At 50.8% G+C, this 57,671-nt stretch carries 40 protein-coding genes and 1 pseudogene (2 of these 41 cut by a window edge); 14 read left to right on the top strand and 27 right to left on the bottom strand.

The genetic code is table 11. The features are described from left to right. The 3 genes from JIN87_RS10195 to JIN87_RS28565 all read right to left on the bottom strand — a co-directional run. Positions 1–2,906, bottom strand: the 5' portion of a protein-coding gene (locus JIN87_RS10195) for a WD40/YVTN/BNR-like repeat-containing protein (protein WP_200355456.1). Its footprint begins 1,108 nt before the window's first position; only the first 2,906 of its 4,014 coding nucleotides appear in the window; the start codon lies at positions 2,904–2,906; its stop codon lies beyond the left edge, outside the window. Between the two features lie 314 nt (positions 2,907–3,220). Then, positions 3,221–6,613 carry a TonB-dependent receptor plug domain-containing protein gene (locus tag JIN87_RS10200; RefSeq protein WP_200355457.1) on the bottom strand — a complete coding sequence of 1,131 codons (3,393 nt, stop codon included), beginning with the start codon at positions 6,611–6,613 and terminating at the stop codon, positions 3,221–3,223. A gap of 372 nt (positions 6,614–6,985) precedes the next feature. Continuing rightward, positions 6,986–7,108 (bottom strand): hypothetical protein, encoded by a 123-nt coding sequence (locus JIN87_RS28565; protein WP_267909374.1) that lies wholly within the window; start codon positions 7,106–7,108, stop codon positions 6,986–6,988. A 339-nt stretch (positions 7,109–7,447) separates the two neighbouring features. Here JIN87_RS28565 and JIN87_RS10205 point away from each other — a divergent pair, with 339 nt between their 5' ends. After that, positions 7,448–8,731 (top strand): sulfatase family protein, encoded by a 1,284-nt coding sequence (locus JIN87_RS10205; protein WP_200355458.1) that lies wholly within the window; start codon positions 7,448–7,450, stop codon positions 8,729–8,731. Positions 8,732–9,267: 536 nt separating this feature from the next. On the opposite strand, the gene JIN87_RS10210 is transcribed toward JIN87_RS10205, so the two are convergent. The 5 genes from JIN87_RS10210 to JIN87_RS10230 form a co-directional block, all read right to left on the bottom strand. Next, positions 9,268–10,632, bottom strand: a complete 1,365-nt coding sequence (locus JIN87_RS10210; RefSeq protein WP_200355459.1) for a sulfatase family protein — start codon at positions 10,630–10,632, stop codon at positions 9,268–9,270. A gap of 197 nt (positions 10,633–10,829) precedes the next feature. Beyond that, complete coding sequence (locus tag JIN87_RS10215) at positions 10,830–11,150, bottom strand: hypothetical protein (protein ID WP_200355460.1); 321 nt, start codon at positions 11,148–11,150, stop codon at positions 10,830–10,832. Positions 11,151–11,269: 119 nt separating this feature from the next. Then, positions 11,270–12,874, bottom strand: a complete 1,605-nt coding sequence (locus tag JIN87_RS10220; protein ID WP_267909375.1) for a sulfatase — start codon at positions 12,872–12,874, stop codon at positions 11,270–11,272. Between the two features lie 164 nt (positions 12,875–13,038). Then, complete coding sequence (locus JIN87_RS10225; RefSeq protein WP_200355462.1) at positions 13,039–14,574, bottom strand: sulfatase; 1,536 nt, start codon at positions 14,572–14,574, stop codon at positions 13,039–13,041. A 34-nt stretch (positions 14,575–14,608) separates the two neighbouring features. Further along, entirely contained in the window at positions 14,609–16,141 is a 1,533-nt protein-coding gene (locus JIN87_RS10230; protein ID WP_200355463.1) for a sulfatase, read from the bottom strand. Positions 16,142–16,367: 226 nt separating this feature from the next. Between JIN87_RS10230 and JIN87_RS10235 the strand changes: the two genes are divergently transcribed. The 3 genes and pseudogenes from JIN87_RS10235 to JIN87_RS29060 all read left to right on the top strand — a co-directional run. Continuing rightward, positions 16,368–17,462, top strand: a complete 1,095-nt coding sequence (locus tag JIN87_RS10235; protein ID WP_200355464.1) for a LacI family DNA-binding transcriptional regulator — start codon at positions 16,368–16,370, stop codon at positions 17,460–17,462. Between the two features lie 78 nt (positions 17,463–17,540). Continuing rightward, positions 17,541–18,959: an MFS transporter gene (locus JIN87_RS10240; RefSeq protein ID WP_200355465.1), complete on the top strand. Its 1,419-nt coding sequence runs from the start codon at positions 17,541–17,543 to the stop codon at positions 18,957–18,959. A gap of 1,052 nt (positions 18,960–20,011) precedes the next feature. Next, positions 20,012–20,200, top strand: a pseudogene (locus JIN87_RS29060) (DUF6538 domain-containing protein); the annotation flags it as partial. A gap of 105 nt (positions 20,201–20,305) precedes the next feature. Here the strand turns inward: JIN87_RS29060 and JIN87_RS10245 are convergent. Further along, complete coding sequence (locus tag JIN87_RS10245) at positions 20,306–20,596, bottom strand: hypothetical protein (protein ID WP_200355466.1); 291 nt, start codon at positions 20,594–20,596, stop codon at positions 20,306–20,308. 69 nt (positions 20,597–20,665) lie between these two features. On the opposite strand from JIN87_RS10245, the gene JIN87_RS10250 reads away from it, so the two are divergent. The 3 genes from JIN87_RS10250 to JIN87_RS10260 all read left to right on the top strand — a co-directional run bounded on the left by JIN87_RS10250 (position 20,666) and on the right by JIN87_RS10260 (position 23,192). Then, positions 20,666–21,799 (top strand): tyrosine-type recombinase/integrase, encoded by a 1,134-nt coding sequence (locus JIN87_RS10250; RefSeq protein WP_200355467.1) that lies wholly within the window; start codon positions 20,666–20,668, stop codon positions 21,797–21,799. A 6-nt stretch (positions 21,800–21,805) separates the two neighbouring features. Next, complete coding sequence (locus JIN87_RS10255) at positions 21,806–22,681, top strand: DNA/RNA non-specific endonuclease (RefSeq protein ID WP_200355468.1); 876 nt, start codon at positions 21,806–21,808, stop codon at positions 22,679–22,681. A gap of 148 nt (positions 22,682–22,829) precedes the next feature. Beyond that, on the top strand, positions 22,830–23,192 hold the full coding sequence (locus JIN87_RS10260; RefSeq protein WP_200355469.1) for a hypothetical protein: 363 nt from the start codon (positions 22,830–22,832) through the stop codon (positions 23,190–23,192). A 1-nt stretch (position 23,193) separates the two neighbouring features. Here JIN87_RS10260 and JIN87_RS10265 read toward each other — a convergent pair whose 3' ends face one another. Then, on the bottom strand, positions 23,194–23,436 hold the full coding sequence (locus JIN87_RS10265) for a helix-turn-helix domain-containing protein (protein ID WP_325176375.1): 243 nt from the start codon (positions 23,434–23,436) through the stop codon (positions 23,194–23,196). A 124-nt stretch (positions 23,437–23,560) separates the two neighbouring features. Between JIN87_RS10265 and JIN87_RS10270 the strand changes: the two genes are divergently transcribed. The 3 genes from JIN87_RS10270 to JIN87_RS10280 all read left to right on the top strand — a co-directional run bounded on the left by JIN87_RS10270 (position 23,561) and on the right by JIN87_RS10280 (position 27,060). Next, a complete protein-coding gene (locus JIN87_RS10270) occupies positions 23,561–24,754 on the top strand; it encodes a hypothetical protein (RefSeq protein ID WP_200355471.1) in 1,194 nt (397 codons plus the stop codon). Between the two features lie 228 nt (positions 24,755–24,982). Then, positions 24,983–25,660: a recombinase family protein gene (locus JIN87_RS10275; protein WP_200355472.1), complete on the top strand. Its 678-nt coding sequence runs from the start codon at positions 24,983–24,985 to the stop codon at positions 25,658–25,660. Between the two features lie 194 nt (positions 25,661–25,854). Then, a complete protein-coding gene (locus tag JIN87_RS10280) occupies positions 25,855–27,060 on the top strand; it encodes a hypothetical protein (protein ID WP_200355473.1) in 1,206 nt (401 codons plus the stop codon). Positions 27,061–27,093: 33 nt separating this feature from the next. Here the strand turns inward: JIN87_RS10280 and JIN87_RS10285 are convergent, their stop codons facing one another. From JIN87_RS10285 to JIN87_RS10305, 5 genes are all read right to left on the bottom strand, one after another. Beyond that, on the bottom strand, positions 27,094–27,924 hold the full coding sequence (locus JIN87_RS10285) for a hypothetical protein (RefSeq protein WP_200355474.1): 831 nt from the start codon (positions 27,922–27,924) through the stop codon (positions 27,094–27,096). A gap of 15 nt (positions 27,925–27,939) precedes the next feature. Further along, positions 27,940–28,560, bottom strand: a complete 621-nt coding sequence (locus tag JIN87_RS10290) for a hypothetical protein (protein ID WP_200355475.1) — start codon at positions 28,558–28,560, stop codon at positions 27,940–27,942. After that, a complete protein-coding gene (locus JIN87_RS10295; RefSeq protein ID WP_200355476.1) occupies positions 28,544–29,395 on the bottom strand; it encodes a TIGR04255 family protein in 852 nt (283 codons plus the stop codon). The genes JIN87_RS10290 and JIN87_RS10295 overlap by 17 nt, the downstream gene beginning before the upstream one ends. A gap of 555 nt (positions 29,396–29,950) precedes the next feature. Then, positions 29,951–30,367 carry a UPF0158 family protein gene (locus JIN87_RS10300; protein ID WP_200355477.1) on the bottom strand — a complete coding sequence of 139 codons (417 nt, stop codon included), beginning with the start codon at positions 30,365–30,367 and terminating at the stop codon, positions 29,951–29,953. A gap of 282 nt (positions 30,368–30,649) precedes the next feature. Beyond that, the gene (locus JIN87_RS10305) at positions 30,650–31,390 is read right to left on the bottom strand and encodes a hypothetical protein (protein ID WP_200355478.1); all 741 of its coding nucleotides are present in this window, start codon (positions 31,388–31,390) and stop codon (positions 30,650–30,652) included. Between the two features lie 17 nt (positions 31,391–31,407). Between JIN87_RS10305 and JIN87_RS10310 the strand changes: the two genes are divergently transcribed. Together JIN87_RS10310 and JIN87_RS10315 are read left to right on the top strand one after the other, a co-directional pair. Then, complete coding sequence (locus JIN87_RS10310; protein WP_200355479.1) at positions 31,408–31,578, top strand: hypothetical protein; 171 nt, start codon at positions 31,408–31,410, stop codon at positions 31,576–31,578. 244 nt (positions 31,579–31,822) lie between these two features. Continuing rightward, a complete protein-coding gene (locus tag JIN87_RS10315) occupies positions 31,823–34,762 on the top strand; it encodes a proline dehydrogenase family protein (RefSeq protein ID WP_200355480.1) in 2,940 nt (979 codons plus the stop codon). On the opposite strand, the gene JIN87_RS10320 is transcribed toward JIN87_RS10315, so the two are convergent. From JIN87_RS10320 to JIN87_RS10370, 11 genes are all read right to left on the bottom strand, one after another. Continuing rightward, a complete protein-coding gene (locus JIN87_RS10320; protein WP_200355481.1) occupies positions 34,759–38,676 on the bottom strand; it encodes a hybrid sensor histidine kinase/response regulator transcription factor in 3,918 nt (1,305 codons plus the stop codon). The genes JIN87_RS10315 and JIN87_RS10320 overlap by 4 nt on opposite strands. Before the next feature lie 18 nt (positions 38,677–38,694). Continuing rightward, positions 38,695–40,581, bottom strand: coding sequence for an alpha/beta hydrolase family protein (locus JIN87_RS10325; RefSeq protein ID WP_200355482.1), 1,887 nt, complete (start codon positions 40,579–40,581; stop codon positions 38,695–38,697). 288 nt (positions 40,582–40,869) lie between these two features. Next, positions 40,870–44,607, bottom strand: coding sequence for a TonB-dependent receptor plug domain-containing protein (locus tag JIN87_RS10330; RefSeq protein ID WP_200355483.1), 3,738 nt, complete (start codon positions 44,605–44,607; stop codon positions 40,870–40,872). 34 nt (positions 44,608–44,641) lie between these two features. After that, complete coding sequence (locus JIN87_RS10335) at positions 44,642–44,803, bottom strand: hypothetical protein (protein WP_200355484.1); 162 nt, start codon at positions 44,801–44,803, stop codon at positions 44,642–44,644. 483 nt (positions 44,804–45,286) lie between these two features. Then, positions 45,287–47,113: a hypothetical protein gene (locus JIN87_RS10340; RefSeq protein ID WP_200355485.1), complete on the bottom strand. Its 1,827-nt coding sequence runs from the start codon at positions 47,111–47,113 to the stop codon at positions 45,287–45,289. 28 nt (positions 47,114–47,141) lie between these two features. Continuing rightward, positions 47,142–48,062, bottom strand: a complete 921-nt coding sequence (locus tag JIN87_RS10345; protein WP_200355486.1) for a hypothetical protein — start codon at positions 48,060–48,062, stop codon at positions 47,142–47,144. A 225-nt stretch (positions 48,063–48,287) separates the two neighbouring features. Further along, on the bottom strand, positions 48,288–49,682 hold the full coding sequence (locus JIN87_RS10350; protein WP_200355487.1) for a sulfatase family protein: 1,395 nt from the start codon (positions 49,680–49,682) through the stop codon (positions 48,288–48,290). Positions 49,683–49,893: 211 nt separating this feature from the next. Continuing rightward, the gene (locus JIN87_RS10355; RefSeq protein ID WP_200355488.1) at positions 49,894–50,826 is read right to left on the bottom strand and encodes a GNAT family N-acetyltransferase; all 933 of its coding nucleotides are present in this window, start codon (positions 50,824–50,826) and stop codon (positions 49,894–49,896) included. A gap of 7 nt (positions 50,827–50,833) precedes the next feature. Beyond that, positions 50,834–51,928: a lactonase family protein gene (locus JIN87_RS10360; protein WP_200355489.1), complete on the bottom strand. Its 1,095-nt coding sequence runs from the start codon at positions 51,926–51,928 to the stop codon at positions 50,834–50,836. A 50-nt stretch (positions 51,929–51,978) separates the two neighbouring features. Beyond that, positions 51,979–53,433: a sulfatase family protein gene (locus tag JIN87_RS10365; RefSeq protein WP_200355490.1), complete on the bottom strand. Its 1,455-nt coding sequence runs from the start codon at positions 53,431–53,433 to the stop codon at positions 51,979–51,981. A 257-nt stretch (positions 53,434–53,690) separates the two neighbouring features. Continuing rightward, complete coding sequence (locus JIN87_RS10370) at positions 53,691–55,547, bottom strand: sulfatase-like hydrolase/transferase (protein ID WP_234033343.1); 1,857 nt, start codon at positions 55,545–55,547, stop codon at positions 53,691–53,693. 30 nt (positions 55,548–55,577) lie between these two features. Here JIN87_RS10370 and JIN87_RS10375 point away from each other — a divergent pair, with 30 nt between their 5' ends. Beyond that, positions 55,578–55,985 carry a hypothetical protein gene (locus JIN87_RS10375; RefSeq protein ID WP_200355491.1) on the top strand — a complete coding sequence of 136 codons (408 nt, stop codon included), beginning with the start codon at positions 55,578–55,580 and terminating at the stop codon, positions 55,983–55,985. Between the two features lie 66 nt (positions 55,986–56,051). Here JIN87_RS10375 and JIN87_RS10380 read toward each other — a convergent pair whose 3' ends face one another. Beyond that, positions 56,052–56,471: an RNA-binding regulator gene (locus JIN87_RS10380; protein ID WP_200355492.1), complete on the bottom strand. Its 420-nt coding sequence runs from the start codon at positions 56,469–56,471 to the stop codon at positions 56,052–56,054. Between the two features lie 351 nt (positions 56,472–56,822). Here JIN87_RS10380 and JIN87_RS10385 point away from each other — a divergent pair, with 351 nt between their 5' ends. Further along, a protein-coding gene (locus JIN87_RS10385; protein WP_200355493.1) for a calcium/sodium antiporter crosses the window boundary here: on the top strand, positions 56,823–57,671 show its 5' portion. The gene runs 117 nt beyond the window's last position; 849 of the gene's 966 nt are visible here — the first part of the coding sequence; it begins with the start codon at positions 56,823–56,825; its stop codon lies beyond the right edge, outside the window.

Raw genomic sequence — 57,671 nt, forward strand, 5'->3', positions numbered from 1 at the left:
CAAGTGGTTCCGCCATCGGTAGATCTCAAAACGCCAAAGGTGGTTGCGGCCAATACTTCCTGCTCGCTACCACTGTAGTCAGCGTATAAATCGAAGTATCGGTAGCCGTCATTAGGCACGGGTTCACCATCTGATGCGTCGGTCGTGTGAACGCACGTCCACGTTGAGCCGCCGTTCGTACTCCTGTATATTCCATGGTCGCCTGATTTGTCGTTGGACGCGGCAAAGACCACCGTAGAACCGCTGTTATCGACCGTGGCTAGAGCCTCTATTTTGTCGATGCTCATTACCCTAGACCACGAGCCGGTCCCAGTATGCTTGAATACGCCTCCTTGGGAATTGCTTGCATCTGCAATGTAGAGTGTGGACAGATTGTTGGGGTCTATACGAATCTTGCGAATGTACATTCCACCCGGCAAACCGGAGTTCATGGTCGTCCAGGATGCGCCTGAATTGACGCTCTTGTAGACCCCTCGGTGCTCCGTGATGGACTCTATATCCACTCCACTAAGTGTCTGCCAGGCAACCGAGTCTCTCGCTCGAAGTTCTCCATTAGTGAAGGCCAGCTTAGCGAATACCGTCGATCCACTGCGCAAGCTTACTTCCTTCCAATTTGTCGTGTCATTGAAAAACACGTCGAAGAAAACATCAATCTCCTCCCCTGTCTGGGCCGAACTCAATGCGCATTCCGCTTCGGCGGTGTCACCATCAACCTGACTCTCGATCTTGAGGACGCGATCGCTCTTGTTCGGAAAAATCGTTGTATCCACGACTCCGTTACCTTTTGTAGTGAAGGTCCAATCCGGCACGCTCTGTCCCGAGCTGTAGTCATTAAAACCTTCGGAATAGACTTCTGTGTCTGCATTGACGACTTTGACCGAATCGATGCGGAATTCCCCTGCCTTCTGACCCATTTCGAATATCATCTTGTCCAAACCTCCAGAGATAGAGTTTCTAAAACTCAACCCACTCGCCGGACTGACAAGCGTGCCGTAGACGTATACATAATAGAGCTCGTTGACAGTATCTACGCGCACACGAACTTTATAAAAAGGCGTGCTGCCCACCGCAGCGTAAAGCGTCCGGCTCGTCAACGCGTTGGCAGCGCTCAGCGGCGTGGGATCCAACATCAAATCAAAAATGTTCGCTTCCGGGACGCCATTTAACAAGGGGTCGTTGTTTTCATCGAGGCGATCATCACCAGCAGTGTCATTCTTGAAAAAATGCGGTTTTGTCCGATCCGTGAACTTTTGGAACTGGTTATGAGGGAAAGCAGACCAAGCGTAAACGATATCGGAATTGTCGGGATCCGAAATGATGCCAATACCCTTACCTTGCTTGCTGTTGTTTGGATCGCCCATCATCAGCCAACTATTTCCATAATCTTCGCTTTTCCAGAAGCCGCGGTCGGCTTCAGCGTAATACATGACGCTCGGATCATTCGCATCAACGTGCATATCGTTGCCCTGAGGCGCTTCCATACCCCAACCTCGGTGAATCCCAAAGCGCTCGTAGGACGTTGATGAGGTAACCATGGGGAGGAAACTCGCCCCCGAATCGGTGCTCTTGTAAATGCCTGCTCCGGCTCCCGTCACTACCAAATGATCGCTAGAAGTGGAAATAGCTTGTACTGCAAGGCTTTGCGGAATGAAGAAATCTAGAAAGTTCCCGCTATAGCTGTTCAAGCCTGTCCAATTCGTACCGCCATTTGTGGTGCGAAACACACGGCTGTCACTACTGCTGGTCCCGACCCTGTAGGCGGCGTAGACCCGATTCGCGTTCAGCTGGCTGACTGCGACGTCATAGAACATTCCCGTTTCGCCGAACAAGCCATCCGGCGGATTGTTGATGGACATTTTTGTCCAGTTGGTGCCACCGTCAGTTGTTTTATATATCCCCCCTACATTGCCGGGATTCTGGAACACATACAAAGCCTGATCCACGAGGTACGTCCTCATGTCTGCATAGGGCATCATCGATGCGTACATGGTATTGGGAGAGGTCTCACTCACCGCTACACCAAAAACGCAATCGTGCGGAAGCACATTTCCAGAGGATCCGTGAATCTTAGTCCAAGTCGAGCCGCCGTTGGTTGTTTTGAATAGGCCCACATCAGACGCAGCAAATACGATATCTTCGTCAGTCGGATGCACCGCGATTGTATTGATGCTGGCAAAAGACTGGGATCCTGGAATCGGGAGCGGCGTCCTCACTTGCCAGGTCAAACCGGCATCCGTACTCCTGAGAAACTCTGGCTGGGTCGGAGGCCCACCAAATTTGCCTTTGAAGTAGAATGTCTTGTTGCCGCTCGCGGCATAGACAACATTGGAATTGGAAGGAGCGAACTCGATACTGGTAAAGAGAATCTCGTTATCATTGGAATGATATACCGATTGCAAACTGTAGATCCCTGACGGATCGTAACTCGTCCTGAAAATGTTCCCATCCAAAGTACCGACGAGCACGTCCCTCTTATCGCTGGTGCCAGGGATAAACTTAACCTCGTAACCGTTTTTTCGAGAATTGTCACCCCCCCAGCCCGTGAGCTGCTCTCCGCCTATCGGCATAAAGCTGTCTCCCTCGTCAGCGCTCACCCAAACACCTCCCGTGTCGAGCCCAAGCGCTACATCATATTCCGTAGCAGAGGATCCCTCATTGATGTCAATCGCGCCAACGAAACCGTTGCCTCCCATTCCACCAGCGTTGTACCAACCCGTCTTGTCAGTACTTCCACTAAGCGAAGTACCAGCCGCAAAAGTTATGATTATCCCCCTAAGAGCAGCGCTTCGACGCTGGCTTCCTAGTTGAGCAACGGCATCCCAATAATTCCTCAAAAGAGAACTACATACTTCAGGGAATCGAAAAGGCAAAACATACAGAGACCACAAAGACTTCATACGATTCATATAACGGGGGGTATAGGTTAAATTCTGACGCAATTTTCCGACATTCAGAATACATTAAACGAAAATAAAAACGTGAGCTGTGCCTTGATTGGGGTAGGACACCAAATTGCTATACGCTTCATTGTAGAATGTCGTCTAAAATTCATAAATAGGTCAACCTCGCTGAAGTCGAACCCGTTCGAGACGATTAAAAATCGAGAAACAGTGCGAAGCATCTAGAAAGCCACTCTTCTTTTTACACTAAAGAGGCCGGACTCTAGGTCCGGCCTCAGGTTTAATTTATTTGCTACCGCTATATAACAAAAATAAAAACGCTAGAACTTGAAGGTATTCGTCAAATACCAGCTCTGGAGCGCTGGAAGACGAAGCTGCGCTACATTTCCAAACGCATCGATCGTCACAGGCACTGGAGCATCGTCAGCAAGGACATTACGAATGTTCAGCTGAACTTTCCAATCTACCTTCCCATCGAAAACTTTACGTTTGTAGCCGACCCAAGCATCAAAGTTCTCTTCTTTCGGACCGTAATACGAATTCGATACATCTACGATTCTCTGACCGTCCTCATTGAATGCCCAAGGGTTGCCAATAGCTGCTTCATCTTGCCAGCGAACAGCTCCACCAACATTGAATCCCTTGAGAGCAGAGTCCTTTTTGAAGGTATAGTTCGTTACTAGATTGAAACGCCACTCACGCTGCTCGGTAACAACGCCACCATCCTGATCGACGATCGCCTGGAGCGGAACGCGAAGGTTTCTATCATAATGGCCTCCAATCGTATTATCTGGATAGGCAGCCGCGAAGGCATCGATGTCCAAAAACTCGCCGGGCTCCCAAGCAAGCTCCTCAAGGACACTGTCGCCCACCAAGAACTGAGGATAGTCGAACACGTTCTGCCAATCCGGCAATCGGAGAGCTACATAATCTCGAAGCCCCTTCATGCTCTCGGTACGTACAGTTTCCTGCCTGGAAGCATTGAAGGCAATTCGCCAATTCGGCAACGGATTATACATAAGCTCAATTTCCATACCCTCAGCATCTGTACTCGTAGTATCTGTAATATTTCCGAGATTATCCCATATATATATCGAACCGCTTTCATCCAAACGAAGATTGATCTCTTCTGCGACAGCAGCTGGGACAGTACCAAACGAATCAAAGACAGGGTCATTGACATCCAAGTAACCAGCATCAACGCCAATCTGGAATCTTTCACGGAATCGAGCATCCGTCTGCAAAATCGCCTGCCCTAATAGATTGCCACCAGTGAAAGACTGATCCTTCAAACTTGTCTCAAAGAAGTTCACTTTGAGCGCTAGCTTATCCTCAAAGGTATTGATTCTAAAACCAATCTCCTCGGTTGAACCAGTAGGAGGAGCGAGAGGTCTCGCCAAGGCGTCTAGCCTTCCAGTCGCGGCGGGATCGAAGTTCTCCGACTCACTCATGAACACACTGAAGTTGGTTCCAAGCGGAAGCTTCCATTTGCTGGGAGACTTTGCGACAATGCTCCAGCTGAAGTAGTCATCGGAACCTGCAATCTCATCGTACGTAGCGTCCTGAAGATTTGGCACACCGCTCGTTCCCTCTACGCTACCGTAACGTGCAGTTGTATTCGTCACATCATCACTGCGATACCCTAAAGTAGTGATGACATGATTCTCGAGTAGTTTACTCTGAAGAATAAAAGCCGTCGTTTCGATTTCAGTTCCACTGTCGCTTGCGGATGCAAGATGAGTCGTGGACGTGTGAGGAATGTCCCTGAAATCCTGACTAGCCTTGTCCCATACGCGCAAGGTGCTTACTTGACCGTCAGCAAAGAAATCACGAGCAGAGAAACCGATCGGAGATATGCTAATCTGATCCAAGGAAGTAACAGTCGGACCAAGGTACACTGCCGCACCTACATCACGGTGCGGGTGCCCAAAGGGCATGTTAGGATTCAGTCCATTGTTTGCATTCCGCTCAATCCCTTCGCCTTCCCATGTTTCATCATAGCCCAAACGTGAAAAGTCCGACTCTGCACGACTGGCATAAAACGACAGAGTGTGATTTCCAAGAACGCTGCCGAGCCAATTCTCCATACCAGCATCCCGAACGAAATCGAACCTAGCGAAAGCGTTTAGTTGCACAGCGTTTCGCTCCCTTTCTTGGTCAATCACACCACTCATGGTCTGAGTCAAGGCAATCGCCGGCCTCAAAGCATTCGCATTTGGAGATCCATCGAAGTTATCCCTAGTCACGTCCAGCCGAACAACATAATCGCGGGAACCGGTCGGGCCCTTTTGAATCTCCCTCTCTTGATGCTGCCAGTCAAAGGCAACCTCAGCACCAAATCGTCCGTCTTCCGAGACAAACTCAAAAGCGCCGTTAAACGCCTCAAAATCCTCATTCTGGAATGCAAAATCTCCCGCCAGGAAATTGTTCTTCCAATCAAAAATCGAATAGTCCGCGAAACTCTGTGGCTGTAGACCAATTCCAGTAGCCATCTCGTAGTCAGTACGAGAAAAACGGTTAGTACGGCCTTTACGGTCTATTCCTGCTGCGTTGCCATTCTGAATAGCGTTAGGACTCAATGCCCAACGAGTAGAATACTGCCCCGGAGAATCCCCAGCAAGAGACCCATCAGCATTCAAATTCAGACCGTACTGAACGAAAATCCGCGGGCCCGCGCCAGCTACTTGAGCAGTCTTTCCTCCAAAATCTATTTCTGGAATTGCATCAATATCAATCCGAGGATCGTCAGGTAAAATATTGATTCCATAGGTTTCGAGTCCTACCTCATTTAGGTAATACGAAATACCGTCAATTGGGCCAAACGGATTGGCACGATTCGCTCGAATCTCACCCACCTCACCATTAACGCGAAAAGTCAGATTATCAGTAACGTTCCACGTAGTTGTAGCAAAGATACGGCGATCATCTTCGAATGCTGGATCCTGCCTGTACTTGAAGTTGTCATTTAGCAACGCGACACGAACCGCCAACTTGTTCTCAATGAGCTGCATATTGCCATCAAGCGTAGCTCGAACACTTCCATTGCCGTCAAACCTCAAGGATATTTCGTTTTTGTCCTCAAAGATAGCTTGCTTGGTACTTGAATTAATAATTCCCGCAGGACTCCCTTGCCCAAACAAAATGGAGTTGGCACCTCTGACAATTTCTATCCTATCAACATTATATTGATCCACAGGTATATTGCTCTGAAATAAGTTGCGCGTCTGGTCAGCTGCAGCAAGGCCGCGAACACGCTGAGCACCCTGGGGATTCGTAATAGCATTTGCTCCACTTTGAAATCCCCTAGCAGCTCCATCACTATCCTCGAACCCGGAACTGAAGTTTCCTCCAACTCCGGCAGTCTCAGTGTTTCCAGTATAAATCAATAGCTCTTCCAGGTTGGTAGAACCAGTGTCCTCAAGAAACTCTCCTGTTATTGAAGTGATGGCTGCACCAACATCCGAAAGATTGGTTTTAAGGCGAGTGCCAGCGAGAGTCACATTCGCTACATAGCCTTGATCTTCCTCCGCACTAACTATAAACGGAGACAGTTCAAACACTTCGTCATCTGCAGAATCATCCTGACCATTCAAGACGGCCGGTCCTCCAACCACCGCCACCGCAGACAAAATCGGGAATAATCCACTTCGTCTCGTGCTCAAAAAGCGTTCCACCTGATTAACAGAAGGCTCTTTTTTTATATTATTGTTCATAGGTATTTGATACAGTTATCCAATCAGGCCCTCACAACATACCAACAACCCATTAAGAGAGACAGAAGGTAAAAACCATATTCCTTAAATCGTTGCGACAGTCCCAGAGAGAACCTTTTATTGAGGTTTTTACGATCCTCACCAAAGCCAATATAAAAAAGGCAAAGACTGGTTGCTGGGGAGGAAAGTGAGGTATTTTCGAAACGAATATAACAAACGCCATCCCCAGACATAAGTCAATCGGCCCGACATCGAACCCGTTCGAACGCTTAACAAACCCTCAACAAAATACAACGTGGCAAACCCCAAATAAGGACACTAGAAACCGGATAAACAATTCTAAACCTGAAGTATTCCTGCTTGCTGCAAAAACTAATCACTGCAACCGAAGAGTGTCTGGTGGTCGAGGACGCGGAAGCAGGTGTTGCGGCTGCGATAGCGGAGAGCATGAAAGGTCTCGCTGTTGGTAATGCACAGCTTGATGGACGTGCTCACCTTTGTGCATCAAGTCTTGAAGACATATAGTCGAAACTCTATTGGCATTATGTCAAGAGATCGTCTAATAGATCGCTAAAGCTATATTTTATCAGGTTTTCACGCACTTTGTTAGGGCTTTTTCCAAAAAGCTTCCCACTATGGAGTGCCGATGGGAAAGGATTCATATCTAAGCAAAATGACCGACACAGAGTGGATCTGTAGTTGAACCCTTGATACCAGGGCCTTAAAAGCTCTCGGTGGTTACTTTTTAATAGTAGAAATATGAAATATCTGTCGCTTGTCCTTTTATCGCTAATTTCCTTCGTCTGTGTGCACGCGTCCCAGACTAGGCCAAACGTGGTCATTATATTTCTCGACGATGCTGGCTGGTCGGATTTTCATCCATTTGGGGATCCTGAGTATGAGACGCCACACGTGCAGCGTCTGGCTGAGGAAGGTTGTCGATACAATAGTTTCTTCGTACCGCAGGCGGTTTGCTCGGCTTCTCGTTCGGCATTGTTGAGCGGAGCCTATCCAGGGCGTACGAAAGTATTCGGCGCCCACGGTCCTTTGGGGCGCGGTTTAGAGCCAAAGTTTGCGATTCTGAGCGAAGTGCTGAAGGGAGCGGGCTACAAGACGGCCCTATTCGGCAAGTGGCATATAGGAGATCAGCCAGATACGCGCCCGCATGCCCGCGGATTCGATGAAACGGCTGGACTGATGTATTCGAATGATATGTGGGAGCATCACCCAACCGATCCCGAGACCTGGGGTAAGCATCCGCTACAGTATTGGGAAAATGGAGACATCGTCGTTGATAGGGTGACGCCAGAGTTCCAAAGATCGCTGACTACCAGAGCCACCGAGCGAGCGGTAGACTTTATTGAGCGGCACAAGGACAAACCGTTTTTCCTCTACGTTCCCCACTCTATGCCGCACGTCCCTCTCTACGTTAGCGACAAGTTCGAGGAAAAGTCGGGTGTCGGCCTTTACGGCGACGTGATTATGGAGCTCGATTGGTCGGTGGGAGAGATCGACAAGGCACTGGAGAGGAGTGGCGTTAAGGAGAATACTATCGTGATTTTCAGCTCAGATAATGGGCCTTGGACAGGCTACGGCAACCACGCGGGCGTGACGCCCTTCCGTGAAGCAAAGACGACGGGATTCAACGGAGGTACCCAGTCTCCGTGCATTATTCGCTACCCGGGTAAGATAGAAGCAGGAAGCTCCTCGGACAGGACATTCTGTTCAGTGGACTTACTGCCGACGATTTGTCGCCTGACGGGAGCGTCCCTGCCTGAGAACGAAATCGACGGAAAAGACGTCTGGCCTTTGCTGGTTGGCGAGAAGGGCGTCAAGAATCCGCACAAGTACTACCCCTTCTCTACCGTCAAAGAGTTCCAGGGGGTGATAAGCGGAAATGGTCGCTGGAAGCTGCATCTGCCTCACGGGTATCGAATCGTGAAGACTCCCGGGATGGACGGCGTGGAGGGAGAGTACGGGCGGCACAAGATCGAGCTTTCTCTTTTCGACCTGAAAAAGGATCCGGGGGAAACGACGAACGTGATCGCGGACTTCCCAGAAGTCGCGGAAAGACTGCAGAAGCTGGCCGCTAAGCATCGGGCAAGATTCTACGAATAGAGGTGTGTAATATCTCCAAGTTTTACAATCCGGCGATCGCCGGATTGTTGATTTGCATGGGCTCCCTAGGCCTTGCCGAAGGCGACGTGAGCAGCGATAGGCCTTTGGGTTCGAGGTAGAGAAATCGCATTTTGGCTAGTGTCTGGAATCTTTCTCAATAAGGCAGCTGCACCTTCAAGTAGCTTACGTAGTATGGTACCATCGGATTCAATCTACTTCACCTTCTTGCAGAGACTGCAGTCGATCACTGTGCCCGTTTCCGATTACTAATACTTGTGATTACGGCCCCTTTTGACCAAGGGAGACCTTGGCTTGTCCTAGCGGCAGGAGCAACGGGTTGTTCGCCGAAATCAACCCCGGTACTAGAGAAAGGAATACGATAAAAACCAAGCGAGTATCACACGCCCTGCGAATGGTGTATCCATTTTCACACGTTACGAATCGTCTAACGAACCTGTTTCCTCGTATCCGTTCTTTCGTTACTTTTGAAACGTAAGCATATCCAAACTCACCCCAAGAGAGATATAACCGCAACACTATTGCCAGGGCACTTTACCGGCTTCCTGGATATGCCTCATGAGCAGCCAGTTTAACTCCTTGCTGACTTTGTTGTCCGAACGCGTGGGGTTCGTTTCCAAAGGATCGGCTTCAAGATCTACAAGCTGCATTGCTTCAAAGGAATCATTCTGGAGAAGTTTCCATTTTCCTTTGCGAATAGCGTAGTAAGCCCGCCCTCCCCGCGAACCGCCTTCACGTCTTACCCATACCATGACCCGCTCGGGATCCGCCGCTTCGCCCTCCAGCCATATGGGAAGGAGACTCTGCCCGTCGATGGGATGCGATACCTCGACACCAGCGATTTCGCAAAGAGTTGGAAATAGATCCATAGTCATGCCCGGTTCACTGGAACGTTGAGCGGGGATTTTCCCCGGCCAAACGACACAGGTAGGCACGCGAATCCCTCCTTCCCAATGGTCTTGCTTTCCGCCTCTCAGCGGGAGATTTCGTTGTTCATAGGGCAAGGCTCCTCCATTGTCAGAGGTGAAAATGACCAAGGTCTCCTCTTGAATTCCAAGCGATTCGATGCTTTTGAGCACCCGTCCGATATGATGATCAAGGTGCTCGATGAAGGCCACGTTCTTAGCTCTCTTTTCGCTCAAATGGGGTTCCCGATTTCGAACTTTCTCAAGCCACTCCTCCGGGGGTTGAATAGGGAAATGAGGTGCATTGTATGCAAGGTATAGAAAGAATGGATCTTCATGTGCCGCTTGCTTCTCTAGGTAGTGGATGGCGGCTTCAGTGAAGACTTCCGTTGCATGACCCTTAGGTTGAATGACTTCTTCGTTATAACGCATCCAATTCTTGTCACCGCGCAGATGAGTCCAGTAGTCATCCATCATGTCACCGAGAAACCCGTAGAAATGGTCGAACCCACGGGAGTTAGGGATGTTGGGTTTCTCGTATCCAAGATGCCATTTGCCGACGATACCAGTATGATAGTTTGCTTGCTTCAACAGGTTCGGGAGCGTGGGCGTGTTCGGGTCTAAACGGCCCCAACTGTCATCATTCTGCCGTATCACCCCAGGAACGCCTACCTTGTCCTGATAGCGACCAGTCAGCAGGGCAGCTCTGGTGGGGGAGCAAACAGTGCAGTTTGCGTAGAACTGGTCGAAGCGCATCCCGCTCTCCATCAGACGGTCGAAGTTGGGAGTTCGCATGTCCGGCGCTCCGTAACAGGCAAGGTCTCCGTATCCAAGATCATCGACAAGGATAAGGAGAATGTTTGGTTTTCCCCCAGACGAATCGGGTTCTCCTGCGAGAGAAAAGGTGACGAAAAACAGCGGTAGCGCGATGGAAACAAGCGTCGCTGTTATCCTGAGTGATCTTGGTTTTTCGTTCATTAGAGATACAATTCGTTCGGGAGTTTTTAGGGATGCGCCATCGAAGCTGGTAGCTCAAAGGCCACCATGTTTTCCTATTTTTCAACTATAGTGTATGAGGTACTAGTTCAACCAGCAGACTGCGAGGCAAAGCCAAAGCAATCAATCCAGAGCTCCAAAAGACTTCCACCGCCCTTCTAAAAAAGCGTCCAAGCATTTCAGCATTCCTTTTGGAAACGCTCAGTGACTTTCGTATTTCCGCTCCAATTCATAAGATTAACTGCTTTCTGCGCGTGGTAGTCCATTCTACATTCAGCCAGCGCTTGCCTGAGTCTAATAATTTCGGCCTCTAAATCGGTGACATAACGCCCATCGACTCCATTCCTGTGTTCCGACTGACAGCCTTCTATATTCAAACGGATGAAATCGACATGATTCTCCTTAAGGAACTGAAAAACAAACGCTTCCGACTTAGAGCTAGCGAACGACAAGACGACACGACTCTGGAAGCAACCATTACCTTCTCCATCTATATCCATACTTCGTTAATCAGACAGGAAGCGCTATCTCCACGCATACTACAATTTAACTACTATAGAACTCCAGCGTAGGGAGCTTGCCCGCTTAGCCACACGCTACTGGGCAGCCGATAAACGCCCTATTTCTCAAACTCTATAGTGTATTGAACTCCTTCAACACTAGATCTTCTTTCGGTCGCCCTTCTCCAGCCTTCCGACTCCTCGCCACCAAAAAGCTCATGCCATGCAGCCCTCCTTGACTTACCCTCATTCCCCCAAGCATAGCTCGGCGGAGCGGGTGGATTACAAGAATCATTACCGTACCCTTCAGGAAGCATTGCTTTCCAACCAGATCTCAACTCACCCGCCAGATTTTCGGCGATGATCGCAAATTCCGAGTCATTCACAAGATTCCTAGACTCTGAAGGATCCGCTTCGTAGTCATAAAGCTCACGCTCCAAAACAGTGCCGCCGGGCATTTCCACCCATTCTGTGTAACGGTAACGGTCAGTTCTCAAACTGATACCTTCCACCTCAGACACGTTTCCGCGTGGCTGCTGACTGAAGACCCCCCTCTTCCAATCCATATCAGGATCACTGAGCACCGGCCCAACGCTTGTTCCCTCAAGATGTCGAGGCACATCAAATCCGGTCAAATCAACAAGAGTTGGAAAAACATCAACCGCCTCCACAAGAGCGTCAGATCTGATTCCCTCATCAATCTCGCCTGGCCAAGCCATGATAAAGGGAACCTTAAGCCCATTCTCAAACAGGTTAGTCTTACCCCAGTAATTTTGCTCACCTAGCAAGAACCCATGATCGGAGATCAAAGCAATAATCGTGTTTTGAGCTAAGCCCGATTCCTCCAGTCCATCGAGGAGCCTCCCGATCTGAGCGTCGACGAAACTAGCACTCGCGTAGTACGCATGCCTTATTTTTGAAGCATACGGAGGAGAAAACGATTTAGCGGGATCGCCGGTCTCCCAGCGGTATTGCTTGAGATAATACTGATCCACTGCGTAATGGGAAGTTCCGCTTGCTAATCCCACAGGGACAGGTTGAGCGATTCGTTCGCGATCGTACATATCCCAGAACTCTTTCGGGGCTGAAAACGGGAGGTGCGGCTTCTGAAAGCCGACGATGTAGCAAAACGGCTTCTCTCCGTCCAAGCTCTTGAGATCGCGAACGGCATCGGTGGCGATCTTGTAGTCGATAAAGGCCTCTTCACCCTCAACAACCTTTTCATAGGGAGGCACCTGCGCTTTGCCTAGTTCTTTGAATTGCTTGATCCTGTCTTTCGACACAAAACCGCCAGCTCCAGATTTAGGTTTAGTCAGCTGGAACTTATTGTCTATGCCATGGTGGACCTTACCGAACTGCTTAACGTTGTACCCTTTCTCGTGAAAGAAATCCGATATGATCCCAACTTTCGGCTGCAACTCTTCGACAAAGTAGGAGCTGTAAGGGTAGTTCACGCCGGTGGTATCAGGACGTAATCCCGTCAAAATGCTCGCTCTAGATGCTGAACAAACCGGTTGCTGAACATACATCTTGCTAAACAAGGCACCACGAGATGCCAAGGCATCAATATTGGGAGTTTGGATAGGCCCACCTACTGCACTGATATCCGCATTCAGATCATCGATCATTATAAACAGAACATTCGGCCTATCCTCAGCCAACAAGTCCCCCGAGACCGGAAGAGCACATAAAGAACAAAGAACTAATAAATATCTCCTAAACATTTTTATAATACTATAATCTAAAACTGTTCACGTGAGCGAACTAAGCCTAAACGCAACATAGACAAGCGAACCACGGGCGAAGCCCAATCAACACCCTACGAAAACAAATAGCATAGTATCGATCTTGCATTAGCAAAGAGTGCATCAAACCAAGCCCCCTAGGCTCATTTTCCTTTCGTAGCCTGACGAGTAGATGCTGAATTCTTCTCTGGCCCGTAAGCCACGGGGTGAGGAGCGAATGGATTACTCGACTCGTTAGAAATCCCATCAGGCAAAGCAGACCTCCAACCAGCAACTAATTGTTTGGACAGCATTTCAACTGTTTCGGAATGAGCAGCCGTCTCAGCAATATTCACGGTTTCAAGCGGATCGCTTTCATAATCATACAACTCGCGTGAAAGCAGAGACGTTTTTTCGATACCCTCTTTCTCCCACCACTCGACATAGCGATACCGATCCGTTCTGATCGCGTAACCCTCCAAGTCACCACTTCGTGGATACTGGCTAAATGCAGCCGTTTTCCACTCACGGTCCGGTGAGTCGAACAAGGGTCGAAGGCTTGTCCCTTCAATAAAATCAGGAACCTCGAAACCAGCCAAATCAACCAAGGTTGGATACAAATCGACGTACTCGACTAAGGCTGAGGTTCTAGCTCCCGTAGATCCTGGCAGCGAAACGATTAGCGGTGCTCGAGTCGACCACTCATAGTTGGTTGTTTTTCCCCAGGCCCCCTGGTCACCAAGGTGCCAGCCATGATCCGACCAAAACACGACGATCGTGTTGTCCCTCAGGTCCAGACGATCTAGTTCGTCCATCAAGTACCCGACCTGAGCGTCTATAAAGGAAACGCACGCAAAGTACGCCCGCCTGAGGACCCGAGCTCGATCATCAGAAAGCCGACGCGGTCCATAGTCATTCTCGCCTGAGTAATTCGACAAGGAGTAGTGGGCAGTAGCGTAGTCTGGAGCTCCATCCGGCAGAGAAGGAACTGGCGAAATACCGACATCCACATCTTCATAAAGATCCCAATACTTCTTAGGAGCAACCCATGGCAAGTGAGGCTTAAAATACCCCACACCTAGAAAAAAGGGAGCGTCTTCCTGCTGCGCTCTACGCATGGTATCTATCGCCTCGGCGGTTGACATTCCATCCTTATAAGCTAACTCCGGAGCGTCTGCGAATTCAAACGCTGGCGTCTCTTTCGTCCTGCCATGCTTGTGCTTTTTCCCCAGAGCAACGTTGTGCGGATCGAGATAATGAACATTCCAAGTAGGCAGATAGTGTCGCTCGGTCATGTGATCCTCAAACCCGTGGTGTATCTTTCCAAACGTTCGAGCGAAATAGCCTTTATCGAAAAAGAACTCAGCTATCGAAGGTCGCGTTTTTCGAAACTCGTGCATGAAGTATTCACTATATGGATAATCAACTCCAGTTGAATCAGGACGGCACCCAGTAAGGATACTCGCACGCGAGGCCGCACAAACAGCTTGCTGCACATAGGCACGCTCGAAGAGCAAGCCGTCTTTAGCCAACTTATCGATGTTGGGAGTTTTCGCGATAGCATCGCCGTAGCAACCAAGCTCCACTCTAAGATCGTCAACTCCGATAAACAGGATATTGAGTGGTTTTCCACTTTCTGAATACGCAGTCGCAGACAAAAGGAGCAGCGACGAGAATAAGTACTTAATCAAAAGGTTCATAAATATATAAGATCTATAAAATCAGCTACTAGGCTCACTTTCTTTTCTTGGACTTACGAGTAGATGCAGGGTTCTTCTCAGGCTTGACCACGGGAAGAGGAGCGAGCGGATTGCTCGATTCGTTATTAAATCCACTTGGCAAAGCAGACCTCCAGCCAGCGACTAATTGCCTGGACAGCATTTCAACCGTCTCGGAATGAGCAGCGGTCTCAGCAATATTCACGGTTTCAAGCGGATCGCTTTCATGATCGTATAACTCGCGCGAAAGCAGTGCCTTTTTCTCGGTACCGTCTTTTTCCCACCACTCTACATAGCGATACCGATCCGTTCTGATGGCGTATCCCTCCTTGCCTTTCCCTCGAGGAAACTGGCTAAAGGCGGCCGACTTCCAATCTCGATCTGGCGACTCTAACAAAGGCACGAGACTGGTTCCCTCAATAAAATCTGGAACCTCAAAACCAGCTAGCTCCGCCAGGGTAGGATACAAATCGACGTACTCTACTAAGGCTGAGGTTCTAGCACCCCCAGATCCTGGCACCGACAGAATTAGCGGGGCTCGAGTCGCCCACTCATAGTTGGTTGTTTTTCCCCAAGCCCCCTGATCACCAAGGTGCCAGCCATGGTCTGACCAAAACACGACGATCGTGTTGTCCCTCAGGTCCAGACGATCTAGCTCGTCCATCAAGTGCCCGACCTGAGCGTCAATAAAGGAAACGCACGCAAAGTACGCCCGCCTAAGTTCCCGAGCACGATCATCAGAAAGGCGACGCGACCTAGAATCACTCTCGCCGTAATACTTGGGTAAAGCATAGTGAGTAGTAGCGTAGTCTGGAGCTCCATCCGGCAGAGAAGGAACTGGCGAAATACCGACATCCACACCTTCATAAAGATCCCAATACTCCTTAGGAGCAACCCATGGCAAGTGAGGCTTATAATACCCCACACCTAGAAAGAATGGCGCATCTTTCTGCTGCGCTCTACGCATAGTATCTATCGCTTCGGCGGTTGTCATGCCATCCTTATAAGCCAACTCCGATGCGTCTACGAACTCAAACGCTGGTGTCTCTTTAGAAGTGCCACGCTTGTACTTTTTGCCCAGAGCAATATTGTGCGGATCGAGATAATGAACATTCCAAGTGGGAGTGTAGTGCAACTCGGTCATATCATCCTCAGGTCCGTGGTGTATCTTTCCAAGCGTACGCGAAAAATAGCCATTGTTGAAAAAGAACTCGGATATCGAAGGCCGTGCTTTTCGGAACTCATGCATGAAGTATTCACTATATGGATAGTCAACCCCAGTTGAATCAGGGCGGCACCCAGTGAGCAAACTTGCACGCGAGGCCGCACAAACCGCTTGCTGCACATAAGCACGCTCAAAGAGCAAACCGTCTTCAGCTAACTTATCGATGTTGGGAGTTTTCGCTATAGCATCCCCATAGCAGCCAAGCTCCACCCGAAGGTCATCAACTCCGATAAACAGGACATTGAGTGGTTCTCCACTTTCTGAATACGCAGTCGCAGACAAAAGGAGCAGCGACGAGAAAAGGTATTTAACTAAGGGGTTCATATATATACAAAATCTATCGAATCAGGCTAAGCGGTCACCTCAGTTGGGAGTATAACTCGCTTGAAGCGCACTACTCACCCTCCCTCGCACTCGAGGTCTGGCGCGAAGAGTTTACTCAATGAAACTTCTTTGTTTTCGTGTAAGTTGATTGACTCAAAACACCGGGTGCGGTCAATCTCGTCCAAGTCGAACCCGTTCGAGTCACCCCTCCCCTCAAAAGAAAGAGATGGCTAAATCAAATCAACGAGGCAAAGCCGCAACGATGGCTGATCTCGCCGAAAAAACCGGATTCGCCAAGAGCACGGTATCCCTTGCCCTGAGAGACCACCCTTCCGTTGCAGAAGAAACTAAAGATGCAATTAAGCGTGCAGCGGAAGAGCTCAACTACGAAATCCCTCCATTAATTGCGGCCCACATGGCCCACGTACGAGGCTTAAAGGAAGAGAGATTCCACGGCACATTAGGTTTTTTGACTACACTCAAAGAAGGTAGAGAACTGAACGCTTCAGCACCGTTCAAAGCCTACCTGAAAGGAGCTAGAGACACGGCGCAAAAACTAGGCTACAACCTCGACTACTTTCACGTCGAAACCGATGGAAGCAACCGAGAGAGACTAGACAGAATCCTACTCGCTAGAGGAGTGCTCGGAGTGATTCTGACAACACCCGATCCGACAGCGGAAATAGCGCCTAAGCTTGACCACCTCGCGACCTCCATCATCGGATACACATTCTCAAATTACAGTTTTCCGAGAGCAGCATGTGACAACTACTCAATCTGCGAAGGCCTCATCAATAGACTGAAACGAATGGGCTTCAGAAAAATTGGATACGTCTCAAAACTGGACGCAGACCAGAGAGGCCGCAACCTGGCACGAGCTAGTTTTCTGGTCCATAATGAAAATACGAAGAAATCGGACCGCATCCCTCCCTTTATCGAAAAGGCCCCCCCCACCCACGAATTCGACAAGAAGAAGTTAAAAGGCTGGATTGATCGCTACCAACCAGAGGTTTTAATTACCGCTTTCGGACTGGAAGTGAAAACCGTCCTGAATAATCTAGGACTCCAAATTCCGAATGACATTCAACTAGCGACATACTGCTGGAAAAATGACTCTTCCGACATCAGTGGATACTATCAGAACTACGAGAAGATCGGAGCATCCGCAGTGCACCTCTTAATCGGGCAAATGCACCGAAACGAAAAGGGCCCATCAGATACCCCTCCCTCTTTGCTCGTCGGTGGTGAGTGGAGAGAAGGTAAAACACTCAAGGTAGCGGCCGCTGTCCCAGCGGCCATTCTCAAGAAGAGTGCCCGCTAGGGACAACGGACGCTACCCTATATGGGCAAACCTTTTTGCCAGTGGCATAATTCCCAACTAAGATAGGATAGGTCAAAAGTGAAGAATTCCACCAACCGAAGGCCAAACGAGAGAGTTCCAACTTCTGAAAAGTTGGCCTACAGTCTCGGTGGCATTGGAGCGCAATTCGGAGGTTGGGGAATCGGAGGACTTGCCAAGCCAGTATACACGCTAATCCTGGGAGTCAGCCCTACCTCAGTTGGTCTAGTCTTAGCCATAATGCGTATCTGGGATGCCATACTCGACCCCTTGATAGGTTGGACGTCAGACAGGTGCAGCTCAAAATTCGGACGCAGAAAACCGTTTATCTTCGTGGGAGCTGTACTGATGGGAATCTCCTACCCTCTCATTTGGTGGGCCTCACAAGAGTGGAGCGAAGACACGAAGGTACTATACTTCACCCTATCACTACTCATCTTCTACACGTCACTCACGACCTACCTAGTTCCCTACCACGCTCTGGGTACAGAACTGACGCCAGACTACGCCGAAAGGACCAGAATCATGGCAATGCGGAGTATCGTCATGAAATCCGCTACGTTCATCATTCAATGGATCGTGCCATTCGCCTTTTTTTTGGAACGGGAAAAAGTCTTCGGTTCTGTCGTCTCGAGTCTCCGTAGTCTCACAGTCGGCGCAGGAATACTGCTTGCAGTCGCTGGCATTCTAACAGCCGTGTATTCACGAGAAAGATACTACGACCTTTCACAAAAAGAAAAAGCAAAGATACCTTGGGAAGCATTCAGGATCCTAGTTAAAGACTCCTTGTTTTGGAGACTGAACGGCATCGGCATATCGGCTATGATTTCGGGGCATCTAACTCAGTTTCTGAGCCTATACCTTATGGTTGCCTACGTCGCCAAAGGAGACGCTGCCTTCGGAACTTACCTGATAGGCATCGGAGCGAGCGTCGCAATGGCCATCGGCATTGTTACAAACATAGTGACGATGCGGTATCTAGCCGACAAGTTCGATAAACTCTTACTCATAAAATGGTCGTTGGGATTCTTGGTGTGCGCATCGATACTGAAATGGTTCCTATACAACCCTGAACACCCGTACCTCAGTGTTCTCATCCCAGCAACACAAGCACCTGCACAATCCCTCTTTTGGGTCATGATTGCAGCCCTTTCACCTGACTACCTAGACCATCACGAGAAGGTTCACAACAAAAGGATAGAAGGTTCATTCGGAGCGTTTAGCAGCTGGACAACCAAACTCTCATCTTCAGCGGCAGCCGCTCTATCAGGCTACATTCTAGTCTTCACCGGCTTTGAAATCGATCAGGCCGAGAACCAATCCGTAAGCGCTTTTGTATGGATGCGGATACTGATCATAATCATTCCAATCGGCCTGTACTCCGTTTCATGGATACTCGCCAAACATTACCCTTTTACCAGAGATAAAGTAGATTCAATAGCCAAAGAACTGACCAAAAGAAGAGGCAGCATAGATTGAAAGTACTCGCAGGAAGCCGACCAAAACATTTGCAACAATCCTTGCTCCCCCTCTACAGGCAATAGCCTTCAATAGCTCCCATACGGACTAACCTCTTCCCTATTCATTCTGCTACACCTCAACTGCCCTCCTCCCCTCACCAACTCCTTCAACGCTTCGGCGTCGGCTTGAAATTACTGGAGGTCGTAGTGAGGGTAGCTGGGATTGAGGTGGGACTTCGAGTTAGCGTTTCGATTCCTCGAGACCTTCTATCGCTAGTTGAAAACTCACAAACTCCATTATCAATCTGAAAGGGAACCGAACCCACCTGCTTTGCATTTACTTCGCATTTATCACGTAAAACCCTGCCACAGAGCGTAAAATCTTGTGCATTCAACAGGATACAACCTATCTTATAATCCCCTGAATAATAGCCATTTGCTCCCTAAACAAGGGAGCAAACCTCCCAAACAGCCCGCGGGTTCGACTCCCGCCGACCTCAGATTTTACCCCATAAGCCCTGGTCTTCGGTATGCGACCTGAATCCTGAAAGGTTGTAGCGACTTAAAGATTATGCTGGACGCTTCGGACGCAAAAAAGCGGAAAGCCAGCATCCAAAAACAACCTCAAATGTGAGCAATTTTAAGATGCGAGTGGCATCTTGTAACACATAGTGACACCTACTCTCAAACCTGGTTTTGTTAACTCTCTCTTTATCTTCCTCTTACAGATTCTCGTTAAGATCCTTTCACCCCGACCACTTTCTGCTCGCCGACACAAAGGAGGGCTGTTTTCAACTCGCCACGATCCAATCAAGATTCGAAAAACCAACAATCTTCTCGAGAGCGATAATTCAACCTTGCACTCCAAGTGTACTTTGAGTGTACTCGCCAAACAGTCGTTGTTAATCAACACCTTACAGTGAGACAATTTAGCCTTCCAAACTGGTTGCGTCGGTTCGATTCCGTCTACCCGCACCACTTCTCCAGAAGTGGTTGCTGTTCAACATAAGTGATTGAACGATAGAGCATAAATAGCCTTTGTGTAACACATGACTGTAACACAAAGAGTCGATGAAGAAGGTTTCAGGGGTTCCTCACTTGTTTGATAGAGAAGGAAACTTCTGGCTTCGAATCAGGGTTCCAAAAGACCTCAAAGAAGAGTTTGGCGGAAAAACCCACATAGCTCGCTCATTGCGGACCAAGAGCCTCCGCGAGGCCAAAGCCAAACTCCAGATCAAGCTCATTAAGATCAACGAATCATTCGCAGAGGCTGGACGACACAAGGCGAGCACACAAAAACTCAAGTCGAGCAATCATACCACTCCCCATAGCTGCAGTAAAAATCCACAGAGCTCGCTTGAAGATCTAACTCCAGCCGAAATGGAGCGAGTTGTAGTCGTTTGGTTTCTCGATAAGTTCGATGAACAAGAAAAACGAATACGCCAGCTTCTCCAAGAAGGACTTGATGATTCCCCTATGACGCTCCCCGAAATCATCCAGACAGCGGAGGAAGATTACCAGCACGCGCGATACGACGACCATTTTTCCACCCATCCAGCAGATCGAAACAGAATCATTCCTCCTGTCGCGGAGGAAATCCTGAAACAAAAGGGACTCAAATTCGATCAGACGTCCGCAAAATATCAAGATTTCCATAGTCTGGTTAAACGTGGAGTTCTTGAGCGGGAACACCGTCGAGTTCGATTACTGCAGAATTGTTACCCTGTGCACGCTGAAGACAGTCTTTTTGAAACACAGTTACTTAAAAAGACGAGTACACCCGTTACCGAGGTATCCTACGAGCAGAATTCTCCAACTCTCTCTCAAGTAACGGCAATGTTCATCGAAGACCGAAAACGCCGAGAAGTGGATCCACAGACCATTAGAGACTACGGATCAAGCGTAAGCCTATTCACGACCTTCCTAGGGCAAGACTTACCCATATCTGAGATATCCAAGAAGCTAACACAAGAATACCAAGGACTCCTACTAGAGTGCCCCTCCAACATGAGTAAGTCCTACAAAACAGGTAACATCAGGAAAGCCGTAGCCATGGCTCGGGAAAAGGATACCTACGCGAAACTGGACCCAAGAACCGTAAACAAACAGATGGAAAGACTGTCAGCGATTTTCAACTACGCAAAAAGAGCAGGACTTATGAGGCTCAATCCCGCAGTCGACCTTCGAGTTCCCCTAAGCAAAAACGCAAGATATCTCCCATTCGAGAAAGACGACCTCAACAAGATCTTCGCTTCCAGAATCTACACATCCTCTCCCAAAGAGGATTGGTCTGCGCCACAATGGATACCATTGATAGCTCTTTATTCAGGCATGAGGCTTAATGAGATCTGTCAATTGTCCTTGGAAGACTTAAAGACCTACGAAGGCATCCACTACATACACGTAACAGAAGACTCCACATTCCAATCCCCCAAAAAGCTCAAGAACCAGAACTCGGAGAGATATGTTCCTTTGCACAACCATCTTCTCCAACTGGGAATCCTTCAGTACAAAGCTAAGATTCAGGCGGATGGACACCAAAGGCTGTTTCCTACTCTCAGCTACAGCGAATCTAGAGGCAGCTTTGCGGTCAACTTCTCTAAGGACTTTCGAAAAGAGCTGTCAGCCATCAAAGTAAAACGTAAGCAAATCGTCTTTCACAGCTTTCGTCACACCTTTAGAGATGCTATGAGGAATGCTAGAATCCCAACCGAACATGCAGAAGCCATAGGAGGCTGGAAGAGCACAAATAGCTTGGCATACCATTACGGCGGGGGGATCGACCTAGTACCAACGCTTTCGGAAGAAATCAACAGAGTCACTTACACACATCAGTTCGCCTTTGAACACACACACTGACCGATAATGAGCGTTTTGAAACCGGATTCAAAAACGAGGATTTCTCTCTATTACGCCATCGCCCTATTTCTAGGCCTCAATATCCCGTTCGCGGATTCCCAGCAGCTTCAAACCGACGGAGTATCTGAGCATGTGTATGGCGGTCTCCCCTCAAGCAACAACCTCTCGATAAGGTCTGCCTACGTACTGGATTACAACTCGGCCAGAAAAGCTCCTTGGTGGGTGGCGTACCGTCTTGATAACAATTATCGCAGGACTCCTAAACGAACAGGCAAATGGAAAACCTATCGGAATGATCCCGATAGGACTGATGAGCCAAGCGAAAACGACTATAGCGGCGTATACAGCGATCCAATACGCAATTACGCTCGGGGACACCTTGCCCCTTATATGATTTGCGGGGGAGATAGGGACGGAGACGGTATGATTCTAGATGCTGATCGTGACGGCAAAGTAGAGGAAGGCGACGACATAGATGAAGCGATCACCGTCAAAGAAATCAACTATCACACGAACCTAACTCCACAACATCACAATGCCTTCAACGGTTCAGGGGGCACGTGGTACCAGATCGAGAACAGAGTAAGGGTTTTGCAAGAAGAGCACGGAGAGGTATGGGTTCTAGCAGGACCAATCTTTGGCCCCTCTACCTACGATGAGATCGGAAACGGTGTGCAAGTCGCGCCGATGTTCTTCCAAATCATAGTGTGGGAAAAACTCGATGAACCACATTGGGAAGCTTACATGCTCCCTCATCATCAGAAAGCACATCAATCGATTGAAGAGCACCGAGTTTCGATTCGCCACATTGAGGCAATGACTGGTTTGGACTTCTTCCCTGATCTAGCACTATCCGAGAAGGAACGGATATCCACATACTGAGGACGGGGCACGTTTACATAAATGCACAATTCTCCGCTCTATTCAGTGGACTAAATCCATTCGTATCCTTATTTTAATGACAAATAAAATGAGAGTACGAACCAGAATCGACCCAACGGCCATACGCAAAACCAATCTGATTAGCGGGATGAGGTCCCACCTTGGGAACGTAACAAAAGCGTGCGAGGAAACAGGCGTATCTCGAAGGACCTACTACAACTACTACAAAGACGATACCGAATTCAGACAAGAAATCGACGGACTAAAAGACGAGCAGATCGATTTCGCTGTTGCCGCTCTGTGGAAGCTTATCGAGGCAGGAAACCAACAAGCGATATTCTTCTACTTGAGAACTCAAGGTAGAGATCGTGGCTGGAACGAGAAATTCCCAGTCAAAGATTCGGAGAAAGAATACCACGTATCTGCTCGTGAACTTATGTCGGAGGATGATTTTTTTGCATTGGTCCGAAATATCGAATCCAGCAGGAATTCTAGAGCAAGCGACTCTTAAGCTAACACAATCCATCCAAGCCTTTGAGCAGAGCATCATAATCGCAACCAATCCCCTTGCGTATCCGCACTAAAGTACTCGTCAGAATGTTGGTCTCACCTGCCTCGATTTTCTGAACAGTACGAGCATTTAACTCAGCCAACTCAGCCAACCCTTCTTGAGTCATCCCTCTATTGCTTCGGGCTGCTCTGATATTGGCCCCAAGCTTCTTCAATAGTGCTGGATTTACTGCTTTCGTTGACACGCCCTATCATGGCGTATTCCATTAAGCTCAAACACGGCACAACAGGGCGTGTTTTCAAGTAAGAACTCCAACTGCCAACATTCATTGCGATCAATAGCCAATCGCACCCTTGAAACTCCAAAAGATGAACAAAGCTCTCTCTCACGCTCTAGCGACCATCGCTAGTATTTTTCTCCTTGCTTGCTCAGACGAGACGAAAGTCGTCGATAGCAACCCATACAAAGCAAAGGAAGTTCTTGTAGAGAAGATTCTAAACTCGAACAACCATTCGGGAGCACTGCTTTCCGGATACACAGTCCCAAAAGACAAACGCACTCCAAGAATGCTAGCGTTGCTGACAGAGGCGGAGACACAAATCCTCAAAACATCGAAGCAGCTTTTCGACTCCGGCAACTACTCAAGCTGTCTTGCAGCTCTCGATAAAATCGAGAAGGACCGTCAAACACCGGCACATCAAGAACTGATAGCTTCATCTACAGAGAAACTCGACACAATCGCTCTAAAAACTGCCATGGTGCATTTTGAGAGAGGTGAATACGAAGAGTTCCTGAATCAGATCTCTGCGATAGATTCGGAAAGGAGAGACATAGAGCTACACAACTTGGTGGATCAGGCTCAGCAAAAAGCATCTGAACAAAAAAGATCGAGAGTGTTGAGTGAGGCATCAACAGCATATCAGAATCTCGATTTCAGCAAAGCGATTAGGATCATCGAAAACTCAGGATTCCAAAACACCGATGATTCGATCAATGTACTATATCAAGAATCTCTCAGAGCAAAGAGAGAGCTAGCCAACAAAGCGTTCAGGGAAGTTATGTTTGGTCAGAGCTCAAAAGAGATCCTAGAGCTAATTGAAGAAAACCCGACCCTCTATGGTGAACTCGTGGCAAAGAAGAGCTACTCAACCAACATCCCTACCCGCAATCTAGAAATCGGCGGTGTTAAGTTCGACTTGATGAACTTCAATTTGCACGAGGACAAACTCTACAAAGTAACACTCTACGCCGGACAACTGAGTGAGTCAGAATCAACGAAGATCACCAAAATACTGATACGTATAGTAGGCAAACGTCACTTAGAGGTCGATTCTTCATACACCGAACAATTCTTGGATGACACAGACGTATTCCAATGGGACGGAGATAGATTTCAGGAGCAAATTAGGGTTCAAGGCATCCTAAAAGAAAAGAAGACGGTATGGTTCACGATAACAGACAAAGATCTCAGATCAAAAGCCTACGAAGCCCAACAAGAGGAAGAGCGAGCTTCCCAACGCGCGAAATGGAGAGAGGAGCAAAAAGCCGTTGAGGCCTTTTAAGCCAGATAGGCAACTCCATGTCTCCCCAGAGAGGAAACTTATTGAAAAGGCTGTGGTTGTTTTCGACCGACAGGGCAATAACACGAACTCTCAATTTCATTCCTCTCCCTACCGAGTAATGATCTAGCTCAACAACTTCCCTAATCAGCGAACCCGCTAGAAAATTTAACAAGTAAACGTTCGTTTACTTGATAATAAGGACCATCAAAAATTGAATCCGGTTTCAAAATGAGAATAGCACCAACAAAGTACATCGCCTACTATCGAGTATCGACAAACCAACAAGGGCAATCAGGCCTAGGTCTTGAGGCTCAGAAGCAGGCAGTACTAAGTCATCTCGGAGACAATAGCTCCAATATCATAGAATCTTTCGTTGAAGTTGAGTCTGGGAAACGCAACTCGCGCCCTGAACTTTCCGAAGCTATTCGAAGGTGCAAAAGAGAACACGCAACTTTGATAATCGCTAAGCTAGATCGCCTTGCTCGGAATGTTCACTTCATATCGGGCTTAATGGAAAGTCGAATCGACTTTGTCGCAGCCGACAATCCACACGCAAACCGGTTAATGATCCACATGCTGGCAGCATTTGCAGAGCATGAGCGCGAACAGATTTCAATCCGCACTAAAGCCGCATTAGCAGCAGCAAAAGAGAGAGGCGTACGCTTGGGAGCAAACGGTAAAAAGCTAGCGGCAGTGAACCGAGAAGCAGCAGAAGAATTTGCCCAATCAATTCTTCCTGAAATTAGAAAAATCAGATCCACCGGAAAAACGACACTTCAAGACATAGCTAATGAATTGAACAAGCGAGGAATTGCATCATACAAAAACAGGAAGTGGTACGCGGCAACTGTCGCGAGGCTTCTCAAAAGGACTAAGCCTCGCGCCCCCCTACAAGGGTGTTTGTAAAGAGAGAAGTATAGATTGAAGCATGGAAAGATATGTCCTCTGATTTTAACTACAGGAGAAGAGTATCCGCAAACACAGGCAAACAAGATAAAATCCAAGTTCGGCTAGGTACTTGGTTGATTGATTTTTCTACTAGAGCAGACCAAGTCATTTTCTTCACTTCGTTGAGTGATCCTCTGCAAAGTACCCCAATATTGGAGAATCACCCAATTTCACTCCCTGAAACAGGTCTTTTTTCCAGAAGCACGGTACGAATAGACCGAATCCAGACAAAATACCAAATCCCCGCAGAGGGCGGGAGAGGGGGTCTAGTAGAGACTGGAAGACCCCTTTTCTCAGGCTACTTGAAAGCAAGTAGCAGCTTTACGAATCAAGAGTTCGACGGGCCTGCAGCATTGAGGCCAGACTCAAGCAGAACCTTCAATCTGTATCTAAACCTGAATCCAACTAGGTTTCTCGCCCACCAACAGTATCACGCAGAGGCAATAGACACCCCCTCAGCTGATCTAGGTCCAGTAAACCTCTCCAGTCGAGAAACTACCCAAAGCACAGGATACGAGGTCCTTCTCGGCCCTAATGACAATGCACTAGTTAGCTTCAGACTCGCTCACTACGGTAACGCCAATCTTTGGTGGAGGCACTTAGAGAGGTACTGGTCCGCTACAGTTGCTGGATTTAGCCAAAGGTTCATCGAATCTAACGAGCTGGCCCAATCCACCCTCAGTCACAGCGAATATCTCACGATACAATCAATTGAAGTCTACTGGGAGTTTACAAGCGAAGATGCAATCGGGCTTGTCCACAACCTAGCGCCTATCATTCGCGGTCTTGGGAACTGGGCTCTATCCCAAGAGTTCCACAATCCTTTATGCTCCGAGCTCAACAACTCCAACTGCCTATCTGTGAGAGTTAAAACTCGGCGCGGTACCTACCTGAAAGTCTACGCCAAAACAACGAAGAGAATAAGGTTCGAAGTAGAATTTCGAGTTCGAGATTTGGGAGATAGAGCACCAGAAACAGAAAATCGTCGCAACTATTCCGCATTCATCGATATCCTCAGAGACTACAACGAAATGGCGGCTCAAGAAGTTAATACGGCACTAGAACAAATCGAACTAGCGAACTCCAACGAGTACGATTGTGAACAAGTCAGCCCCTACGTCTTGATGCATCGTGTGGTACAGGTGCTGGATAATCCCGTATCAGCAGAAGCGATACTAGCTTTGCTGATCAACTCAGGAGGTTATATACAAACCACGAGAGGAGATTCCTTATCCGATGAGATATCCGCTATTCGAAGAGCGGGGATAATCGAAACTATAACTCCCAGACTAAGAAACTATCGGATCGCTCCAATTTACCGTAGAGCAATCACAGAACTTAGTGGGCAAAACACTTAACACACACCCAATCTCCCCAAGCAAAGGGTAGCCCTAAAGTTCTGGGAGAGTCTTGGCCTCTGCATCAATATCGGCAGAAAGATAATCGTAATCGAAGTAATGATACTCACTCAGCTCGCTGACATACGTTTGCTGCTTCGCCTCAAAATCAACGTCTAACTTCTCTTGGTCCAACTCTTCAACCTCACTCAGAATGCGTTGCACCTCGTGAGCTGCCTCAGCTACTCGCTCTGCAATGTTTCGATTTAGAGCGGCACTCTCCTCGTCATACGCATCTGGTAGATCATAAAGCATCAAGATCTTGAGTACATACTTTTCCCCAACCTCAAGGTCACCATCTGGACTTATGGAAAGATACAGGCTATCAACATAGTCTGCACTTTCAGTCATCACCGCATCGATTTGATCCAAGGCTTTAGTCGGGCGAAGAGCAGCATCGAACATTTCAGGACGACCATAGCGATCATACTTTTTGGCCATCCAATACTTTAGCTTCTCCCTACTTTTCCCAAAAGCTCCAGAGTTTTCCCTACTCTTGCTAGAAAGCAGGTGATCAGATCGAGGATGCAGCTTTCTGGAAGCTATCGACGTTTGATAAACCTGCTCCTCCCCATCAACGAGCAAAATACAGTTAAATACCCGAGGGTGCTTACCTTCGTATTTGCTTCTGAGCTTTTTGGACTTCTTAAAAAACAGAGTCTCGAAAACAGGCTCTGAATCGAAGTTTTGACATACAAGGTCACAGTCTTGCGTGACAACGACTGCAACACCTTCTTCTCCGGGGTAAAGAGCCGAAGCTAAGTCATCATCGAGTAATGAGCCTTGCTTCCAGCCATTCGCAATTAGAGTGGAGCGGATTTCCATTCACAACGGCTACAACTAGCCGTTGGCTAATTCAAGAATATCCCCAAGCTGACGACCACTGGCACCCTTAGCTACTTTTCGAGCTCTCTTTTCAGAAAGAGCTAGCTCAGCCAAACGATCTAGAGCAGACTCAACATCAGGCTGATTTAAATCATCACTAGCGAGGACGTCACAGATGGTCTGGCCATCCCCAATCACTGCGTTTCTCAACTTACGTGAAACAGGAGCACCAACTTTAGACCACCAGCGATCAGCTAATTCTACCAATCGCTCGGAACGCTGCCTATGCTCGGGCCTACCAACTAGGGAACGATCTTTTCGCCAATCATAGATGCCTTGCCGCGAGGCTTTAAGACAACCAGCAAGCTGCGTAACATTCATACCAAAGGCAGCTTCAATTTTGAGCAGTAGACCAGCTATAGGCTCATCTTCGACGATTTTAATTGTGTACTTTCGAAACACAACGGTCTCCTCGTCGTCTCCATCTACAAATGGGAGCATTCGAGCTAACTCTTGATGAATCTCACTAGTTACCGTTTCTTCAAACACCGGACGATTCTCAGCAGAAAACTCTTCAAAAGCTCTCTGACTCGCATCCTCGTAAGTGTATTCCTCTGGATTACATATCGTAGGCATTTCTCAATTCTTCCGTTGTTGCTGACCTAAAGGCTTCCTTGTGATGACGATGTAGTGCCCTAAAATGTGCTATAACATTATCGAGCAAAACATTTTCGTTTGGCTCGGTGAAGGTGAAAGAGTTATCGATATCGATAACAGCATGAGGACCTTCCGCTTCTAGTTTAAAATTAGGGCGCAACGAAAATAGCTGAAAATCCGGGCTAAGCACTCGAACCTTGGCATTTGGTGCATCTGTAGCTCTCAAATTGAGCGTTAAGAGGCTTCCATTTTTCATTCTCATCCGCTTCTGCAAATGGCTATGTCCAGAATGAGCTTCATCAGCGAGAAAGCTGTCATCGTAAAGGTTACCCATCAAACAATCATCCAAACGAGGTAATCCCGCCTGTGGTTCCACGAGATCCACGTAACGCAATCCGATGCGAGTCACATGCAATGGCTTCGCCAAATCGTGCAAGTTTCCATAACCATGCAAAACAGATTCGAGAAAGTTTTCGGAATTGGAGTATTCACGTCTTAGAATAATCACGGCAATACTCGACTGAGTGACAACTACACTTCGGCTATCATCAGAATTAACGAATTCCCAAATTATCTCGTCCTTTTGCGTTGGTTTGTCCATCACCCCCGGCTTCATCTCGAAATTGAACGAACTGACAACGTGCTTGGAGTATTTCGGAAAACCAGACTTCCTGAGGACATCCTGTAAGCTCGGGATGTAGTCCTCCATTTTCATCACTGGAGTGAAACTGACTTGGCACAAAGCCAACACAAGAGGGTGCTTATCCTTAGGAGCAGGACGCATATTTGGAACGGTTGATTTGGGTTCGATCAAAGCGAATCTTATTCAGAATCGGTGTCAAGTACAGCAAACTTGACAACAAAGCACGAAAAACGTTCCAACCCCGCCAAAAAGCAAGGGTTAAATGGTCAAAAAAGCCCTAAAAAGGAAAAGAAAGTTAAGTGCAACCCGAGGAGCAAACGACGTTAACAACCATACAAGGAGAATTATTTTGCCGATTAGCTGTTACACAAACGCGCTACACATCCCTAGACTTAAGCAGATCTTAAATACTCCCTATCAACAACTTAAAAAAATCGATTCGATTCCGTCTACCCGCACCACTTTCTTAACGTTCCCAGTGAGGAGCGTTTTTTTGTGTCTGGATACAACGCTTTCGCTCGAACCGAACTGAAGTTCGATGGCGGGCCTGTACCGTCTACTCCACCACTCCTTACCAAAAGCTTAGCTCAAGTTGCTTCGTCTCCTAGCGACAAAGCGAAGGGTCGAGGTGAACCTTATCCTACCGTATTCAGAAAACGGGAAGTCCACGAATCTCGCATACACAGCCGATACGGATCCATCCTCCACCGCTCTCACTGACAAGCATCAGTCGCTCTCAACCTCGATGCCGTTTTCGGCGCACCACTCCAGCAAAGCAGCCTTCTTCATTTCCGACTCGAACGTATACCAAGAATCCAAGAGCTCGTTATACTCCAAGAAACCCTTGAACCGAGCATAGGCTCCCCTTCGCGAAAAAATAGCTCTTACCTTCGGCTCCAAACCTGGGATCTCTTTTCGGACAAACTTCCAGACAAGCTGCGTCCCCAAATCGAGATCGCGCTTATCCGGCAACTGTATAAAATCGTCACTCTCGAAATACTCTTCAAGCTGCTCCTCGTCGATCTCACCATCTTCATCCCCATATAGGATTTCCCCAGTCTTCTTCGAAATGAACGCGAAGTGCTCGTAAGATCCGTCGAAGTTCGAGTACTCGTACGCCGATTCCAGTTCAAAGTATTTCATAAGCACCCTTTCCCAATCACAAACTGCAGTAAACGCCAGACAGGGATACACAATCAAGGCAGTATCCACATCTCTCTCTCAAACGCCCAATCATGGGCAAAACGATACTAGGCTCATCCCTCAAAGCGCAATCCCTTGGATCCCCCTATCTCCGCGACCATAGATCCGGGTTCGCAAACGAGAGCCGGCTTGTCGCTCTAACTCAACTTTTCGGATACCAGTTGACCCTAGGTTCGCCAACTGGTCACCGGCTGACTTCAGACTCCCGCTAGAGTCATCACTTCAATTCTGAACGACCTTGTTCCCGACTCCCTCATCCAAAACCGTACCTTTCGAGACAACGCTCACATCCGAACTCTTCTCTGATAGATAGACGGGATAACCGGTTTCATTGACCAGCTCGAATTGGGAGGCCGAGAAATGGTTCTGGTGGGGCAGGTTTCCGTGCTTGAGCCGGATGTTTCCTTTGTCCCCTCCGACTCTAATCGTGTAGTCGCTTTCCATCGCTTCCGCACTTCCCTTCAATGTAATACTGTGACCACTACCGCCGATGTAGGCCACCGTTTTACTCCCATTATAGAAAGGCACCGTGGCGGGAATCACAGTGATTTCCGCATCATACTTTTTGTCGCGTTCGTAGGTGCTGGCGTAAACGGGCCCATAGGCGCAATCCGCCTTGCAGTTTACCACTTCGCCGCCGCTTCCCAAGGAGAAGCCATTTTCGCAAGCGATCGCTACACATCCTTCCACGTACTTTCGGCCCGTCGCATGAGCAATCGTCACCCCGGTACGCATGAACTTGATCGTACAGTTAAGCACCGTCGGATTGTCCGTCCCCCTTTTGATCACCTCTCCATCGATTATTGTCGTGCCCGCTCCATACGCACGGATTCCTGCTTCGCCCAAGCTCAACATGTATCCAGGCGGAAGCCGGTATCCCCAGGCCGTCATGAAGTCGATGTCGTAGGCTGGTCCTGACGTCTCCGCCAACATGTCGTCAGTTTTTCGAACTTCACCTTCCACGTAACACCCTTCGACCTTTGGATAGAGTGCTTGGCGTGCTTAATCGTGGATCCTTTACCGCCTTTTCCGAAAGCATCCTCATCTGCGGCGGCTTCGTTGTCCTCGTCGGCATCGTACTCCGACTCGTCGCCGCCAGAGCCAACAAAGCCCAGACAAACTCAACAAAGCCGATGCGAAAAGCGTCGTAGCCCTCACTAGCTCGGGATTCTCAACGAAAGCAGGACGTGCAGCAGTCAAAAGAGAGCTGATGGAGCAACAAGTCCGTAACTGATAATCAGCAACTTAAGTGACTCGACGCCAGACCTAGCCCGTGCGGGCTGAAAGTCTATCCGCACCCATTTCAAAGCTTCTCGACCGGGAAGCTTTTTTTTTGCGTTACGAACGGACCGTATCCCCGATTTGCCACTCGAGCACTTGTGGCTAGACTAGTGTATGGTATCGCACGGCTCCATCGAATCTCAGATTCAAGCCACCGGACACCGTCTCTTCGACGCGATAGGCCGAAACCGCCCATCCTTCTTCCAAGGTTCACGCATAACCGCACCCCTACTAGACGCCTGCCTCGCGGATCCCGAATTTAAACGCCAGCTCCTCCAGTTCGTCGACGTCTACCCCACCCTCGACGACAAACAAGAGCTCTACCAGCACCTCACGGAGTACTTTCCCAATGGAAACGGCAGCTCCCACCAGCCCGCCCTTCTCGATCTAGCGATTAAGACTGCGGGCCGCTTCGGATCCTTCGGCAAAGGCGTCGCCTCCTTCGCAGTCGAGCAATCCATCAAGACCTTTTCACGGCAGTTCATCCTAGCTGCCACCCCCCAGCAGGCCCTCCCCAAAATCAAACGCCTTAACTCCCAAGGCTACGGAACCATCCTCGACCTGCTTGGAGAAGCCGCCGTCAGCGAATCCGAAACCGCCGCCTACCAGAAACTGTATTTGGAAAGCTTGGACACCCTCGCCAACGATATCCCCCAAAACGCGACGAACTTCGAAAGTGCTCCCACAATACAGATCTCCGTCAAACCGACTTCCCTCTACTCAAGCGCGTCTCCTCTGTCATTCGATCACACCGTCAAAAACATCGTCGAAAAGCTCCTCCCCATCTGCCAGAGAGCCAAGGAGCTCGGAGCCCTCGTCGCCATCGACATGGAGTCGCGTCAGTACAAAAATCTGACGATCGAGATCTTCAAACGCCTTCGTTCCTCCTCCCAACTTGCCGACTGGCCACACCTCTGCCTCGTCTTGCAAGCCTACCTCAAAGAAACCTCCGACGACGTGGACACCCTGCTAGTCTGGGCCAAAGACCAAGGCCAGACTCTCAACATTCGCCTCGTAAAAGGAGCGTATTGGGAATTCGAATGCGCCTACGCCTCCCAGCACAACTGGCCCATTCCCGTCTGGCAAAAAAAGCAGGATACCGACTTCCATTTCGAGCGACTCACCCAAAAGCTCCTGCAAAACCACGAGCACGTCTACTACGCCTGCGCCTCGCACAACATCCGCTCCATCGCCGCCACCATGGAGTGGGCACGCCACTACGAGACGCCACCCGACCGCTACGAGTTCCAAGCCCTCTACGGCATGGCAGAACCAATCCGAGCGTCCCTACTAGAGCAAACAAGCCGCATTCGCCTGTATTGCCCCGTTGGAGACGTCATTCCCGGCATGGCCTACCTCGTTCGCCGCCTCCTCGAAAACACCTCGAACGATTCCTTCCTCCGCCAACGGTTCGCAGACCAACAATCCAGCCAAAGCCTCCTATCGCCCCCACGATCCCCCGTACCCGCCACGCCACCCAAACGCTCGACAGACTTTCAAAACTCCCCTCTTCCCGACTTCACGAAGCCTCAGGTCCGTGACCAGCTCCCGCAAGCGATCGCGCACCTACGGGCCTGCCTAAACTCCGCTCCTGAAACACCGCTACTCATTGGTTCGGAGCAAATCCGAACCTCGGACACGTTCGACTCCCTCAATCCCAACGCTCCCAACGAACGGATCGCCACCGTCAGCATCGCCCAAGAAGAACACATCGCCAAAGCGATCCAGGCAGCAAAAAAGGCAAGCGGCTCCTGGGCCAAACTGAGCTTTGCCCAACGTACCGATCTCCTCAAATCCGCCGCCGCGAAAATGAGCGAGCGCCTTTGGGAACTGTCCGCCCTTCAGGTTCTCGAAACCGGCAAGCAATGGTCCGAAGCCTTGGGCGACGTCGCCGAAGCGATCGACTTTCTCAACTACTACGCACAGCAAGCCCTCCGCTTCGACACACCGAGCGACTGCGGCAAGACCCTTGGCGAATCCAATCAGCTCCACTACCGACCTCGAGGCATCGCGACCGTCATCGCCCCATGGAACTTCCCCCTCGCCATAAGCTGCGGCATGACCGCAGCCGCCCTCGTCACCGGCAACCCCGTCCTCTACAAACCCTCCAGCCAGTCAGCTAGGATTGGATACGAGTTCGTCCGGCTCATGCTCGAAGCTGGATTTCCACCCGGCGCCCTCAACTACCTTCCAGGCTCCGGCCAAATCGTCGGAAATGCCCTCGCCAACCACCCGGAGATTTCCACCATCGCCTTCACCGGTTCTCGGGCAGTCGGGATGCGACTCATCCAGTCCGCCGCCAATCCCCCGCCAGACGCTCGAGAAATCAAACGCGTCATCTGCGAAATGGGAGGCAAAAACGCCATCCTTATCGACTCCGACGCCGACCTCGATGAAGCCATCCCCGCAATCCTATACTCAGCATTTGGATACCAAGGACAGAAGTGCTCCGCCTGCTCACGTCTCATCGTCCTCGAGTCTATCTACTCGCATTTCGTGAAGCGTTTCAAAAGCGCGGTCGCGAAGATCAGAGTCGGTCCCGCCGAAGACCCTCGCAACGACCTTGGAGCCGTTATCGATGCATCCGCTCAACGGAAAATTCTAGAATACATCGAAATCGGAAAAGACGAAGCCTCCCTGCTCTACCAATCGGAAGCTCCAGAGTATGGATACTTCGTACCTTTAACCGTATTCGAAAAAGCGCACCCCAACCACCGACTCGCTCAAGAAGAGATATTCGGCCCAGTCCTCAGCATCGTAAAAGCGCCCGATTTCGAGACAGCGATCAAATACGCAAACGACACACCCTATGCCCTCACGGGAGGACTCTTTAGTCGCAGCCCGCAACACATAGCCTTAGCCCGCGAAAAATTCGACGTCGGCAACCTCTATATCAACCGCGGCATAACCGGAGCCATGGTCGAACGACACCCATTTGGCGGACACAAGTTCTCCGGCCTCGGCACAAAAGCCGGCGGTCCCGACTACCTCCTCCAATTTCTGAATACAAAGTCAATCAGCGAAAACACGATCCGCCATGGCTTTGTCGGTTAATCGGCCAACTCTAAACGGCTCTCCTTCGCATACTGGCTGGGCGATACCCCAAACTTCTTCTTAAAGGCTCGGCTAAAATAGCTTTGGTCCAAGATACCAATAAACTCTAGAATCTTTGAAATAGGCATACTTTCCGAACGCAGCAGCTGAGCCGCTCGCTTCAGCCTCATGCTACGAACGAAGGAGCCCGGTGATTCGTCGGTCAGCGCCTTCAGCTTTTTATAAAGGGCTGTTCGTCCGAGGCCCATTTCACGAGCAAAGCTGTCCAAGTCGAAATCCGGATCGGACATATTCTCTTCCACATACGCAATGGCCTTAGCCAGCCATTCCTGCTCCACCGGCACGATCGAAAGCTCGGTCGGCTCCACGACCAACTGCTCGGAGAAACGCAGCTTCATGGAACGCCGCATCTCGACTAGCTTTTCGATCTGCGCTTGCAAACGGGCCATGTTCAGAGGCTTCGCGAAGTACACGTCAGCCCCCGCCTCCATGCCTTCCACACTGTGCTCCTCAGCACTCTTGGCAGTCAACATGATGATCTGGATATGCGACGTCGCGGGATCCGCCCTCAACTGTTTACACAGCTCGAAGCCGTTCATCTCCGGCATCATCACATCAGTCACCACAAGATCCGGTTCGATCTTAGCAACCATCTCAATACCGATCTTTCCGTTCTCCGCCTCAAACACCTCGTAATCGCGAGAAAGCTCGTCCCGCACGAACCCTCTCAAGTCGTGATTATCCTCGACGAGTAGGATCTTCGCTTTCGAAGTAGCGGACTCCGCTTCACTCTCTTCGAGATCTCCTGTATCCAGTTTTTCAACTTCTTCGTCGTGAGCGTATTCCAAGGGCAAACTCACACGAACACGAGTCCCCGATCCCTTTTCATTTGCGGGACTGATGAATTCAATCTCTCCTCCCCAAACCTTGACTAGGCCACTAACAAGAGCGAGGCCGATTCCGAAACCATCTTGGCTATCGCGTGAAGCTCCAACCCGGTAGAACGGTTTCGAGATCAGTTCGATCTCGTGCTTGGGAATCCCTGGCCCTTGATCCTCTACAACGAGATCCACCTCTTGCAATCCATCGTGTACAGCCGTCTCCACAGAGACCAATACACAAGCGCCATCAGGTGAATACTTGATCGCGTTGGACACCAAATTATCGACAATCTTCTGAAGCTTGTCCGCATCGTACCCGCACACCAGCCGATCTTCACTTGTATCCAAAGATACTGACACGTTTCTCTCTTTTCCGAGCGGAGCTTGCAATTCGACCACTTCCCGCAAAAAGCCAATCAGCTCTCCAGCCGATGGACGGAAACTCGCTTTGCCCAACTCAACCTTCCTGAACTGCAGCAGCTGATCAACCAGCCCCTGCATCTTGCGAGCGCTTCTCATGGCAAGGCCTAGGCGATTTCGCTTCCCTGCATCCTCCTCGTCCCGTTGAAGGCTCTCCAGCGGGCCTAGAATAACCGCGAGCGGATTGCGCAGCTCGTGGGATATGTTGGTGAAGAAATCGAGCTTGAACTCCTCCATCGCCAAGGCCGCTCGCACTCGAGCCTGAAAGAGACGGTAGAGCAAAAACGCTATTAATCCAAAGGTGAATATAACCGCTCCAATAAACCAAGCCTGCCTCCAAATCGGCGGCAATATTCGCACCGAAACTTGGGCAGGAGTCGGATCCACGTTCCAATCCCAATCGCGAGCGCGGACTTCGATCGTATGGTCGCCCGCAGAAATCCCCTCCACCACGACGCTGGAGTCTCGCGAGTAGCCAGACCAGTCTCCATCCCCTAGACGCCAAGAAAACTCGAGCCCACTTGATGGAGTAGCAGACCAAGTATCCCTTCCATTCCAATCAACGACCAAGGGACTTCCTTCTGGCAGTTTAGTCCGTAGCTCTCCTACAAACGTTTCAGGAGGCGACAAATCAGGCTGATACATGTAGCAATTATGCGCTCGCGCGGAACCTTCATCCTTCTGCCCCTCAAGTAGCCAAAGCCGGTAGCTCGTGTTAATCCAGAGCGCTCCATCATTGCCCTCTCGCAGGGTAACCGCTTCGCGGTAAAAGCGTTTGCCAAACGGGAAACTCCAGTCGGTCCAAGTAACTCCGTCATAGCGGCTAATCCCCTCCGAGGTAACTGCCCAGATTCCCTCTAGCGTTTCCCCTTTAAGCAGGTGGATGACTTGGTTGCTCGGAAGCCCGTCATCTGTCGTGTAGAGCACCCATTCTCCATCGATGTATCCACAAACTCCAAATCCCCAAACAGCCATCCAGAGGCCGCCCTTCCCGTCACTGACGATATGGTCGATCCAACGGTCCGGCTGAGCCTCGGCAAGGTCTCCAATAGCTCCACCAAGATCTCGCCCTCCCCAACGGATGTTCCGCCCCCCAAACCACATATCGCCCTCTACGCGTTCCAAACTAACCGCAGGGCGATACGGCACGTCGTCCGTCGATAAGCTCTCAGCAATCCAACGCCCCGCGTCTTTGCGATAGGAAATAGCCCCTCCCGAGCGCCCCCCCAACTGCGCCTTAGTAGACCCGCTGCCAAAGAAGAGTGAGCCATCTTTGAGCTCGTGCGCGGACAGATGACTAAATGCGTGGCTTAGGTTCGAAAACTCCTCACGTATCCAGTCTCCATTCACTCGATACGAAACCGCAGCGCTCCCCTCGTTCGCCCCTGAAACCCAAACCGTCCCATCCCTAGAACAGAGGATTCGATTCGGGCGAGCGATCATCCCGTCCTCAGGCCCATAGGAAACCCAAGGCCCACTACGAGGGCTGGCCACCACGCGCCCATCGTGAGCTAAAAACCACCGAACCCCCTCTTGGTCTTCGCACTGGTAGTTCAACCCTTGATACGTAGCCCAATTGTTTTCCGACAAGTCAACGATGTAGGTTTTTGACTCACGTCCCCCAACGACGAGGCGTTCATCAGACAAGGCATGCAAGATCGGCACCGTGGACGGAAGCCGGCTGTCGAATTGAAAATAGCTCGCTCGCCCTCCGCCCACTTCCGCCAAAACCAGACGGGATCCAAGCCAAGCTCGCCCCGAAGGGAGCACCGCAGCCCTCAAACCGGAGGCATTCACCAGCTCTTCAGCTCCCTTATAGAGTCGCTTCAAATTCCGTGCGGCAACCTTCTTCTCGTAGTCCTCATAATAATACACGACCCCATCCAAACTAGGATCCAAAACCCAGATGCGACCCTGATAATCCATTTGCAGCGTTTTCGCTCTCTCCACCCCATCTGGCTCGAAAAAGTGTCGAAGCTCCAATTCGTCTTCCACCACATCATAGACTCGAACTTCGTAGCTGTTTCCCGAGCTTAACCAAAGCTTGCCCTTCGAATCGATTAGGACTGATTCAACCCAATCAAAGCCTAGGTCGTAGCTTTGAACCTTACCCTCTTTGTAGCGGAGTAGCTTTTTCCAAGCCGCAAACCATATAGTCCCATCTTCAACTGTGCCCATCGCATGGAAGGACCCATAGTTCTTCTTATTTTCATAGAGCGCCTCCCACTCTCCGTTCTCGAGATGCAACAACTTCTTAGGCGTCAGAAACAGAGGTTTCCCCTCGGGCGAAAGATGGAACTCCAACACGGCCGGAGTCCCTTCTGGGTCCGGTAGATCAAAACGCTCCAAAGAGGTCCCATCGTAACGAGCCAAATGCCCACCTCGTGAACCGAACCACAAAACGCCATCGGCCGCCTCCCTAATGAAATCGTAAGGCACCCCCTCCAAAGCTTCCAATTCGGTCCAACGCCATTCCTCCTTCAAGGACGGAGCCTTCTCCACCTCGTAAGTCTCCAGGCTCAACCCGTTCGTCGACAAAAGGTTCGCGAAGGCGCTCACTAGCAAGGCCTTCAGTAACACGCCTAAATTCTTACTCTGTCTAAAACACTCCATTTTTAAGGAACTCACGCACTATAGCGCCTTTTTCAGAAAACGACTAACCTCCGCATAATACGCCTGCAATTGCGAGTCATTCGCTATCGAGCTGCCCCACCAGGTCCCCACGAAGGGCTTATGCACCTTTACCCCCGCCTTCTTCGCCGATTTGAGAAAACGATTCACTTGCGATAGATACTCGTCCCCATTCTTCTCGCTGTAAGCGACGAAGAGAGAGGCCTCCATCGAGTCCATATTCTCGACCGGAGAAAAGCTCAACAAGGTCGCATCATCGAAACGCTTGGTTTTCGCAAAAGGGATCTCCCCCAGCTTTTTGATGCTGCCTGCCTTTCGGTATTCCGATAAATCGTAGATTCCCATATTGCTGACAACCGCCTTGTAACGTTCAGGTCTCTCGCACGCGGCATAGCTCGCCAACCACCCGGAAGCCCCAGTGCCCAGTACCGCGATCTTAGACGTATCCACTTCTTCACGATTCGTTTGGATCCAATCAACCACAGTATCCAAATCTTGAATCGAAGACCTCACATCCGCTTCCGTCTTCCAACCGACCCAGTCTTTTCCAAGCAAGGGGCCAGATCCCTTGAAGTTAACTCTCAGCACCGCGTAGCCTTCAGCAGCCAGAAACTGCCCTTCAGCACTCCAGGAAGCCGTATCCAAACTCCCCCACGGATCAGGACGCAATAAAACGACCAAAGGCGTTTTTCCTTTCGCATCCTTCCGGCGAGCCAACACGCAACTAACCTTACGCTCTCCTGATGCAGAAACTCGGATCACTTCCCGATACGCCGCTCCGCTCCGCTCGACTCGCTTTCCATTAACAAACAATACCCTCACCTTCGGGTTCATCAGATCGATGAAGGTCGTCTGCGTAGGAACATCCGGAAAGCTACGCTCGATTACCAACCTTCCGAAATCAGGACTCCAAGCCAGAATCCTGTTCCCGCTATCCTTGAAGATAGCATCAATCCGCTCCTGCAATTTCTTAAAGATCGTGTGGCTCCATTGCGAACGGGGCTTCACCAGATCAACATGCAAGCCAACCACTTGCTGCAACTCGCCCGAAAACTGCGGCGTCGCGCAGTCCGAGAGAGCGACCTTCCCGTTCTTGCTCACAAGACCGAGTAGCTCGTCCTTCCCCAAACTATAACGATAGATCCCCGGAGGGCTCTTCTGCTCGAAGTATCCACCCACCCAAAGCGTATCCGAATCATAGTCGAATCCATAGATCTTCGCACTCGAGCTCAGCTTCAATTCCCTCCAATCCTCCGCCCCTTTCGGCTTCGCAAACCAAACAACGGGGCCGCCCTTCGTACGGTGCCTCTTTATCAAGCGCAGCTCGCTTTCCTGGTCGCAATAAGCCTCAAACACCGCGCTTTCGCACTCGTATAATATCTCTTTCTTTTTGCCCCCATTTTTAAGTTTTAAGACCCGGCATTCCCCAAACCGTCCCCACGAGGGAAACTCTGTCACAACAATCTCAGAGCTGTTCTCATTCGTATCCACAAGATCATAACGTGAAGAACTCAAAACAGTAGAGACATTCTTTTTGCCCTCCCTCCAAATACTAATCGCATCCGTTCCAGACCGCCAATCGGACAAAATCACGGCCGACTTCTCATCAAGCCACTGAACCTTGCGAGCCCGTTTCGGGCCTCCGCCTCCCTCTCGATCGACTACTTTTACCAGCGAGGGCTCCAACGCTTTTAACGACCATATCCCAACGGACGCATTCGCATAAGCTGGACGTACCAACGCGGCGATCTTCCCTCCCTCAGGAGAAAACGACACCTGACTCATCTTCGGCGTGACTAAATACTCGAGGCTGGAGCCCTTCTTGGCACCAAAAGCACAGACACAAATCGCGAGAAACGTAAACGCGGTAAAAACTGTCTTCTTCATTTTCTTAAGTCTCTCCTAATCAGCGCATCCACTTTTAGGATACTCTACTTCACAAACTCGCTCCTGCAACGCGGCATGGCGGCGAACGCCAGCCCTACAAGTCCACTACAAAAGGTAGCGAAAGAGAACCCAACCGTTGGAGTTCCGCCTTTAGGCGGCAACCGATAAACCCGCTAAAGCGGGAACTCCAACAGTTTCGCCTCAAACAGCAAGCCACTGTTTTTGACTATGATCCTAAGAAAAGAGCCCGCCCATACGGGCGGGCTCTCCAATCAAACGTAAACCCAGTTAGAATCTGAAAGAACTGGTTAAACGGGCAGTAAACGGTGGATCCCAACGTACGGTAGCAGCTGTGCCATCGTAGTTAGCGCGGATCGTAGTGAGACCGTCGTTGCTCAAGTTGTTGAGATTCTTGAGGTGGAGACGGAGATCCCAAGTAACCTTGTCCTCGAAGATCTTGGTACGGTAGCCTGCGTTGAAGTCTACATTCACATTAGACGAGCTCATGTAAGGCTTAGAGACGTCTGGAACGCGGAGAGTCACGTCTTCAGACACATCGTAGTCCATCAACGGATACCCGATCGCGCCCTCGCCACGGTAGCGAACAGCGCCCCCCATAGAGAAGCCCTTGAAACGGCCATCAGTGAAACGGTAGTTCGTTACAACGCTGCCACTCCACTTACGCGTTTCCGCAGTGGTGGAACCTTCCTGGAGCTTCTTGACCCAGTAGTTGTTGATCATGTTCTGGAACCAGTTAGAGAACGGAGCAGAGTGGTCACGAGTATCGGCCGCATCCCAGAGCTTGAAGTCCTTGATCTCGTTGTAGGACTCGAAGAAGTTGTCCAAGATGTGCGTAGTCATCGGAGCGACATCAGAGGAAACGGACTCGATCTTAGCGATGTTCAACGCAACGCGCCACTGGCGAGTCGGGTTGTAGGTGAAGTTCATTTCCATACCCTTAGACGTACGAGACTCGGAATCCTGCAGGTTTGGCAACCAGCCGTGCTTCTGAGCAGTACCGTTCGGACGGAAGGTCAAAACGCCGGCATCGATCTTGGCCTGCTCCCAACCTTCATCAACCGCCCACTGAGTCGCGTCGACGACAGTCACGAGGCGAGATGGATCCCACCAAGTTTGGTTAAGACGCCACTTTGGTAGAGGATTGCCGTTCGCATCAACGTCCAAGACGCCATTGCGGTCAGGGTCGAGCGTATTCAAATCCTGGATCGCCCAGTAGCGTGTGTGCAGAGCCCAACGAACGAGTCCATTGGCGGCGGCACCCATACCAGAGGCAGTCGCGTTTTGTACGCTTGTTTCATACCAGTTGAAACGAGCGACGAACTTGTTGTTGAAATCAATCGTGAAGCCGAAGTCTTCACCTTCTCCGATCGGAGAAGCGAGAGGCTCGTATCCACCGCCTGCGGCGTTGTAGGTGAAGCGAGATGCGTCAGGTACAAAGTTCTCGGAGGAGTTGTAGTGAATACGGAAATCAACGTTTCTTGGAGTCTCGAAGAAGAGGAAGTCCTTTGGCAGGTGGAAAACACCACCGTATCCGAATGAGCCGTCACCAGTCGGACCCTTGTCGATTTCGCTGTAAGCGCCATCACGAGCTTGGAAGTACTCCGGCTCAACCGCGTACTGGCGGTTGCCAGCGAACTCCTCGCTGATGTCCTGATACTCGAGCGGTATACCAAGGCTCCAGTTTTTAACGACGTCCTCGCGGTAGCCCAAGTTAGCAACGAGGTGGTTGTTGAAGAACATAGACTGGAGGTTGACTGCGTGCGACTCGATGATCGTTTCGCGAGCTTGTGCGCCGTTAACAGTCCAGCGTCCTTCGAGCACGCCTGGGTCCCAGTACTCACTTCTGTCACCAAAGTATGGATTCTCTGGATCGTCTTCCGCTGGCTCGTAAACCATGTCGTGGTTACCCGGCTCCAAGTGATTGTTCACGTAGTCGGGATTGGAGATGTGCGTCCAGTTCGCTCCTTCAGCATCAGGTCCCAAGCTCCAGAAAGTAACTGGAAGTGATGGGTTGTCCGCGAGCAGGTTCGCCATGGACGGGTTGATGATGATATCGTTGATGTTGATGTTCGTGTTCGGATTGAACGGGTCGTTGATGTACGACTGCAGAGCTGGGCCGAGGTAGACCATGTTGGCCGCGGCACGGTAGTTGTGCCATGGAGCATCCGAGTCACGGTTGCTGAGATGCCAGCCGATGTTGAAGTCATCAGAGTAAGTCTGCTGCCTCAAGGAAGTGTACTTCCACTTGTCGGTGTGCTCATCGAAGAGACCGGTTAGCGTGTGCTTACCCAACCACTTGAGGAAGCTGTCGCTGTGCTTGTCGGTGAAGTCATATTTCACGAAAGCCGTGGCACGCCAGGTCTCCTTCTCGGACTCGACGAGACGACGAGATGGAGTGGTCACGTAGAGCGGACGACCATAGTTCGGGTTCTCGCGAACCATAGAGATCACGTTGCCATCGGCATCTGTCTGAGCGTATCCATTTTCGTCTACATACGGCAGAGGGATCGTCTTGTTGATGTCGATGAGGAACTCGCCACCCCAACCGTTGAAGTTGTTTTGGGCGTCGTCGTCCTTGGTTTCATGGTCGTAGCCAATCTCGATACCTGCCTGACCATCCCAGAACAATTGCTCGAAGGTGATGTTGTAGGTATTGAAGTCGTGGCTGTAGTAGTCGCTGTTTCCACCAAAGTTCTGCTTGGAGAAATCGAAACCGTCGAGCGAGGTGAAACCTTGAGCAGGGCCACCGCCATTGGTTTCCGCGCCATTGCGCTTGTTGCGCCAGAAGATCATGGAAGGCGAGCCACCTGCAGAGCCGTCGGGCGACCAAAATGGGTCTCCAGGAATACCTTCGTCAGCGTTGCCGTTTTCGTATCCGGCATTCGGAACTTGCGGACGCATGCCGAAAGACGGATCAGCACCATTAGCGCCGTCGTGCACGAACGCGTAACCCCAGATCGACCCGTTGTTGAAGAGCTTCTCTGGAACAGCGCCGAGATTGACGTACTGCGCTTGCTCCTCAGGAGAGAGAGCTTCCCACTGGGCTTGGCTAGGACCTTCTTCGTCGCCGAAGCGCTGCATGTTGTCGAAGAAGTCGATCGGCGTGCGGTACTGGATGAAAGTGTCGAACGCTTGCGTCGGCAGAAGAGTGTCCGGCGCGTTGCCCATGATGTCGCCCTCTTCAATGTGGGCGCGGAGGGTGGTCGACTCGGTCGGCTTGAACTTAGCCGCCACGTAGAAACGGTCAGTGTCGCGGTAAGACGGACGCTGACGGTACTCCATACGATCGTTCAAGGTCGCGAAACGGATAGCGAGCTTGTCGTCGATCAGTACCTTGTTGAAGTCGATGTTGGTACGGAAGCTTGGCGAGTTACCACCGCTGCCGATCTGGAACTCGATCTTTCCCTGGTCGCGCATCTCCGCCTGCACGTAGTTGGAATTGATCAAGCCCGCTGGCTGACCAAGACCGAAGAGGAAGGAGTTCGCGCCGCGGTTGATGTCGATACGGTTCGTGTTGTAGGTATCGATAGGAATGCCTGTTTTATAGTAATTGCGAACCGTGTCCGGAGCGCCAATACCACGAAGACGTGTGTTCGCGTGTGGCTCGGCACGCGTGCCAGCACTGGAAACTTCACCACCGGAACCGCCTTCCGCAGCACCTTCGATGTTACCTTGGGAACCGCCAACTTCACCGCCGGTGGTGTACTGGAGAAACTCCTGAACGTCGTTCGCGCCAACGTCCTCGAGGAACTCCTTGGTCAGAACTTCAACCGAAGTACCGATGTCCTTGAGGTTGGTCGCGAGGCGGCCGCCCGCGAGCGTTTGGGTGGCGCGATAGCCTTCGTCTTGCGATCCATCTACCGTGAACGGAGATAGCTCGAAGATCTCTTCCTCATCGTCCGCACTTTGCGCGACGGCGAGCGGGAGCGCGCTCATAAAGCCCGCGGTCAGCAGCGACCATTTGGATAAGCTGCTGAGATCAATCTGTCTTAGTTTGTGTCTCATTGTTAATGGGTTTGATTGGGTTCAAAACTCCTCTTCACACGGGGCGCATGCCTCGACAAACGGGCCCATCTCCCGGAAGCGCGTCTTCACCGAGCACGTAGCTGCCAAAAGCGGAGTCGCTGCTGGGGATCGGAAAGACAGTGGGCAAAACGGCGTCTGGGTAGACAGTTCCACCACGATGGGGTCGAAGTAACATGAGGTATTAAAAGGAGTTTCTCGCTGCCTCATCTCATCCGACTGCCGCCGGGAGTAGCACGTCCCGACGACAGTTTAACTAGATGGGATAAACGAGATACGTATCTTGCCATTTTTGTCCGATTTTTTGTTAGGACGAGCTGTCGCGTTTTATGACCAACAAATCACAAACCTCCCTTCCAACTAACTAACAACAACCTACAAAGACCACGCCAAACACCCACGATCTCCACTTTTTGCAGACTGCATACAATCAACCCCACACCCACCTGCAGTAACACCCCACTCGATTCATAAAAAAACAGTGAACACAGAGGAAGTATCTGCGCCTTCGAACACAGGGCTGCCGCTCGCGACATTGTTTTGAGGGTACCCGTTGATGACAACGTGCGCTACCTTTGTCATCGATGTTCAGCCTACAAAAAAGCGGCGATCACCGAAGTAATCGCCGCCACGAAAAATGAGAAAGTCCGCGCAATGCGCTCTACTTGAGCGTCACCTTCTTGGCTTTGCTTCCGACTTTCGAGTTCTTGGAAACGAGTTGATCCGGAACATCGGTTCCAGCTTTCACGACAAAAGCCCTTCCCTTCGGCGCACCCGGAGTGAACGATTTTCCACTCGCCCGCACGGTGTAGAGAATTTCGTCCGTCTTGGCATCGACCAACTGGACCACCGGATTCTCCACATCGAAAGTCAACTTGCCCAGCGATCCCCATGAAGGCGGGTTATAGTTGTCGAACTGGGAAATCGTACGCGGCCAACCTTCATATTGCTGAGCAGATGGATCTGTAATGTCCACGTTGCGCGGCCAGCACTCCATGGTGATTTCGCGGGAACTCGTGTTTAAGCGAACGATGCCAAAACCTGCGGACCGGGTGTTGAGAACATTGCCGGCAGGTTCCTTGTCCGGATTCGCGGCCGCAAAATTGGTCACCTTGTTGGAGAAACCATCAAGCGAATCACCGGTGTACTCCGGAGCTCCCGGTTCGCGGTTGAGCCCGGGTTCGAGTGGCTCCCACCAGCGGAGGTAGAGGTTCGCGATCGACGGCACACAAAAGGACCAAATTGCATCGCGGTACTCGTCGATCCCATGCTGGAAGATCGTCGCCAAATGCTGGTCGCCCGCATAGTGGAAAGTGAAGCCTTTGCGGAGAGCCTCCAACGCACGGTTGCGTCCACTCTGAGGCCAACCATTGGAATCCATGTCCGCATGCAGGCGTCCATTCGCGCTGCCGTGAATGTGCGCTCCACCACAGAAAATCGTAGCAGACAAAGCCACCTTCATATCCGCCTCACTCCAATCCTGCGTCCACTCATCGATGAACTTCAACTGTCGTTCGCCCAGCAGTACGGCTCCATCGATATCGACGCTAGCTGGGTCATAGTCCGGATTGAGAATATGGTCAGGGCGAGGTCCCTGCTTCGGAACGCGTCCCGCTGGCCCGGTCTTGAACTTGCGGTCCTCGAGAATGGCGAAGTCCACATTTCCCCAATTAAGATTCGTGAAATAGACGCCAATCCCTTGTCCAATGGTGTGCGGATCGATCGGATCCGGAAGGTGGCTGGTCTGAGCCCGCTCCACTTCCTTCACGTATTCCGCGGGCATCGCGTAACCGCCATCGGACGCGCCTTTCAGCGTGGAAACCTTTCCACTCTCACCCCAGAGGTTTGCCTGCCCGGCATCGTGATCGTCGGGGAGGCAAATCGTTGGGCGATCCTTGATGATCTCTCCGAAATCACGGCCAAATTTCAGCCAAGCGGCATAGTGTTTGAAGTGGTCGTAGACTTGGTCACCCGAGAAGAATAGCACATCCGCGTCCACTGCCTTAACGTTGTCGATGATGTCTTGGCGAGAGATGTCACCACCATGCACCGGATGGATAGAGTTCCCGGTAAAGCCCGCCACCACAACTTCGTCTTTGTCGACTGGGTTCTTCCGGATGATCCCACCGTAGCTCGCTTCTGTTCCGTGCAGGACTCGATACTCGTAGGCTTGGGAGTCGTCCCAATTTTCCACTCGGAACGGAGCTGTCCAACCCGCTTCAATCGCATCCGTCCGGTCGACCTCTACCCACTCTCCACCTTTTTTGACCTCCAGGCGAACCGTCTTAGTCATGTCGCTAGGAATCGGATACAATTGAGCAGTGAGCTTCAGAGTCTTGTCGTGAACCGTGTAGAGTGCGAAGCAGATGATGTCCTGATTCTCCACTTCCGGAATCGTCAGCACTGCCCGCTTCTTGTTCTGAGCCTCAACCGCAGATGCCAGAAGCAGTGCGATGCAGAAGAGGTTAAGGAGTTTGAGTAGCTTCATAAGGTGTTTATTGGGTTGATTGAAAAAACTAAACGGACCTGGCCGTCGTCGGGACTCCAGTGGGAGCAAGCGAAGGCAGCTGAGTTCTATCTTTGGCAGAGACTTCGTCCCTTTGCTTCCAAAGCACAAACAGGTACAGCGGGATCAAACAGTGAGGAGCACGAAGAAGCGCTTCATGCAGAAACTGGTCCGCTCCCCAGTAGTTGAGATCCCATGACATGCCAGCCACTGGTCTCGCCAAAGCTGTCAGGAGCCCCCAGATCGCCGCATAGAGCATCAGCGATCGACGAATCCGAGGGATGAGAATTCCAAGGCAAACGATAATATCAAACAGTCCCGCCATGTGTAGGATCGCTTTAGCAGTGCCATATTCGACCCCCAAGATAACGGTTATCATTCCAAAGAAATTCGGAGGCGTCGGCCACAAACCCAGGGCGTAAGCACCGTGCCCAATGAAAGTCGTAATCGTCGCAGCCATGGCAGCAGCCACCGTCAATCGGTGCCGAACGCCTAACCTGAGAGCGAGCACCAGAACCACGGGCATCAGCATTTGTCCTCCGTGTTCCACAAACATTGGTAGCTGCTGTTGGGCTCCGAGGTATTTGGCATAGCTCAAAATTACCAACAATCCGCCGCCAGCCAGAAGGCCCATCATCTGGAGCTGGGATTGTTTGCGAATCGTTAAGCAGAGAATCGTGCACGCGAGATAAAGCCAACCGATTACCGACAGGCCTTTTTGCACGAAACCATCATTCGCTCCCGTACCCACGAATTCTTCCCAGCTCACCCCTAAATTGGAAGCGAGCTCATACATGCTATCGTGCCAGAGAATCGCTCCGTACGGTCCTTGCCAATAAAGGTGAGCCCAGGTCCAGCCTGCAAAACACAAGAACGCACCTATCCGGAGGATAAGCAGGAGACCTTTATCTAGCTTCGCGTCGTTCACCATCTGACCGGCACCATAATACTCGTAAAGGGATCATTGCGCCTAGACGCGTATGCGTCACGCACATACGCAATCGCGGCAACAAACATACGGTTGAAGCATTTCACCTGAGAGTCGGTTAGGGTCGGCGCTCGCCGCCGCACCGCATCGGTTTGATCAGAGCTCTGCGGTACGGCGACAAGCGCCGACCCTACATGATGATGCAACCTGCCCCACTTCCTACATCCTCTAGTCCGTGGCATCGTGCAGATTTTTCCAATCCTGGTAGGTGGGCCGATGCTCAGCGTCGCGTTCCCCAAAACCCTCGGGCGCAGGCGGACACTCTTCGAGAAGTTTTCGAAGTCTCACAAAGACCTCACGCCTCTCTCCCTCTACCGCCACCTGCGAAAGATCGTTTTTCTCCTCCCAATCTTCACCGGGTCTGAAAAAACCACCATCAGCATAGAGCTTGTACTCAGCAGTGCGGGCAAACTGCCCTGTCTTCTTTTTATACCAATAGGGCTCGTAATGGCAGAACACCCAATCACGTGGGTTGCCCTTCTCTCCTTTCAGCTGAGGAAAGAAGCTTCGCCCATCAATTGGATCGCGCTCGCTCATCGTGTAGCGTGCCGCGTCAGCAAATGTCGGATACATGTCTGTGAAATCGACCAAATCCTTCGAAACGAGTCCCTGTGGCGTATGTCCTTTCCAGTAGGCGACCAGCGGAACGTGCGTCCCCGTTTCTTTCATCATACCCTTTCCGCCCTGTACTTGCTGCCCCTTCCAGCTCGAGGAGAGGCGGCTATGCGTTCCGTTATCCGCGGTGAATAGGATGATCGTATTCTCTGCCACTCCCAACGCTTCCGTTTTGGCAACGATCCGTCCAACCAGTTTATCCATGTAGTTTACCATGGCCTGAAAATTAACTTTCGCCTCCGCGTCGTCTTTGACCTTCGCATTGGCTTTCTGGGTCCGCGGAGAATCGCCAATCGTATCGGGCGTTTTGACGAACGGGTCATGCACGAGAACCATCGGATAATAGACGAAGAAGGGTTCGTCCTGGTTCTCCGCCATGAAGTCGCAGACAAAGTCCGTAAACAAATCAGGGCCATATAAACCTTCGTTTTGCTCAGCCGTAATGAACTCTCCATTACGTTCGATTGGAGGGCTCCAAAACCGCTCCCCCTCGCCTTTTCCCTTCGTCAGCTGCCAAAGACAGTACTCGTCAAAACCTGCCTGATGCGGACGAGAGTTGTCGTCGTAACCTTCCAGGTTGTTGTACAAGCCATTGAGTTGCCACTTCCCTGCGATCGCAGTTTTGTAGCCTGCGTCCTGCATCATGTGAGCAAAGGTTCGGTCCTGCGGGTTCAGGTAACCAAAATGCGTGTAGTTGCGAAAGCTATACTGACCGGTCATGATCTGCACTCGCGACGGCGTACAAATCGGAGTGGAGTAACAGTGCTCGAAACGGATGCCGCTCTCCGCCAATCGATCAATGTTCGGCGTTTCATAATCATCCGCCCCATAACAGCCAAAGGCTTCCCAGCCCACATCGTCCGCCATGATCAAGATCACGTTCGGTTTGGAAGCCGCTGAAACGAGCGCTACAAGGGAAACGAAAACAACAAAGAGGGGTACCTTCATCAGAGGCCATCCTTCAAACGAGAGTCACGAACGCCAAACAAATAACCAGTGCATCGTTTAAAGGTAGGGTTTGGGCGTCGCCCCAAACCTAAAGACGGCAGGTCACCGCCCTGCCCTACAACCAGCAGCAATCGTAGGGCCGTCGCTTGCGACGCGCCGCATATCCAACTCCGACCTTCCAATGTTGCGGCGTGGCGCGAGCGCCAGCCCTTCAAGCCGTCTCCGGCATGAAAGTCGGCATCGAGATTCCCTTCACAGGAGCGACCTCTCCGGTGCTTTGCCCCAAGTGTAGTTCACAGTTCTTCGCCTTCAGACGGTACATCGCTTGCACGATCTCTCCTCGATCCGATGGCACCAGCCAAACCATCGTTTTCCCCTTGCGGACATCCAGCTCGGTTTGGATCAAGGCAATCGCATCCTGATCCGACCGCATGCAACCGGGACCAAGCAGGCTACTCGCAGGGTGACAGATCGACGCGAGAAAACCATCGAGTCTTCCCTCTTCGCCCTCGATCACGCTCATGTGCCAATAGCCCTTTTCGTTGCGAATAAAATACTCGAAGTCAGACCCGCGTCTTAGTCCGGCCACTTCATGTTCGAGTTCGACCATCGCTGGCACATCCTCTAACCGAGCATCGCGAACTCGCTTCGCCTGTGGGCAGTCAATTCGTATCCCTTCTGCGGGTACGTCCAAGATCATATCCTGATAAACAGCAAACGGCTTGAAACCTGCCCGGTTATACAGCGAAAAGGAATCGAGGTTCATCGCGCTCGAAACGAGTCGAACGTCTTTCGATTCCCCGCGGGCAAAGTCGAGAATGTAGGCCAACAATCGCCGAGCAACGCCTCTCCCCGCGAAGTCTGGATGAGCATTCATGATACCGAGCGACACATGCGTTTCGCGCGGATGGTAGAAGCAGGATCCCGCAATCCGACTCGTCTCCTCGTCAACCGCCAGCACGCAACGCCCCGGATCCAGATCCTCGTAGACCTCGCAAAACAAGCGGGTGGCAGCAGGCTCGCCCGTGAAGATATCGTGTCCCCGGTTGGCTTGATACCAAGCGTTGGTGGAATGGAAGATAAGGGCCGAGATCTCGTCCCAGTCTTCTTTCTCCGCGTGCCGAAGCCTAATCGAGTCTTCCATCTATTTTTTAGCGGAGGTCAAAGTCTCTTACCCGGCCCGCCGTGGCGATCGTATCTTCGAGTTCCAACGAGCCATCTGACTTGATTTCGAACACCGACAGTTTCTGTTCACCAGACTCGCTGACCACCAGATGCGTGCTCTTCGGAGACACGTCAATGGCCCACGGAATCTGTCCTACATTGGTTCGCGATCGAAGCGTCAACCTACCATCTTCCCCGATCGAAAACGCGAATACACAATCCTCCAATCCTTCGGGATCACGGTTGGCTACAAATATCCACTGCCCATCGGGCGAGATCGCGATATCAGATGCGTTCACGCTCTTCTCGCTTTTGGAGTATGGAATCTGACGTGGTCTTGATGTAGCGAACTGCAGATCATTCAACTGCCCATCATCGGCGATTTCATAAACGCTGACTCCCAAATGTTGTTCGTTGCTGAAATAGGCAATCGGCAAACTCGGATGGTAGGCGACGTGTCTCGGACCAAATAACGCGGGCGGGTTCGCATTGAAGGGAGTGAGCGGTTTGAGCTCTCCTGACTCATCGTCAAAGGAGAATTGGAAAAGAGCGTTATTCAGCTTCACACAGGGAATGTAGACATATCGATTGTCCAACGTCGGCAGAATGCAGTGGGCCTCCTTGTTGGGCACTTTATCATAAAAGGTCTTCTCTCCAACCAGACCATCATCTCCGATTCGATAGGTCGCCAATTCTCCGCTTCGGTAATTTACGGTGAGGAAGAACCGATCTGTCCTATCAACGCTCGTGTAACCTGAAGGATGAGGCAGCGTCTTAGTGCCCAGCAACTCGATCTCTCCCTTTGGACCAACTTCAACAGTGGCCGCTGCCGTCCCGTCGCCACTACGACCACTGACAATCAGTCTCTCCTTTTTAGAATCAAACGCTGTTCCAGAGGGAGCAAAGGGAAGCCCAACCGCTCCTTCTCGAACGAATGCAGCATTGCCGCCCTCGACCTTCACACGCAAATGAACGAGTTGCTTCTTATCGGATTCCGGAAGAAAAACGAAAAAGTCGTCCTTCGAGAAGGCGTTGAAATTTAGGATCAAGGTACAGAGAAGGCAAATCAGGCTACGAGTCATTCCGCCGAAACTACAGATCCCAAGGCAGTCGACTCAAACCGAAAACGAACTCAGTCGGGAACCTTTGCTCGATTGAAAGGGAGCTCAAACGTATCCTCGTACCCGATACGCTTTCTCATCAACACATAGCGACGCGTTTGCACAAAGAGATCCATCTCGCCCGTGAATCGTGGATCAGACGTCTGCAAACCATAGGTTTTCATCTTTTCAGAGAGGCTCCGGATTTTGACAGCATACTTAGGATCATCCGCCAAGTTCTTCATCTCCCAAGGGTCCGTCGCGAGATCGTAGAATTCCATCGAAGAGGGCTCGACCAAGCGTTCGCTAGGCAGTGGCTTACCACCTTCATCCACATTGCTGTATCGGAAGATCAGAGAATAGCGTCCCTCGCGAATGCTCCGCGACGAGCGTGACTGCGGATCAAACTCCCCATGCCACTCCAGCCCTGTCATCATCCAATTTCGCTCGGGATCAATCTGTCCGGAATCACCGGATAGAAGGATTGGCAACAAACTCTCGCCCGACATGCCTTGTGGTTTCTCAACCCCAGCGAGTTCCAAGAACGTAGGAGCGAAATCCCGAAAATTCACGAAGTCGGTCACCGTCCGACCAGCTTCCATCCGGGACGGCCACATCACTGCCAATGGAATATGCACGCCATAGTCATAGGCAGACGCTTTTGCGAAAAGCTGCCCATCACGAACCACGACCGTTCCATTGTCAGACGTAACAATCAGCAGCGTATTATCCAACTCACCCTTCGCCTCCAATAGGTCGATCATCTTCTGCAGCTGCAAATCGGCATAACAAATCTCGTAGAGAATATTCGCCCGATTGATTCTATTCTCCCGAGTATCTTCCAGCACCGGCGGCATCGGAATGTCGTCGAGCGTCAAACCGTACTCCTTCTCAAGCCGTAGATAGTTTTTCGGATCCATCGGGTCATGAGGTTCCGTGACACCCGCCCAGAAGAAGAAGGGTTGCGCCTCTTTACGGTCTTCCAAAAACCGCTCGAAGTTAGCCACGTAGTCATAGGGCGTAAGATCAGGCAACTGATTCTCGACCTCTATTTCGTTATACTCCCGAACGAAAAGATTGTCATGGCTGTCCTCATTTACCACGCCAGGGCCCCATCCTTTATCGGTGTACCCGACGTGATAACCGGCATCATGTAAGAGGTGCGTGAATACAGGTATCGTTTTCGGCACATACGCCTGAATGAACGCTCCTTGTTCCAATTCCCAAAAATTCCGCCCTGCCAAAACACTCGCTCTCGCTGGAGCGCACGAAGGGGCTGAAGTGTAACCATTGGTGAACAACGCCCCCTGCTCCGCCACCTTGTCAAAGGCAGGCGTCGGCAAAGGCGACCAACCATAAGCGCTCCGTTCCAACCAACTTTCATCATCAGTGATGAACAACAAAATATTCGGCCGTTCGCCCCCCTGGACGCGCAGCAAGGCTCCGCCGAATAAAACGAGCAACAAAGCAATTCTCAACATGATCATTTCAGGTATTTCCTACAGAGAACAAGATGCAGCAAAAGCGTTAGCGGTAAACGAATAGCCTAGTAAACGGTCGACCTATCGCAGCTGGTTTTCAACTCTGACTCGGACCACAACTGAACGAGATTCTGCACGTTTTTTTTAAACCACGGATTTACACAGATCTGATGGAGAGGCTAATTTCAGAAACCACCCTTCCCCTCACATTAAACACCTTCCAGAACATCCACAAAAATCTGTGCAATCTGTGGTCAAAAAAATTAAACTTCCGGGATCAATTCCGGCGGTACATCGAACTTCTTGTCGTCCGCTCCCCCGGCGAAGTTGCTAATGCTATAGCTGTTCGGCTTGGACCAATCGCATTCCACACGACCGTCTCCCAGCAGGATAGTACCGAGCTTTTGACGAAACCAATCCGCGAGCTCACGATACTCCTTTGCATCCGCGACATTGTTCTTTTCCAAGGGATCGACTCGCAGATCGTAGAGAGCCATATCGGCCTTCGGGCGCTCGCAGTCGAGAGCCCACATAATGTCTGAGTTTAGATCTCCCACTCGGGAGTGATCCCACTTGTCACGCGTCCGCATAGAGAATGCAAATTCTTCAGTTCGCATAAAGCCGCGATGTCCACAAATCACGTTCAGCTCGCCGATCGCATATTCGCGCTTGAGCTCCTCATCCGTCAAAACCTCGGCGAGATCGTAGCCATCCAAGTATCCATACTTCGGATCGCTCACATCCTCGCCCGCGGCGGCCAACATGGTCGGAGCAAAGTCGACGAACTCGACAAACTCATCGTGTATCTTACCAGCAGGGTACTTCTCTTTGTCTGAGGAAACGATAATCGCCGCATCCATGATCGACTGCGTCCACGGACCGAACTTCGCCATCATGCCCTGTTCGCCAAGGTGCCAACCATGGTCACCCACCGTGTAAACGATCAGGTACTCTTCCCCTTGCTTCTCGCAATACTCCTTGAAGGCTTCCACCGACTCACCGATCAACGCGTCTCCGTACGCACAAAAAGCGTAGTAATCCTGGATGGCTTGATGCTTTTCCTCTTCGGTCAATTGATCCGTTTTGCACTCGTTATACATGATCACGAGCTGCGGCGGAAAGTTTGATAGCTCATCTGTACTGAACTCGGGGATACGGTATTTTTTCTTTCGGAAAACATCACGAAAAACCTTGGGAGGAATCACCGGCGTGTGCGGCAGCGTAAATCCGAGATTGATGAACAGCGGCTTGCTCGTATCAGCTCCTTTTACCTTTTTGCCCCAAGAGGTCTGGTAGCTTTTGTCCGCGTTTTTCAGATAGTTCTTCATCTCGCGCACGACATGCCCATCGATGGTCTCTCCCGCAGGGTATGGATTTACGCCTCCTAAAATAAGTCCTGTATTCAAACGAGTATACGAACGGAGGATATCAAACTCTTCCTCCACTCGATCTTTGATTGCGAGATCCCGCTCAGGAAGCGGATTGTGGCGATCCTGCTTGTAGTATTCCATCTTCCCGTCCTGCGGGTGGATGATGGTTTCTTTCATGAACTCCGGAGTAAAAATCCCGTGCGGGAAGATGTATTTTCCTCCGCTGGTAAAAATATCGCCTACCCCATTTCGTTGCAGGTCGCTCGCGAAGTTGATCGTGAAGTCATAAAAATCCGCCGGACTATTTTCTTTCTTATTGAGAGAATTCACCGTTCCCCAACCGGTCTTTCCAAACACAGCCGTACCGTAGCCTTTATCTCTCAAGGTCTGCGAAACCATGGGCTTCACGAAGTCTGGCATCTGGTGAGTCGTGCCCCAGCGATACTGTCCGCGGCGGTGCGGATAACGGCCAGACTGCATCGAGCCACGCGATGGCGTGCACATCGGCGAATTGCAAACCGCCTTCGTAAAGAGCACCCCTTCCTTCGCCAAAGCATCTACATTCGGCGACGAAACATAGCCAAGATAGCTTTCGTTCTTTCCGGTAGTCGCTCGATTGTAGCACTCCAGCGAATCCGCCCGTTGGTCATCAGTGATGATCCACAGGATGTTCGGCTGTTTCTCAGCCATTACATTGGCAACCATTCCCCACACGCACGCCAACACGAAAGTAAACCCTAGCTTATTCATACTTACTCTATTTATAAAACCGAACTGCCGATGCTGCCGACTCCCCAACGAACTTATGCGTTTAAGAGCCAATGGCATCCATTAATTAACTACACTCGAAAAGGAAAAGGCACCCGCTGGGTTTGCATCCCAACAGGACTCACGCTCACAATAGCTTGCCTGCTCCACGCACTCTTTTGCCAAGAACGATATCTGACAGTGTCCATGACAGTCGCCTTGCTGCTTGGAAGCGTCATTCTACAACACGCAGTAGGCTTCGATCGCGCTCTAGGCGGAAACCAAAGCGAAGCAACCCTAGAGAGGCTACTGGTCTCCTACGCCGTCATCCCCTGCATCGGCTTGATCGCCGTATTCCTCATTCTGCTACGCTACCCACTCACTCGAAAAAGAACCTTAGAAATTCGTCGAGCCCTCGAATGCCGACGCGAAGCAGTTTAGAAACGGCACAAAAAAAGACCTGCCCTTTTCAGAGCAGGTCTCCAAATTCTAATTACGCTGAAGCGATTAGAAGCCGTCTTGGTAACCACCGCCACGGCGATCACGACGATCTCCTCCGCCACGGTAGCCGCCGCCACCGCCGCGTGGGCGATCGCTACGGTAACCACCACCGCCACCGCGTGGACGGTCTCCTCCGCGGAATCCACCGCCGCCGCCACGAGGGCCGCCACGTGGGCTGCGAGGAGCTCTTGGAGTTGCTTCACGTACAGTCAATTGACGGCCATCCAACTCTTGTCCGTTCAAACCTTCAACTGCTGCCTTGCCTTCTTCGGCGTTATCCATCGTCACAAAGCCAAAGCCGCGAGATCGACCGGTTTCACGGTCCATGATGATCTTTAGCTGTGACACCACGCCGAATTGCTCGAACGCGTCTTGCAGGTCCCCTTCTGAAAGACCGAAGGAGATGTTTCCTACGTATATTTCCATTTATCTGATATTTGAAGCGTCGTATTGAGAAATAGGCAGATTCAAACAGCGACGCAACAACCGGAAAATACCTCGAGCCATCAAACGATGACTTAACTAAAAGAGTAAGACACGGTTCAGAGAATATACAAATAGGCGAGGCCAAAAGCTTCTTTTTCAATTATGAGGACCTACGCTTTTTCACGTCTGTAACAACTGCTACGCAAGGGTTTAGCCCAAGTGGAAGCCATCGAAGATTCAGCGAAACGATATTCCTACGGCAAAAAGCCTCCCGAAATGAGCCTAACGGTTCAGAGATGGGCCGCAAAGAAGCCTTGAATCCCTAGGCTCCATTCATCACTCAATGGCCTAATGCTACTACCCATCATCGCTCTCATTATTGGCCTGATCGTGCTCATCTGGAGCGCGGACCGTTTCATCGACGGAGCCTCGGGCGTAGCTGGGCATTTCGGTATGCCCCCCCTGCTGATCGGGATCCTCATCGTCGGCTTCGGCACCTCAGCCCCGGAGCTCATCGTCTCAGCCATCGCCGCCTCGCAGGACAATCCGGGACTCGCTCTGGGCAACGCCTTCGGCTCAAACATCGCCAACATCGCCCTCATCCTCGGAGTCACCTCGATCATCATCCCCATCACCGTAAAATCGAGCGTACTTCGCAAAGAACTCCCAGTACTCGCCGCCGCGACCGCCCTAGTCGCCTACCTCGTTTGGGACTTGGATATTTCAGCCCTAGACGGGGTAATCATGCTGATCGTCTTTCTCGCCGTCATGGCCTGGTCCACCCGGGAAGGCATGAAATCTGGCTCCGACACGCTTGCGGAAGAATTCACTCAAGAGTTCGAGGAGAAGAAAATCTCGCTCGGGGCCTCGTTCGCTTGGCTGCTCATCGGTCTCCTCCTCCTCCTCGCCAGCTCGCGAGCCATGGTTTGGGGCGCAGTCGAAATCGCCACCGCTCTAGGCGTGAGCGATCTCGTGATCGGCCTCACCATCGTGGCAGTGGGAACCTCCCTTCCTGAACTCGCATCCTCCATTACCGCTGCGAGAAAGGGCGAACACGATATCGTGCTCGGCAACATCATTGGCTCGAACATGTTCAACACGCTCGCCGTCGTGGGAATCGCCGCGGTTATCCACCCTTTCCAGACCGTATCCGACATTTTGACACGCGACCTCCCAGTAGTGGGCGGACTCACCCTCGCA

This window comes from Pelagicoccus mobilis (genome assembly GCF_016595505.1).
In the GTDB taxonomy this organism is placed as follows: domain Bacteria; phylum Verrucomicrobiota; class Verrucomicrobiia; order Opitutales; family Opitutaceae; genus Pelagicoccus; species Pelagicoccus mobilis.

Coding starts and splice junctions, on each gene's coding strand:
- JIN87_RS10300 (WP_200355477.1), bottom strand. CDS start 30,367: ATGAAATACTTTGAACTGGAATCGGCGTACGAGTACTCGAACTTCGAC.
- JIN87_RS10255 (WP_200355468.1), top strand. CDS start 21,806: ATGAGCGTTTTGAAACCGGATTCAAAAACGAGGATTTCTCTCTATTAC.
- JIN87_RS10380 (WP_200355492.1), bottom strand. CDS start 56,471: ATGGAAATATACGTAGGAAACATCTCCTTCGGTCTTTCAGAAGGGGAC.
- JIN87_RS10210 (WP_200355459.1), bottom strand. CDS start 10,632: ATGAACGAAAAACCAAGATCACTCAGGATAACAGCGACGCTTGTTTCC.
- JIN87_RS10285 (WP_200355474.1), bottom strand. CDS start 27,924: ATGGAAATCCGCTCCACTCTAATTGCGAATGGCTGGAAGCAAGGCTCA.
- JIN87_RS10330 (WP_200355483.1), bottom strand. CDS start 44,607: ATGAGACACAAACTAAGACAGATTGATCTCAGCAGCTTATCCAAATGG.
- JIN87_RS10230 (WP_200355463.1), bottom strand. CDS start 16,141: ATGAACCCCTTAGTTAAATACCTTTTCTCGTCGCTGCTCCTTTTGTCT.
- JIN87_RS10270 (WP_200355471.1), top strand. CDS start 23,561: ATGAACAAAGCTCTCTCTCACGCTCTAGCGACCATCGCTAGTATTTTT.
- JIN87_RS10365 (WP_200355490.1), bottom strand. CDS start 53,433: ATGATCATGTTGAGAATTGCTTTGTTGCTCGTTTTATTCGGCGGAGCC.
- JIN87_RS10275 (WP_200355472.1), top strand. CDS start 24,983: ATGAGAATAGCACCAACAAAGTACATCGCCTACTATCGAGTATCGACA.
- JIN87_RS10315 (WP_200355480.1), top strand. CDS start 31,823: ATGGTATCGCACGGCTCCATCGAATCTCAGATTCAAGCCACCGGACAC.
- JIN87_RS10235 (WP_200355464.1), top strand. CDS start 16,368: ATGGCTAAATCAAATCAACGAGGCAAAGCCGCAACGATGGCTGATCTC.
- JIN87_RS10320 (WP_200355481.1), bottom strand. CDS start 38,676: ATGGAGTGTTTTAGACAGAGTAAGAATTTAGGCGTGTTACTGAAGGCC.
- JIN87_RS10340 (WP_200355485.1), bottom strand. CDS start 47,113: ATGAAGCTACTCAAACTCCTTAACCTCTTCTGCATCGCACTGCTTCTG.
- JIN87_RS10375 (WP_200355491.1), top strand. CDS start 55,578: ATGCTGCCGACTCCCCAACGAACTTATGCGTTTAAGAGCCAATGGCAT.
- JIN87_RS10325 (WP_200355482.1), bottom strand. CDS start 40,581: ATGAAGAAGACAGTTTTTACCGCGTTTACGTTTCTCGCGATTTGTGTC.
- JIN87_RS10355 (WP_200355488.1), bottom strand. CDS start 50,826: ATGGAAGACTCGATTAGGCTTCGGCACGCGGAGAAAGAAGACTGGGAC.
- JIN87_RS10225 (WP_200355462.1), bottom strand. CDS start 14,574: ATGAACCTTTTGATTAAGTACTTATTCTCGTCGCTGCTCCTTTTGTCT.
- JIN87_RS10220 (WP_267909375.1), bottom strand. CDS start 12,874: ATGTTTAGGAGATATTTATTAGTTCTTTGTTCTTTATGTGCTCTTCCG.
- JIN87_RS10290 (WP_200355475.1), bottom strand. CDS start 28,560: ATGCCTACGATATGTAATCCAGAGGAATACACTTACGAGGATGCGAGT.
- JIN87_RS10350 (WP_200355487.1), bottom strand. CDS start 49,682: ATGAAGGTACCCCTCTTTGTTGTTTTCGTTTCCCTTGTAGCGCTCGTT.
- JIN87_RS10245 (WP_200355466.1), bottom strand. CDS start 20,596: ATGGAAATCTTGATATTTTGCGGACGTCTGATCGAATTTGAGTCCCTT.
- JIN87_RS10200 (WP_200355457.1), bottom strand. CDS start 6,613: ATGAACAATAATATAAAAAAAGAGCCTTCTGTTAATCAGGTGGAACGC.
- JIN87_RS10215 (WP_200355460.1), bottom strand. CDS start 11,150: ATGGATATAGATGGAGAAGGTAATGGTTGCTTCCAGAGTCGTGTCGTC.
- JIN87_RS10345 (WP_200355486.1), bottom strand. CDS start 48,062: ATGGTGAACGACGCGAAGCTAGATAAAGGTCTCCTGCTTATCCTCCGG.
- JIN87_RS10360 (WP_200355489.1), bottom strand. CDS start 51,928: ATGACTCGTAGCCTGATTTGCCTTCTCTGTACCTTGATCCTAAATTTC.
- JIN87_RS10370 (WP_234033343.1), bottom strand. CDS start 55,547: ATGAATAAGCTAGGGTTTACTTTCGTGTTGGCGTGCGTGTGGGGAATG.
- JIN87_RS10335 (WP_200355484.1), bottom strand. CDS start 44,803: ATGTTACTTCGACCCCATCGTGGTGGAACTGTCTACCCAGACGCCGTT.
- JIN87_RS10260 (WP_200355469.1), top strand. CDS start 22,830: ATGAGGTCCCACCTTGGGAACGTAACAAAAGCGTGCGAGGAAACAGGC.